Annotated in this window: 66 protein-coding genes and 1 pseudogene (1 of these 67 only partly in view); 46 read left to right on the top strand and 21 right to left on the bottom strand. The window is 35.8% G+C overall.

Annotated features, from left to right (window positions below; all coding sequences use genetic code 11):
• Positions 1 to 436, bottom strand: the start of a protein-coding gene (locus ACIQ7L_RS06980) for an alpha/beta fold hydrolase (protein ID WP_400567761.1). 566 nt of this gene lie to the left of the window's left edge; only the first 436 of its 1,002 coding nucleotides appear in the window; it begins with the start codon at positions 434 to 436; its stop codon lies off the left edge, out of view.
• 132 nt (positions 437 to 568) lie between these two features.
• Between ACIQ7L_RS06980 and ACIQ7L_RS06975 the strand changes: the two genes are divergently transcribed.
• A complete protein-coding gene (locus ACIQ7L_RS06975) occupies positions 569 to 1,045 on the top strand; it encodes a ribbon-helix-helix domain-containing protein (protein WP_400567759.1) in 477 nt (158 codons plus the stop codon).
• Between the two features lie 103 nt (positions 1,046 to 1,148).
• Here the strand turns inward: ACIQ7L_RS06975 and ACIQ7L_RS06970 are convergent, their stop codons facing one another.
• Positions 1,149 to 1,592, bottom strand: a complete 444-nt coding sequence (locus ACIQ7L_RS06970) for a ferritin-like domain-containing protein (protein WP_097896759.1) — start codon at positions 1,590 to 1,592, stop codon at positions 1,149 to 1,151.
• A 155-nt stretch (positions 1,593 to 1,747) separates the two neighbouring features.
• Between ACIQ7L_RS06970 and ACIQ7L_RS06965 the strand changes: the two genes are divergently transcribed.
• Both ACIQ7L_RS06965 and ACIQ7L_RS06960 read left to right on the top strand, forming a co-directional pair.
• Positions 1,748 to 1,999, top strand: coding sequence for a YqkE family protein (locus ACIQ7L_RS06965; RefSeq protein ID WP_335358495.1), 252 nt, complete (start codon positions 1,748 to 1,750; stop codon positions 1,997 to 1,999).
• A 310-nt stretch (positions 2,000 to 2,309) separates the two neighbouring features.
• The gene (locus tag ACIQ7L_RS06960) at positions 2,310 to 3,137 is read left to right on the top strand and encodes an aldo/keto reductase (RefSeq protein WP_400567757.1); all 828 of its coding nucleotides are present in this window, start codon (positions 2,310 to 2,312) and stop codon (positions 3,135 to 3,137) included.
• Between the two features lie 31 nt (positions 3,138 to 3,168).
• On the opposite strand, the gene ACIQ7L_RS06955 is transcribed toward ACIQ7L_RS06960, so the two are convergent.
• Together ACIQ7L_RS06955 and mciZ are read right to left on the bottom strand one after the other, a co-directional pair.
• Positions 3,169 to 4,083, bottom strand: a complete 915-nt coding sequence (locus ACIQ7L_RS06955) for an aldo/keto reductase (RefSeq protein ID WP_400567755.1) — start codon at positions 4,081 to 4,083, stop codon at positions 3,169 to 3,171.
• A 128-nt stretch (positions 4,084 to 4,211) separates the two neighbouring features.
• The gene (gene mciZ, locus ACIQ7L_RS06950; RefSeq protein WP_097896754.1) at positions 4,212 to 4,346 is read right to left on the bottom strand and encodes a Z-ring formation inhibitor MciZ; all 135 of its coding nucleotides are present in this window, start codon (positions 4,344 to 4,346) and stop codon (positions 4,212 to 4,214) included.
• A gap of 74 nt (positions 4,347 to 4,420) precedes the next feature.
• Between mciZ and ACIQ7L_RS06945 the strand changes: the two genes are divergently transcribed.
• Positions 4,421 to 4,960, top strand: coding sequence for an NUDIX hydrolase (locus tag ACIQ7L_RS06945; protein WP_400567753.1), 540 nt, complete (start codon positions 4,421 to 4,423; stop codon positions 4,958 to 4,960).
• Positions 4,961 to 4,982: 22 nt separating this feature from the next.
• Here the strand turns inward: ACIQ7L_RS06945 and ACIQ7L_RS06940 are convergent, their stop codons facing one another.
• Entirely contained in the window at positions 4,983 to 5,534 is a 552-nt protein-coding gene (locus ACIQ7L_RS06940) for a GNAT family N-acetyltransferase (protein ID WP_400567751.1), read from the bottom strand.
• 125 nt (positions 5,535 to 5,659) lie between these two features.
• Here ACIQ7L_RS06940 and spoIIM point away from each other — a divergent pair, with 125 nt between their 5' ends.
• The 9 genes from spoIIM (at position 5,660) to corA (ending at position 13,898) form a co-directional block, all read left to right on the top strand.
• Entirely contained in the window at positions 5,660 to 6,307 is a 648-nt protein-coding gene (gene spoIIM / locus ACIQ7L_RS06935; protein WP_400567750.1) for a stage II sporulation protein M, read from the top strand.
• 107 nt (positions 6,308 to 6,414) lie between these two features.
• The gene (gene fur, locus ACIQ7L_RS06930; protein WP_097896750.1) at positions 6,415 to 6,870 is read left to right on the top strand and encodes a ferric iron uptake transcriptional regulator; all 456 of its coding nucleotides are present in this window, start codon (positions 6,415 to 6,417) and stop codon (positions 6,868 to 6,870) included.
• 103 nt (positions 6,871 to 6,973) lie between these two features.
• Entirely contained in the window at positions 6,974 to 7,204 is a 231-nt protein-coding gene (locus ACIQ7L_RS06925; protein WP_141523172.1) for a YqzK family protein, read from the top strand.
• Positions 7,205 to 7,210: 6 nt separating this feature from the next.
• On the top strand, positions 7,211 to 8,101 hold the full coding sequence (gene xerD, locus ACIQ7L_RS06920) for a site-specific tyrosine recombinase XerD (protein WP_400567747.1): 891 nt from the start codon (positions 7,211 to 7,213) through the stop codon (positions 8,099 to 8,101).
• A 340-nt stretch (positions 8,102 to 8,441) separates the two neighbouring features.
• Positions 8,442 to 9,179, top strand: a complete 738-nt coding sequence (locus ACIQ7L_RS06915; RefSeq protein ID WP_400567745.1) for a FixH family protein — start codon at positions 8,442 to 8,444, stop codon at positions 9,177 to 9,179.
• Positions 9,180 to 9,543: 364 nt separating this feature from the next.
• A complete protein-coding gene (deoB, locus tag ACIQ7L_RS06910) occupies positions 9,544 to 10,728 on the top strand; it encodes a phosphopentomutase (RefSeq protein WP_400567743.1) in 1,185 nt (394 codons plus the stop codon).
• 12 nt (positions 10,729 to 10,740) lie between these two features.
• Positions 10,741 to 11,562 carry a purine-nucleoside phosphorylase gene (locus ACIQ7L_RS06905; protein WP_400567741.1) on the top strand — a complete coding sequence of 274 codons (822 nt, stop codon included), beginning with the start codon at positions 10,741 to 10,743 and terminating at the stop codon, positions 11,560 to 11,562.
• 7 nt (positions 11,563 to 11,569) lie between these two features.
• Positions 11,570 to 12,874: a pyrimidine-nucleoside phosphorylase gene (locus tag ACIQ7L_RS06900; protein WP_400567740.1), complete on the top strand. Its 1,305-nt coding sequence runs from the start codon at positions 11,570 to 11,572 to the stop codon at positions 12,872 to 12,874.
• A 61-nt stretch (positions 12,875 to 12,935) separates the two neighbouring features.
• Entirely contained in the window at positions 12,936 to 13,898 is a 963-nt protein-coding gene (gene corA, locus ACIQ7L_RS06895; RefSeq protein ID WP_400567738.1) for a magnesium/cobalt transporter CorA, read from the top strand.
• Positions 13,899 to 13,930: 32 nt separating this feature from the next.
• Here the strand turns inward: corA and ACIQ7L_RS06890 are convergent, their stop codons facing one another.
• Positions 13,931 to 15,220 carry an NCS2 family permease gene (locus ACIQ7L_RS06890; RefSeq protein ID WP_400567737.1) on the bottom strand — a complete coding sequence of 430 codons (1,290 nt, stop codon included), beginning with the start codon at positions 15,218 to 15,220 and terminating at the stop codon, positions 13,931 to 13,933.
• A gap of 132 nt (positions 15,221 to 15,352) precedes the next feature.
• Complete coding sequence (locus tag ACIQ7L_RS06885) at positions 15,353 to 16,021, bottom strand: SIMPL domain-containing protein (RefSeq protein WP_400567735.1); 669 nt, start codon at positions 16,019 to 16,021, stop codon at positions 15,353 to 15,355.
• Positions 16,022 to 16,178: 157 nt separating this feature from the next.
• On the opposite strand from ACIQ7L_RS06885, the gene ACIQ7L_RS06880 reads away from it, so the two are divergent.
• Positions 16,179 to 16,598 carry a MarR family winged helix-turn-helix transcriptional regulator gene (locus tag ACIQ7L_RS06880; protein WP_400567734.1) on the top strand — a complete coding sequence of 140 codons (420 nt, stop codon included), beginning with the start codon at positions 16,179 to 16,181 and terminating at the stop codon, positions 16,596 to 16,598.
• A gap of 101 nt (positions 16,599 to 16,699) precedes the next feature.
• The gene (locus ACIQ7L_RS06875; protein WP_400567733.1) at positions 16,700 to 17,245 is read left to right on the top strand and encodes a hypothetical protein; all 546 of its coding nucleotides are present in this window, start codon (positions 16,700 to 16,702) and stop codon (positions 17,243 to 17,245) included.
• Positions 17,246 to 17,269: 24 nt separating this feature from the next.
• Here ACIQ7L_RS06875 and ACIQ7L_RS06870 read toward each other — a convergent pair whose 3' ends face one another.
• From ACIQ7L_RS06870 to ACIQ7L_RS06855, 4 genes are read right to left on the bottom strand one after another with little or no spacing between them, the layout of a single operon-like run.
• Complete coding sequence (locus ACIQ7L_RS06870) at positions 17,270 to 18,334, bottom strand: ABC transporter permease subunit (RefSeq protein WP_400567731.1); 1,065 nt, start codon at positions 18,332 to 18,334, stop codon at positions 17,270 to 17,272.
• A gap of 12 nt (positions 18,335 to 18,346) precedes the next feature.
• Positions 18,347 to 19,405: an ABC-2 transporter permease gene (locus ACIQ7L_RS06865; RefSeq protein ID WP_400567729.1), complete on the bottom strand. Its 1,059-nt coding sequence runs from the start codon at positions 19,403 to 19,405 to the stop codon at positions 18,347 to 18,349.
• The gene (locus ACIQ7L_RS06860; RefSeq protein ID WP_400567728.1) at positions 19,395 to 20,276 is read right to left on the bottom strand and encodes an ABC transporter ATP-binding protein; all 882 of its coding nucleotides are present in this window, start codon (positions 20,274 to 20,276) and stop codon (positions 19,395 to 19,397) included. The genes ACIQ7L_RS06865 and ACIQ7L_RS06860 overlap by 11 nt, the downstream gene beginning before the upstream one ends.
• Positions 20,242 to 20,661 (bottom strand): GntR family transcriptional regulator, encoded by a 420-nt coding sequence (locus ACIQ7L_RS06855; RefSeq protein ID WP_400567726.1) that lies wholly within the window; start codon positions 20,659 to 20,661, stop codon positions 20,242 to 20,244. The genes ACIQ7L_RS06860 and ACIQ7L_RS06855 overlap by 35 nt, the downstream gene beginning before the upstream one ends.
• Before the next feature lie 163 nt (positions 20,662 to 20,824).
• On the opposite strand from ACIQ7L_RS06855, the gene ACIQ7L_RS06850 reads away from it, so the two are divergent.
• The 11 genes and pseudogenes from ACIQ7L_RS06850 to ACIQ7L_RS06800 all read left to right on the top strand — a co-directional run bounded on the left by ACIQ7L_RS06850 (position 20,825) and on the right by ACIQ7L_RS06800 (position 28,828).
• Positions 20,825 to 22,018 (top strand): D-alanyl-D-alanine carboxypeptidase family protein, encoded by a 1,194-nt coding sequence (locus tag ACIQ7L_RS06850; RefSeq protein ID WP_400567724.1) that lies wholly within the window; start codon positions 20,825 to 20,827, stop codon positions 22,016 to 22,018.
• A gap of 173 nt (positions 22,019 to 22,191) precedes the next feature.
• Positions 22,192 to 22,542, top strand: coding sequence for an anti-sigma F factor antagonist (spoIIAA, locus tag ACIQ7L_RS06845; protein WP_097896731.1), 351 nt, complete (start codon positions 22,192 to 22,194; stop codon positions 22,540 to 22,542).
• The gene (gene spoIIAB / locus ACIQ7L_RS06840) at positions 22,543 to 22,983 is read left to right on the top strand and encodes an anti-sigma F factor (RefSeq protein ID WP_003200026.1); all 441 of its coding nucleotides are present in this window, start codon (positions 22,543 to 22,545) and stop codon (positions 22,981 to 22,983) included.
• 12 nt (positions 22,984 to 22,995) lie between these two features.
• Positions 22,996 to 23,754, top strand: coding sequence for an RNA polymerase sporulation sigma factor SigF (gene sigF, locus ACIQ7L_RS06835; RefSeq protein WP_017151017.1), 759 nt, complete (start codon positions 22,996 to 22,998; stop codon positions 23,752 to 23,754).
• Positions 23,755 to 23,848: 94 nt separating this feature from the next.
• Positions 23,849 to 24,031 (top strand): annotated as a pseudogene (locus tag ACIQ7L_RS06830) (stage V sporulation protein AA); the annotation flags it as partial.
• Between the two features lie 23 nt (positions 24,032 to 24,054).
• The gene (spoVAC, locus tag ACIQ7L_RS06825; protein ID WP_400567721.1) at positions 24,055 to 24,513 is read left to right on the top strand and encodes a stage V sporulation protein AC; all 459 of its coding nucleotides are present in this window, start codon (positions 24,055 to 24,057) and stop codon (positions 24,511 to 24,513) included.
• 12 nt (positions 24,514 to 24,525) lie between these two features.
• The gene (gene spoVAD / locus ACIQ7L_RS06820; protein ID WP_400567719.1) at positions 24,526 to 25,542 is read left to right on the top strand and encodes a stage V sporulation protein AD; all 1,017 of its coding nucleotides are present in this window, start codon (positions 24,526 to 24,528) and stop codon (positions 25,540 to 25,542) included.
• Positions 25,543 to 25,545: 3 nt separating this feature from the next.
• The gene (gene spoVAE / locus ACIQ7L_RS06815; protein WP_335358514.1) at positions 25,546 to 25,896 is read left to right on the top strand and encodes a stage V sporulation protein AE; all 351 of its coding nucleotides are present in this window, start codon (positions 25,546 to 25,548) and stop codon (positions 25,894 to 25,896) included.
• Positions 25,897 to 25,901: 5 nt separating this feature from the next.
• Positions 25,902 to 26,480 carry a stage V sporulation protein SpoVABEA gene (gene spoVAEA, locus ACIQ7L_RS06810; protein WP_400567717.1) on the top strand — a complete coding sequence of 193 codons (579 nt, stop codon included), beginning with the start codon at positions 25,902 to 25,904 and terminating at the stop codon, positions 26,478 to 26,480.
• Complete coding sequence (locus ACIQ7L_RS06805) at positions 26,458 to 27,930, top strand: spore germination protein (RefSeq protein WP_400567716.1); 1,473 nt, start codon at positions 26,458 to 26,460, stop codon at positions 27,928 to 27,930. The genes spoVAEA and ACIQ7L_RS06805 overlap by 23 nt, the downstream gene beginning before the upstream one ends.
• Before the next feature lie 94 nt (positions 27,931 to 28,024).
• On the top strand, positions 28,025 to 28,828 hold the full coding sequence (locus ACIQ7L_RS06800; protein ID WP_400567715.1) for a Cof-type HAD-IIB family hydrolase: 804 nt from the start codon (positions 28,025 to 28,027) through the stop codon (positions 28,826 to 28,828).
• Positions 28,829 to 29,050: 222 nt separating this feature from the next.
• Here the strand turns inward: ACIQ7L_RS06800 and ACIQ7L_RS06795 are convergent, their stop codons facing one another.
• Positions 29,051 to 29,917: a DUF1002 domain-containing protein gene (locus ACIQ7L_RS06795; RefSeq protein WP_400567713.1), complete on the bottom strand. Its 867-nt coding sequence runs from the start codon at positions 29,915 to 29,917 to the stop codon at positions 29,051 to 29,053.
• 187 nt (positions 29,918 to 30,104) lie between these two features.
• On the opposite strand from ACIQ7L_RS06795, the gene ACIQ7L_RS06790 reads away from it, so the two are divergent.
• Entirely contained in the window at positions 30,105 to 30,542 is a 438-nt protein-coding gene (locus ACIQ7L_RS06790) for a peptidylprolyl isomerase (RefSeq protein WP_097896709.1), read from the top strand.
• Positions 30,543 to 30,920: 378 nt separating this feature from the next.
• Complete coding sequence (locus tag ACIQ7L_RS06785; RefSeq protein ID WP_097896707.1) at positions 30,921 to 31,289, top strand: GNAT family N-acetyltransferase; 369 nt, start codon at positions 30,921 to 30,923, stop codon at positions 31,287 to 31,289.
• A 20-nt stretch (positions 31,290 to 31,309) separates the two neighbouring features.
• Here ACIQ7L_RS06785 and ACIQ7L_RS06780 read toward each other — a convergent pair whose 3' ends face one another.
• Together ACIQ7L_RS06780 and ACIQ7L_RS06775 are read right to left on the bottom strand one after the other, a co-directional pair.
• The gene (locus ACIQ7L_RS06780) at positions 31,310 to 31,828 is read right to left on the bottom strand and encodes a DUF309 domain-containing protein (protein WP_400567712.1); all 519 of its coding nucleotides are present in this window, start codon (positions 31,826 to 31,828) and stop codon (positions 31,310 to 31,312) included.
• A gap of 94 nt (positions 31,829 to 31,922) precedes the next feature.
• Positions 31,923 to 32,018, bottom strand: a complete 96-nt coding sequence (locus tag ACIQ7L_RS06775; protein ID WP_400567710.1) for a YjcZ family sporulation protein — start codon at positions 32,016 to 32,018, stop codon at positions 31,923 to 31,925.
• A gap of 169 nt (positions 32,019 to 32,187) precedes the next feature.
• On the opposite strand from ACIQ7L_RS06775, the gene ACIQ7L_RS06770 reads away from it, so the two are divergent.
• The 6 genes from ACIQ7L_RS06770 (at position 32,188) to phnF (ending at position 37,467) form a co-directional block, all read left to right on the top strand.
• On the top strand, positions 32,188 to 32,922 hold the full coding sequence (locus ACIQ7L_RS06770; RefSeq protein WP_400567708.1) for a segregation/condensation protein A: 735 nt from the start codon (positions 32,188 to 32,190) through the stop codon (positions 32,920 to 32,922).
• Positions 32,923 to 33,044: 122 nt separating this feature from the next.
• Entirely contained in the window at positions 33,045 to 33,617 is a 573-nt protein-coding gene (gene scpB / locus ACIQ7L_RS06765) for an SMC-Scp complex subunit ScpB (RefSeq protein WP_400567707.1), read from the top strand.
• A 79-nt stretch (positions 33,618 to 33,696) separates the two neighbouring features.
• Complete coding sequence (locus tag ACIQ7L_RS06760; RefSeq protein ID WP_400567705.1) at positions 33,697 to 34,599, top strand: ComEC/Rec2 family competence protein; 903 nt, start codon at positions 33,697 to 33,699, stop codon at positions 34,597 to 34,599.
• A gap of 271 nt (positions 34,600 to 34,870) precedes the next feature.
• Complete coding sequence (gene nagA, locus ACIQ7L_RS06755; RefSeq protein ID WP_400568170.1) at positions 34,871 to 36,013, top strand: N-acetylglucosamine-6-phosphate deacetylase; 1,143 nt, start codon at positions 34,871 to 34,873, stop codon at positions 36,011 to 36,013.
• Positions 36,014 to 36,017: 4 nt separating this feature from the next.
• Entirely contained in the window at positions 36,018 to 36,806 is a 789-nt protein-coding gene (locus ACIQ7L_RS06750) for a glucosamine-6-phosphate deaminase (RefSeq protein WP_400567703.1), read from the top strand.
• Entirely contained in the window at positions 36,736 to 37,467 is a 732-nt protein-coding gene (gene phnF / locus ACIQ7L_RS06745) for a phosphonate metabolism transcriptional regulator PhnF (protein WP_097896695.1), read from the top strand. Before ACIQ7L_RS06750 ends, phnF begins: the two co-directional genes overlap by 71 nt.
• Positions 37,468 to 37,541: 74 nt before the next feature.
• Here phnF and ACIQ7L_RS06740 read toward each other — a convergent pair whose 3' ends face one another.
• Positions 37,542 to 38,360 (bottom strand): HAD family hydrolase, encoded by an 819-nt coding sequence (locus ACIQ7L_RS06740; RefSeq protein ID WP_400567701.1) that lies wholly within the window; start codon positions 38,358 to 38,360, stop codon positions 37,542 to 37,544.
• A gap of 164 nt (positions 38,361 to 38,524) precedes the next feature.
• Between ACIQ7L_RS06740 and glcT the strand changes: the two genes are divergently transcribed.
• The 4 genes from glcT to ptsP all read left to right on the top strand — a co-directional run bounded on the left by glcT (position 38,525) and on the right by ptsP (position 43,882).
• Complete coding sequence (gene glcT / locus ACIQ7L_RS06735) at positions 38,525 to 39,373, top strand: glucose PTS transporter transcription antiterminator GlcT (protein ID WP_400567699.1); 849 nt, start codon at positions 38,525 to 38,527, stop codon at positions 39,371 to 39,373.
• Positions 39,374 to 39,710: 337 nt separating this feature from the next.
• Complete coding sequence (gene ptsG / locus ACIQ7L_RS06730) at positions 39,711 to 41,771, top strand: glucose-specific PTS transporter subunit IIBC (RefSeq protein ID WP_097896689.1); 2,061 nt, start codon at positions 39,711 to 39,713, stop codon at positions 41,769 to 41,771.
• Positions 41,772 to 41,906: 135 nt separating this feature from the next.
• Positions 41,907 to 42,170: a phosphocarrier protein HPr gene (gene ptsH / locus ACIQ7L_RS06725; RefSeq protein ID WP_000411078.1), complete on the top strand. Its 264-nt coding sequence runs from the start codon at positions 41,907 to 41,909 to the stop codon at positions 42,168 to 42,170.
• Positions 42,170 to 43,882: a phosphoenolpyruvate--protein phosphotransferase gene (gene ptsP, locus ACIQ7L_RS06720; protein WP_400567698.1), complete on the top strand. Its 1,713-nt coding sequence runs from the start codon at positions 42,170 to 42,172 to the stop codon at positions 43,880 to 43,882. The genes ptsH and ptsP overlap by 1 nt, the downstream gene beginning before the upstream one ends.
• Positions 43,883 to 44,078: 196 nt before the next feature.
• On the opposite strand, the gene ACIQ7L_RS06715 is transcribed toward ptsP, so the two are convergent.
• Positions 44,079 to 44,297 carry a hypothetical protein gene (locus ACIQ7L_RS06715; protein WP_400567697.1) on the bottom strand — a complete coding sequence of 73 codons (219 nt, stop codon included), beginning with the start codon at positions 44,295 to 44,297 and terminating at the stop codon, positions 44,079 to 44,081.
• 222 nt (positions 44,298 to 44,519) lie between these two features.
• Positions 44,520 to 45,137, bottom strand: coding sequence for a nitroreductase family protein (locus ACIQ7L_RS06710; protein ID WP_400567695.1), 618 nt, complete (start codon positions 45,135 to 45,137; stop codon positions 44,520 to 44,522).
• A 354-nt stretch (positions 45,138 to 45,491) separates the two neighbouring features.
• Between ACIQ7L_RS06710 and ACIQ7L_RS06705 the strand changes: the two genes are divergently transcribed.
• The 4 genes from ACIQ7L_RS06705 to ACIQ7L_RS06690 all read left to right on the top strand — a co-directional run bounded on the left by ACIQ7L_RS06705 (position 45,492) and on the right by ACIQ7L_RS06690 (position 49,228).
• Entirely contained in the window at positions 45,492 to 46,784 is a 1,293-nt protein-coding gene (locus ACIQ7L_RS06705) for a sensor domain-containing diguanylate cyclase (protein ID WP_400568168.1), read from the top strand.
• Positions 46,785 to 46,876: 92 nt separating this feature from the next.
• The gene (locus ACIQ7L_RS06700; RefSeq protein ID WP_400567693.1) at positions 46,877 to 48,007 is read left to right on the top strand and encodes a serine hydrolase domain-containing protein; all 1,131 of its coding nucleotides are present in this window, start codon (positions 46,877 to 46,879) and stop codon (positions 48,005 to 48,007) included.
• Between the two features lie 4 nt (positions 48,008 to 48,011).
• A complete protein-coding gene (locus tag ACIQ7L_RS06695; RefSeq protein WP_400567692.1) occupies positions 48,012 to 48,890 on the top strand; it encodes an NAD(P)-dependent oxidoreductase in 879 nt (292 codons plus the stop codon).
• A gap of 5 nt (positions 48,891 to 48,895) precedes the next feature.
• Complete coding sequence (locus ACIQ7L_RS06690; protein WP_400567690.1) at positions 48,896 to 49,228, top strand: DUF3909 family protein; 333 nt, start codon at positions 48,896 to 48,898, stop codon at positions 49,226 to 49,228.
• A gap of 137 nt (positions 49,229 to 49,365) precedes the next feature.
• Here ACIQ7L_RS06690 and ACIQ7L_RS06685 read toward each other — a convergent pair whose 3' ends face one another.
• Positions 49,366 to 49,641 carry a hypothetical protein gene (locus tag ACIQ7L_RS06685; protein ID WP_400567689.1) on the bottom strand — a complete coding sequence of 92 codons (276 nt, stop codon included), beginning with the start codon at positions 49,639 to 49,641 and terminating at the stop codon, positions 49,366 to 49,368.
• Between the two features lie 215 nt (positions 49,642 to 49,856).
• Positions 49,857 to 51,047, bottom strand: a complete 1,191-nt coding sequence (locus ACIQ7L_RS06680) for a pyridoxal phosphate-dependent aminotransferase (protein WP_400567687.1) — start codon at positions 51,045 to 51,047, stop codon at positions 49,857 to 49,859.
• Between the two features lie 102 nt (positions 51,048 to 51,149).
• Between ACIQ7L_RS06680 and ACIQ7L_RS06675 the strand changes: the two genes are divergently transcribed.
• Both ACIQ7L_RS06675 and ACIQ7L_RS06670 read left to right on the top strand, forming a co-directional pair.
• A complete protein-coding gene (locus tag ACIQ7L_RS06675; RefSeq protein ID WP_400567685.1) occupies positions 51,150 to 51,929 on the top strand; it encodes a carbon-nitrogen family hydrolase in 780 nt (259 codons plus the stop codon).
• Between the two features lie 131 nt (positions 51,930 to 52,060).
• Positions 52,061 to 52,222: a YvrJ family protein gene (locus tag ACIQ7L_RS06670; RefSeq protein WP_097896668.1), complete on the top strand. Its 162-nt coding sequence runs from the start codon at positions 52,061 to 52,063 to the stop codon at positions 52,220 to 52,222.
• Positions 52,223 to 52,416: 194 nt separating this feature from the next.
• Here ACIQ7L_RS06670 and ACIQ7L_RS06665 read toward each other — a convergent pair whose 3' ends face one another.
• A complete protein-coding gene (locus ACIQ7L_RS06665) occupies positions 52,417 to 53,193 on the bottom strand; it encodes a 3-hydroxybutyrate dehydrogenase (RefSeq protein WP_400567683.1) in 777 nt (258 codons plus the stop codon).
• A gap of 195 nt (positions 53,194 to 53,388) precedes the next feature.
• Between ACIQ7L_RS06665 and ACIQ7L_RS06660 the strand changes: the two genes are divergently transcribed.
• Positions 53,389 to 53,721, top strand: a complete 333-nt coding sequence (locus tag ACIQ7L_RS06660; RefSeq protein ID WP_097896665.1) for a PadR family transcriptional regulator — start codon at positions 53,389 to 53,391, stop codon at positions 53,719 to 53,721.
• Positions 53,721 to 54,494, top strand: a complete 774-nt coding sequence (locus ACIQ7L_RS06655) for a DUF1129 domain-containing protein (protein ID WP_400568166.1) — start codon at positions 53,721 to 53,723, stop codon at positions 54,492 to 54,494. Before ACIQ7L_RS06660 ends, ACIQ7L_RS06655 begins: the two co-directional genes overlap by 1 nt.
• 28 nt (positions 54,495 to 54,522) lie before the next feature.
• Here the strand turns inward: ACIQ7L_RS06655 and ACIQ7L_RS06650 are convergent, their stop codons facing one another.
• Positions 54,523 to 55,140, bottom strand: a complete 618-nt coding sequence (locus tag ACIQ7L_RS06650) for an ImmA/IrrE family metallo-endopeptidase (protein ID WP_400567681.1) — start codon at positions 55,138 to 55,140, stop codon at positions 54,523 to 54,525.
• Positions 55,141 to 55,509 lie beyond the last annotated feature (369 nt).

Genomic DNA, 55,509 nt, shown 5'->3' with positions numbered 1-55,509 from the left:
TGTATTCTGGATATGTATTTGCAATTTTTAAGCCGAGAATACTCCCCCATGAATGTCCAGCAAAGAATAATTTCTGCTTTTTAAAGCGAGAAAGAATGTATTGGATGACTTCACGTGTATCTGAAACGAATTGTTCAATTGTGAAAGGAGCTTGAATATCTCGTAATGAAAAGGATTTTCCTGCTCCACGTTGATCCCAATTGACAACGACAAAATGTTTTTCTAAGTCTTTTTGAAAGTGGCGAATGAATCCGATTTGTGCCATACCAGGGCCGCCGTGACAACAGAATAAAATAGGTTGATTCACGTCTTGACCACGTATAAGTAAGGATTGTTTATGACCGTTAATCATAACGCTTTCTATCGTAGCGATGCTGTTCGGAATCGGTTGCATATTTTCATTGTGAAATTGTGGAGTGCGGCTACGAAAAAGCATATGAAAAACCTCCTTTTCTTAAATGGTATGTATCGCACAGGCTCTCAAATTTGCATATACTGTTAGAAAATCATTGTATCATAACATACTAGCTGTATTTCAAGCATGCGAGCTCGGGAAAGGGGGAAGAAAGTGACGATTGGAGAAATTATAGATCGCTTAAATAAACGTGAATCACTCGCTATTATTGCAAAACGCCTTGAAATGAGCCCGTATACATTGTCGAAAAAACTTAGAATGCTCGGATATGAATATGATGATGAACAAAAGAAACGAATATTCATTGGAGAGGGAGAAGAGCCTCGGCATTTATATCTTCAAGAAGCCGTAGCGCTTCAATATGTAAAAACAGATTATCAAGTATTAATTTATGAACAATTACAAAGTATTTATGAATTGTTACAAAAAAGAGAAGGATGTATTCTTTTAACGCCAGAGAATCGTACAGAAAAGAAGAAACGTACTTTCTCTATATGTACGGAAGTTTTAGAACGTTTAGATATTGTATCTGTTACAAAAGGAATTCATAAGTCTCGAATTGTAGAAGAAGCGTTGAAAGAATTTTTACAAAGATACGAAGTGAGTGATGAATCATATCCAGATAAATAAAAGAAAGGATACAATTCTTGATATCAGAGTATGTATCCTTTCTTTGTTAGCCAGTATGAATGAAAAAGTGTTGGGGTAAACGGTGTTTAAATCTCGATTTATTTTATCCTTTTGTTTTAACAAAATAATATAGAAACCAAACGGCATGATTTTGTTCATCGGCTGCCGTTCTACGAAATACCTCTTTAATGTATTGATCTGTAGTATCATCTGCGATTTTTAAGTAAAAATCAACGGTTCGTTGCTCATCTTGTATTGCAAATTCTAATCCACTTACATAAGAATCTGGACATGGTTCAGTGATTTTTGGCTGAGGTTGTCTACCAGTTAAACGAATATAAATCTGTACAAATTGTTGAAAATGTTTTATTTCGTCTTGTCGAATTTCAAGAATTTGATCGCGTTCACTACCTTGTGGAGCTAAATTAGCTAATTTAGCATAGCAATGTATTGCACTATACTCTCCGTTAATAGCTTTTTCAATATCACGAATGAGCTTTTCATTTTGTCTGTATATCAAATTGTAATCATTTGAATAGGAATCCATTTGTTTACCTCCCAGTTTATGCTTAGATATCCTATGGAAAATTAAAATACTGGGTGCATATCCTCTAGAATGTATTTTAGGATCAATTGAATTTTTATTGTCTAGGATATGGAATTTCCCTTATAATGGAGAAAAAAGTAAAAGGTGAGCAAGATATGAAGAAAAAGAAACAAAGACAAACGCAAATGAATCAGACGGAGAAGGATTCAATCACAATTGGTGATCAATTAAATGAATCATTAATGCATCAATTGAAAAGCAAGAAGAAAGAATTACAAATAAGAGCGGAACAAAAAGAAATAGAAGAACAAGAAAGAAAGCGTAAAGAGCAAAGAGAACGTGAAAAGAATAAATCATTTGAAGAACTGTTAGGCGAAAGTAATCTTACTTGGAAAGACTTTAAATAATGTCAAAAAATCATCAGTGGAATTGTACTGATGATTTTTTTACCGATTTTGGGAAGTAGAAGGATTTTTACAGAAGTTATAAGACTCCGCTATTTGCGGGTTGTAAGACCTCGAGCTTAAGATACAGAGAAGTAGGGATAATTGCCGGTAAAAGCCTGATAGAAGTTCCACTTTATAAAATTATTATGTAAACTGTATATATTTTTTGACTTTTTTCGTGAATCTTGTTCAAATAAAGTTGATGGTTATAAAAATTTCGTAGCATTTGTCTATAAAATTTGCAGGAGAGCAGAAGGAGGAACGGACTATCATGTATATTCCAACAACTACACTTCATAATGGTGTGAAAATGCCGATGATTGGTTTAGGTGTTTATAAAGCAAAAGAAGGTGAAGAAGTAAAGCAAGCGGTAAAAACAGCTTTAGAAGTTGGATATCGTTCTATTGATACAGCGACTGTATATGAAAATGAAAGCGGTGTCGGAGAAGCGATTCGTGAATCCGGAATTGCCCGTGAGGAATTATTTATTACGACAAAAGTATGGAATGACGATCAAGGATATGAGACGACACTTCAAGCATTTGAAAAAAGTTTGAAGAAATTACAAATGGATTATGTGGATTTATATTTAATTCATTGGCCAATAAGAGGGAAATACATAGATACATATCGTGCTTTAGAGAAGTTATATGAAGAGGGAAAAGTGCGTGCGATTGGTGTCTCTAATTTTCATCAGCATCATTTAGAGCAGCTCCTGCCAAATTGTAATGTGAAGCCAATGGTAAACCAAGTGGAGCTTCATCCAATGCTTGCGCAGTTTGAATTACGTGATTTTTGTCAAAATCAACAAATTCAAATGGAAGCATGGAGCCCGTTAATGAGAGGGGGCGAAGTATTCCAGCATCCAATTATTCAGGAAATTGCTAGCAAGTATGAAAAAACGCCTGCTCAAATTATTTTACGCTGGGATATTCAAAGTGGGATTGTAACAATCCCTAAATCTGTTACACCATCTCGCATTCAAGAGAACTTTACTATTTTTGATTTTTCATTAACAGAAGAAGAAATGAAACGAATTGACACACTGAATCGTAATTTGCATGTTGGAACAAATCCTGATAAATACGATACCATGTAAAAAAAAACGCTACCGAAAATGGTAGCGTTTTTTAGCGGTGCAATGTGTATGTATCATATTTAACAACTGCTTGAATTTGTTTATATTCTTCAGTCGTTAACGGAGATTGATTGTTAGCTTGTACATTTTCTCGCAATTGCTGGATGGAGCTAGCGCCAGGAATAACAGCAGCAACAACTGGGTCATGTAAACAATAGTGAAGAGCTGTTTCGGTTAATGAATGTTCTTTTGTAATTTCTGTTACAGTAGCTAATGTTTTTATTAACTCGTTATAAGAATAAGAAAGATAATCTTTTTCTTTCACTTTTTCTATCTTTCTTTCATTGCTGTCAGTTAATAAACCTTTCGCAAGTGGCCCTCGTGCAATTATGCTAATTTGATGTTCCTGAAGCAGCGAAAACCATTCTTCTGGTCTACGATTTAATAGACTGTACTCCATTAATACACTAACGATGTTAGAACGCTTTGCATATTCACGAATGACATTTGGACGAATAGAAGAAATGCCGTAATGACGAATGATACCTTCTTGTTTTAACTCTTCAAATGCTTCAATCGTTTCATCAATAGAATCTTGGATTGTCCCGCCGTGTAATTGGTATAAGTCAATATAATCTGTTTGCAAGCGGCGTAAGCTTTCTTTTACTTCTGCTTTTATATAAGTTTTGGAAGGATCCCAAGACCAACCGTCCTTTTCTTCTGTCCAGCGGTTTCCCACTTTCGTTGTCAGAACAATTTTGTCGCGTTTTCCTTTAAGAGCTTTTCCAACGAATTCTTCATTTAGTCCATAATCGTATAAATCTGCCGTATCAATAAAATTGATTCCTAGATCAATTGCTTCATGGATGATGCGAATTGCTTCACTTTCATTAGTACCAAGAGACATACAACCGAGGCCCATTTCTGTAATATATAAATCTGAACTTCCTAATTGTCGTTTTTTCATTGGTCAACCTCCTTGCTTGTATTGTACGAAAGTGGGAGGAGATTGACAAACGTTTACTGTTTGTAAAAGTACGATTGAGAGGCTTCATAATTTAGCAGGAGATGGAGAAAGTACTTACTGATTAAAACTCACTTTATTTTTTTGTTTGCGGTAATCCAGTCTTGTACCGTTTCGTATTCTTTTCCATATTGTTTTAGCTTATTACGAATTTGCCAAGCTTTTCCGACCAACGTGATACGATTTGGTAAAATATATACTTTCATTTTTATCACGCTCCTTTCAGTGTGGTAAAATGTATGAAGAACCATTAGGAAATAGAACAGGGAGATGAAATAGTGTGAGTAATCTTGCAGAGAGAACTGTGGCAACTGAACCGATTTTTGATGGGAAAGTTATTAAAGTTCGTGTTGATGAAGTAGTATTACCAAATGGAGAAGTGAGTAAACGTGAAATTGTAAATCATCCTGGTGCAGTTGCTATTATTGCTGTTACAGATGAAGGAAAGATTGTGCTTGTTGAGCAGTATCGTAAGGCACTTGAAAAAGAGATTGTGGAAATTCCGGCTGGGAAATTAGAGCCTGGAGAGAAACCAGAAATAACAGCAGTCCGTGAATTAGAAGAAGAAACTGGTTACGTATGTGACAAAATGGAACTCATCACATCTTTTTACACATCACCAGGTTTTGCTGATGAAATTTTATATGTATACAAAGCAACAGGACTAAAGAAAAAAGAAAATAAAGCAGCTTTAGATGAGGATGAATTTGTGGAACTAATGGAAGTGTCATTAGAAGAAGCGATTTCACTTATGCAAAATCAACGTATTCATGACGCAAAGACAATGTTTGCTGTGCAATACTTACAATTACAAAAATAAACACTCGCCTAAGGCGAGTGTTTTAATTAATTTTAGCATATACGCGTGTATCACGTAAGCTGTCGTCAGGTGCAAGAAAATCATTTTCAAGTGTACCTTCTAAAATAAATTCAAGGCGTTCTGCTAAGGCACATGCATTCGCATTTGTAGCATCGCAGCGGATCTCAATTCGTCTAGCACCAAGCTTATCAAAAGCAAACTGAACGGCACCTTTCACAGCTTCTGTCATATATCCTTGTTTTGTATAAGCGCTATGTAACCAGAAATGAAGTGAAAACTTTGGAATATCCCAGTTCTCTGGCTGAAGAGTAAGGGCTCCGATAAATGTACCAGACACTTTATCATATAAGTGAAAAGCTAATGTTTCACGAAGTAAAAACTGTCCGTGAGCTTCTCGAACGATTTCTTCAGCGCTTTCTTCAGTTTCGGATGTAATTGGCATCCATGGTAGTAAGTCTTCTAAAGAAGCTTGAATTGCTTCATACATCTCTGTTCCGTCACCTGGAAATGGTTTACGTACTTGCAGACGTTCAGTTTGAAATAATGTTGGAAAATCTAATAATAATGGTTTCAAACGAAATCCCTCCTATTCTCTACTTTTAAGTTTAGCAAAGTGGAGCGGAATTTCAATCTTAATTAATCATACTTTTTTTCTTTCCTTCATACATTTTAGTAAGAGTGTGAACGGAGGGAAGAAAAATGTTGCGAAAAACTTGGCAAGACCGTGTAATTTCTCATATACAAGAAAATTCTTCACTTTACATATTTGTTTCTGTTTTACTACTGATGGGTGTAGTATTTGGGGCAATTCTTGTAAATAGTTTACAGGTGAATCAAAAGCAAGATTTATCCTTTTACTTAAGTCGTTTTTTTGGACAAGTTTCCAAAGGCGAGTTTGCAATTGCAGGTGAAATGTTTCGAGAAAGTTACTTTTCACAATTAAAATACATTGGATTTATTTGGCTGTTAGGGATTTCTATTATTGGATTACCACTTATTTTTATTTTATTATTTTTAAAAGGAGTCGTTGTTGGATTTACAGTTGGTTTTTTAGTAAGTCAGCATGGCTGGAATGGATTATTATTAGCATTTGTCTCCGTATTACCACAAAATTTAATCATTATTCCAACGTTTCTTGTAATGACAACAATTGCTGCAAGTTTTTCTTTACGAATGATTAGGCATCAATTTATTCGGAAAATTAACGAGCCACTACTACCGTTATTAATCCGCTACACTTGCTTTTTTCTTATTATTGGTGCGATATTAGCGATCGCTTCTAGTATTGAAGCATATGCGTCGCCAGTCTTAATGAAAGAAGTCGTGGAGGTTATCAATAAAAAATAAATACTATATGAGAATGATTATCAACTTATTTTGATTATTTTTTCTTTTGACAGAAGCCCTTCTTTTGATATAATGGTGTAAGAGTGGCGAGGAGGGAGTAGTACCGAATGGAAGAGAGAATTGAACGAATTAAGAAGCAATTGCATGCAGCGAGCTATAAATTGACACCACAACGTGAAGCAACAGTTCGTGTGCTGCTGGAAAATGAAGAAGATCATTTAAGTGCAGAAGATGTTTACCTCCTTGTAAAAGAAAAGTCGCCAGAGATCGGATTAGCAACCGTCTATCGAACTTTAGAGTTATTATCTGAGTTAAAAGTTGTCGATAAGATTAACTTCGGAGACGGTGTTTCACGCTATGACTTACGTCAAGAAGGTGCACAGCGTTTCCATCATCATTTAATTTGTACAAAATGCGGTGCTGTACAAGAAATACAAGAAGATTTACTTGGTGAAGTGGAGAAAAAAGTAGAGCGAGACTGGAGCTTTAAGGTGAAAGATCATCGTTTAACTTTCCATGGAATTTGTAAAAATTGTCAAGAAAACGAAACGAATGAAAAATAACCTTTTCCTATCTAGCTAGGAAGAGGTTTTTTATTTGAATGAGGTATAAATCACTGAAAGCTTGGCATATGTTGTAATAACATATACTTTGGAGGAATTTACAATGCGCCGAGCTTTGAAGTTAACTTATGATGGAGTGAAAGTATTTTTATTATTTACAAGTTGTACGATTTTGTTTTATTTCGCTATACTATGGATAAATGAAGAATATGAAAGTTACCACCGTTATGAAAAACCAAAAGAAGAAACAGTAGAAAAAGTATCAGGGAATGAGGAACCGGCAAAGGATGCTTTCGTAAATAGAATGATTTTTTTCTATGAAAATGGGGAGTAGTGTAGATTGGAAGATCAATTAAAAGATTTTATTCATTATATGATTGTTGAAAAAGGGCTGGCAAAAAATACAGTTGTATCCTATGAACGAGATTTGAAAAGTTATGTGAAGTATTTACAAAATGTAGAGCAAACAAAAACATTTCATGAAGTGACGCGGATACATATTGTTAATTTTTTGCAGTATTTAAAAGAGAATGGGAAATCTTCAAAGACATTAGCACGCCATATTGCATCTATCCGTTCATTTCATCAATTTTTACTTCGTGAACGGGTTGTTGAGCATGATCCATCTGTACATATTGAAACACCACAAGGAGAACGGAAGTTACCGAAAGTATTATCAGTGAGTGAGGTAGAAGCATTACTTCAAACACCAAAAGTGGTAAATGCATTTGGTGTTCGAGATAAAGCAATGTTAGAATTATTGTACGCAACAGGGCTCCGCGTTTCAGAATTAATCGCACTAAATTTAGAGGATGTTCATTTAACAATGGGATTTGTTCGCTGCATGGGAAAAGGGAATAAAGAAAGAATTATCCCGCTAGGAAGTTTAGCTACAGAGGCAATTCAGCGCTATATTGAAAAAGGAAGAAAAGAGTTGATGGGAAAAAAAACAGTAGATGCACTCTTTTTGAACCATCATGGTAATCGTTTATCTCGTCAAGGTTTTTGGAAAATTTTAAAACGATTAGCAAAAGAAGCGAATATTGAAAAAGAACTTACACCGCATACGTTGCGTCATTCTTTTGCTACGCATTTATTGGAAAATGGGGCAGATTTGCGTGCTGTACAAGAAATGCTTGGACATGCTGATATTTCCACAACACAAATCTATACACACGTTTCAAAAGCGAGATTAAAAGATGTATATAAACAGTTTCACCCGAGAGCATAAATATTATGCTCTTTTTATTTTTTTATCTATATAAGTACAAATTGAAAAATCGATATAAAACCTTTTTTTTAGGTGGGAGAGAATCCGTCCATGTATAGAAGCGATCAGGACCTTTTTCTAAAAACAGGAGTGTAGGTTATTTTTTATTCTGCACTGCAGGGAGTTAGATGTCGAAAAATCAAAATGGATTTATATGGTGATTATAGAATGCATTTTGAAAATGAAAAATAAGTACTTCACAAAAACTTCACAAACATTTCGTACATTGTTTTCAGCAGAAGGCTAGAATATAGCCAGGCCTTTCCTCTATACTAAGTAAAGTATGAAGGAGGAAATAATTATGAAAAAACTTGTAATTACTTTATTTATCGCAATGCTAGCATTGGCTGGCTGTAATACAAAGAAAGAAGAATCAACGAAAAAAGGCAAGATTGAAGAAGTTAAAGTAGCAGTTCAAACAAATCCGAAAGAAATTAAGCCAAATGAAAAAACAGAAGTACAGGCACTTGTTACACAAGGAAAAGAAAAAGTAACGGATGCTGACGATGTGAAGTTTGAAATTTGGAAAGATGGCGAAGAGAAGCATGAAATGTTAGACGGTAAACATAAAGGGAAAGGTGTTTATGCAGTTGAGAAAACATTCCCATCTGACGGTGTATACCATATCATTGCACATACAAACGCACGTGAAATGCATGTGATGCCAGAAGTAAAAGTTGCTGTAGGAAATGCAAAAGTTGAGGATACAAAGAAAGAAAGTGGTCATGAGGCAGGGCACGGTGATCATAAGAGTGATACAATGATTCACCTTATGGCTGGTGATATAAAAGCAAATGCTGAATCAACAATGAAAGTTCATTTGAAACAAAAAGAGGAAGCGTTAACTGGTGCAGAAGTACAGCTTGAAATTTGGAAAGATGGCGTTGAAAAGCATGAGTTTGTTCCAGCTAAAGAAGGTAACAAAGGCGAGTATGAAAGTAAACATACGTTTAAAGAAGCTGGTACTTATAAAGTAAAAGTTCATGTGAGAAAAGGTGAACTTCACGAACATAAAGAAGAAACAGTAGAAGTAAAATAAAAAGCAGCTCTTTAGAGCTGCTTTTTATTTTAATATTACGAAATAAGTCATAATTTTATTAGCACTTCTCTGCAGAATGGATTACAATAGAAAGTGTGAAGAAAATAAGAATTTCTACGAAAATGTATTAAAAAGAAAGCGTAAACATGTTATGATACCTGTATCAGATGTCTGACATCTGACTTAGAAAAATCAGGAAGTTTTTACTTCGCTTGAAAGTAAGGCGAAGAAGGTTGAAGAATAACTAAAAGAAGTATTTTTCGTTAGTGGGAAATAAAGAGAATTCTCACTAATAGCAGTTTCACTTTACAGCGTTTTGAACATACTACAAGAAGTAGAACTGAACATATAGGAGGGTGTAGTTATGAATAAATATAAACGTATTTTCCTAGTCGTAATGGACTCTGTAGGAATTGGAGAAGCACCGGATGCTGAAAAATTTGGTGATTTAGGTTCTGACACACTTGGGCATATTGCTGAACATATGAATGGATTACAAATGCCAAACATGGTGAAATTAGGTCTTGGCAATATTCGTGAAATGAAAGGGATTTCTAAAGTAGAGAAATCACTTGGTTATTATACAAAAATGCAAGAGAAATCTACTGGGAAAGATACAATGACAGGTCACTGGGAAATCATGGGCCTTTACATTGATACACCATTCCAAGTGTTCCCAGAAGGGTTCCCAAAAGAATTACTTGATGAGTTAGAAGCAAAAACAGGACGTAAAATTATCGGTAATAAACCTGCTTCTGGCACTGCTATTCTTGATGAGCTTGGTCAAGAACAAATGGAGACGGGCTCTTTAATCGTGTACACTTCTGCTGATAGCGTATTACAAATCGCAGCTCATGAAGAAGTGGTACCACTTGAAGAGTTATATAACATTTGTAAAATTGCACGTGAACTAACACTGGATGAAAAATATATGGTAGGTCGCGTTATTGCTCGTCCATTCGTTGGAGAGCCTGGAAACTTCACACGTACACCAAATCGTCATGACTATGCATTAAAACCATTTGGCCGTACAGTAATGAACGAATTAAAAGATAGCGATTATGATGTAATTGCAATTGGTAAAATCTCTGATATTTACGATGGAGAAGGCGTAACAGAATCTCTTCGCACAAAATCTAATATGGATGGAATGGACAAGCTTGTAGATACATTAAATATGGACTTTACAGGTCTTAGCTTTGTGAACTTAGTTGATTTTGATGCAATGTTCGGTCACCGCCGCGATCCTCAAGGATACGGAGAAGCACTACAAGAATATGATGCACGTCTTCCAGAAGTATTTGAAAAACTAAAAGAAGATGACTTATTAGTTATTACAGCAGATCATGGTAATGATCCAATTCACCATGGTACAGACCATACGCGTGAATATGTACCATTATTAGTATACAGTCCAAGCATGAAAGATGGCGGACAAGAATTACCACTTCGCAAAACATTTGCTGATATTGGTGCAACTGTAGCAGAAAACTTTGGTGTAACAATGCCAGAATACGGAACAAGTTTCTTAAACGAGTTAGGTAAATAGGAGGAATATAAAATGAATCGTGAATTAATTTCAAAATCTGCATCATATTTAAAAGGTAAATTTCAAGAAAGACCAACAGTAGGACTAATTCTTGGTTCAGGTTTAGGGGTATTGGCGGATGAAATCGAAAATGCAGTAGCTGTACCTTACAATGAAATTCCTGAATTTCCTGTATCTACAGTTGAAGGTCATGCTGGCCAATTAGTATTCGGTACACTTCAAGGGGTTACAGTTGTAGCAATGCAAGGTCGTTTCCATTACTATGAAGGATATGATATGCAAAAAGTAACATTCCCAGTTCGTGTTATGAAAGAATTAGGTGTAGAAACAGTTGTTGTTACAAACGCAGCTGGTGGTGTAAATACATCATATGAGCCAGGCGATTTAATGTTAATCTCAGATCATATTAATTTTATGGGATACAATCCATTAATCGGACCAAATGATTCTGAAATGGGTGTACGTTTCCCTGATATGTCTGAATCTTATAGTAAAGATCTTCGTGCAATGGCGAAACAAGTTGCAGCTGATTTAAATATTAAAGTACAAGAAGGCGTATATGTGGCTATGACAGGTCCAGTATACGAAACACCTGCTGAAATTCGTATGATCCGTACAGTTGGCGGCGATGCTGTCGGAATGTCAACTGTACCAGAGGTTATTGTAGCACGTCATGCTGGGATGAAAGTACTTGGTATTTCTTGTATTTCAAATATGGCAGCTGGTATTTTAGATCAGCCGCTTAATCATGAGGAAGTAATTGAAACAACAGAGCGTGTAAAAGCAAACTTCTTAGCACTTGTAAAAGCAATTGTAAAACAAATGAAGGGATGAATTCACAATGAGAATGGTGGACCTAATTGCTAAAAAACGTGACGGACATGCATTAACGACAGAAGAAATTAATTTTATTGTTGAGGGTTATACAAACGGTGAGATTCCAGATTATCAAATGAGTTCACTTGCAATGGCAATTTTCTTCCAAGATATGAATGAACAAGAACGTGCTGATTTAACAATGGCTATGGTAAATAGCGGCGATACAATTGATTTATCAGCGATTGAAGGCGTAAAAGTAGATAAGCATTCAACAGGTGGTGTTGGTGATACAACTACGCTTGTATTAGGTCCATTAGTGGCTGCTTTAGATGTACCGGTGGCAAAAATGTCTGGCCGTGGTTTAGGACATACAGGTGGTACAATTGATAAATTAGAAGCAGTACCAGGATTCCATGTGGAAATTGCAAATGATGAATTTATTCGTCTTGTAAACCAAAATAAAATTGCGATTATCGGACAAAGTGGAAACTTAACACCTGCTGATAAAAAGTTATATGCACTTCGTGATGTAACTGCGACAGTAAACTCTATTCCGCTTATTGCAAGCTCTATTATGAGTAAAAAAATTGCAGCTGGTGCAGATGCAATTGTACTTGATGTAAAAACAGGTGCAGGCGCATTTATGAAAACAGACGAAGATGCGAAACGTTTAGCAGAAGCAATGGTACGCATTGGTAATAACGTTGGTCGTAAAACGATGGCTGTTATTTCCGATATGAGTCAACCGCTTGGTGAGGCAATTGGTAATGCATTAGAAGTAAAAGAAGCAATTGATACATTACAAGGCAAGGGACCGAAAGATTTAGAAGAGTTATGTTTAACGCTTGGAAGTCAAATGGTGTACCTTGCTGGACAAGCTTCATCTTTAGAAGATGCGCGTGAAAAGCTAATTGAAGTAATGAACAATGGAAAAGCGTTAGAAGCATTTAAGATGTTCTTAGCAGCACAAGGCGGAGATGCTTCTGTTGTTGATGATCCTTCTAAGCTGCCACAAGCAAAGTATAAAATCGAAGTAGAAGCAAAAGAAGACGGATATGTATCCGAAATTGTTGCAGATGAAATTGGAACAGCGGCAATGCTTTTAGGTGCAGGACGTGCAACGAAAGAATCTGAAATTGATTTAGCAGTTGGACTTATGCTTCGCAAAAAAGTAGGCGATAGCGTGAAAAAAGGTGACTCACTTGTTACAATTTACGCAAATCGCGAAAATGTAGAAGATGTAAAAGTGAAAATTTATGAGAACATGAAAATAGCGGCAGCGCATGTAGATGCACCGAAACTAGTGCATAGCATCGTAACAAAATAAAGTGAAAAAGCTAAGGAGCCTTCTCCTTGGCTTTTTTTGTTGTTTTTTGTTTATAATAATAATGGGTGAAGTTATGATTAGAATTTGTGCAATAACGAAAGAAGATGAAGTATTATATGATGTTTCATTAGAAGAAACGAAGAGAGAAGATATCGTATGGTATTGGCTTGATTTATATAAGCCAACAAAAGAAGAGTATACATATATTTTACAAGACCATTTTAAATTCCATCCTCTTGCGATTGAAGATTGCGTAGAATATGTACAGAGGCCAAAAGTAGATTTCTATGATGGATACAACTTTTTAGTTCTTCATGCATTTGGAGAAGAGGGATTAGAACCACATGAAATTGACTTATTTGTTAGTGATCGCTATATTGTTTCTTTTCATTTCTCACATAATAATGCGATTGAAAGAGTGTGGAAAACGCTTGGTGAGAGGAAACGTATTAAGAAGAGCCCTCTACATGTAGCACATACAATTATTGACCAAATTGTTGATGATTACTTTGCGCCTGTTTACTACATTGAAGATCATTTGAATGCTATTGATGACAATTTAACAGGTGAGACAGCAGGAAGTGTATTAGAAGAGGTATTTGATATTCGTACAGACTTATCTAAGCTTAGACGTACAATTGTACCGATGCGTGACCTATTATATCGTATTTTAAATTCAACTCGTTTTTACGGGATAAGCGATCATGAAATTTATTTTAAGGATATACATGATCATTTGCTAAAGCTTACAGAGATGATTGAAGCTAGCCGAGAATTAACAGCAGATATTCGGGACAGTTATTTTTCATTGAACTCACATCATATGAACAATATTATGAAAACATTAACGGTTTTCTCGACGATCTTCATGCCGTTAACATTTATTGCTGGGGTATATGGAATGAACTTCACACATATGCCAGAGCTAGCTGGGAAATATAGCTATTTTATTTGTTTAGCTCTTATGGTTTTAATTGGCGGAGGAATGATGGTGTGGTTTTATAAAAAGGGTTGGTTTAAGTAAAGAAAACGCCGGGAATCCCCCGGCGTTTTTTACTAGCCAATGGCCTGTAACACAAACATGGCTAAGAATAGGCATGCAATGATATACATGGACGGTGCGACTTCTTTATGCTTTCCAAGAGCAATCTTTAAAATAGGATAAGCAATAAATCCGAACGCAATGCCATCAGCGATACTATATGTGAGTGGAATCATAACGATGATTAAAAACGCTGGAAATCCTTCTGAAAAATCATTTAGGGGGATTTGCTGAATGTTTGTAATCATGAGACCACCAATAATAATTAAAATTGGCGCAATGGCACTATTAGGAATTAATTTGACAAATGGAAGAGCAAACAGTGATGCAAAGAATAACATCCCTGTAACGATGGACGTCAGACCTGTCTTGCCACCTGCCGTAATACCTGCGGCACTTTCTACTGTTGAAACAGTAGGACTTGTACCAAATAGACCGCATGTCATTGCTGAAATTGCATTTGCTTGATAAGCACGTGGGAATTTACGATCATCTTCTAATAATCCGTGTAAAAGTCCCATGTTCTCAAAAATAAGCACCATGCTTAAGGAGAATGTTGCAATCCAAAACGGTAAGGAAGAAAGTTTCCCAAATGACATAGCTCCAAATACATCCCCGTAGTTAGCGAATGAAAATGAGCTGCTTCCTACTTGGCTTGTATCAACAAGACCAAATAGCCATGCAATACCAGTTCCAATTGCAATCGTCCATAAAAAGTTCCCACGTACATTTCGAATAAATAAAACAAGTGCCACAATAAGAGTAAGCAATGTTGCGAGAACAACAGGACTACTTAATTTTCCTAGTGCAACAGCAGTGTTCGGATTCGAAACAACTAAGCCACCTTTTTGCAATCCAATGAAAGCTAAGAATAAACCAATGCCGACAGTAATTGCTTCCTTTAATGACTTTGGAATTGATAATGAAAGCGTGCGAGCAATTGGCGTAAACGCGGCAATTGCAAAAATAATACCAGCAATAAAGACGGCTGCTAATGCTTCTTGCCAAGTTAATCCGAGCGTATGAACAGCAGTGTACGTGAAGAATGCATTTACACCCATACCAGGTACAAGAATGGCAGGTGCATTTGCCCAAAATGCCATCATTAGACATCCGACAAATGAACTGAAAACAGTTGCCAAAATTCCTGCTTCAAGCGGAATGCCGGCATCTGATAAAATTGACGCATTTACAATCATGATATAAACGATTGTGAAAAATGACGTCACCCCAGCCAATAGTTCTTGCTTCGGTGATGTGTGGTGTAGGTCTAATTTAAATGTTCTTTCAAGTATTCCTTTCATGTTAAACCTTCTTTTTCATATCCCTCTCCCACCCGTGATACCCCTTTTGTAAAGAGCTCACCGTCCTTTATTATATCAGAACATAGTGTTTTTACAACAAGAAAAATGATAGCGGTTACTTGAGGAATTCTCTTATAAATAAGTGAAAACGGCTCGGATAGAAGAGACAATTTCTAATTCTCCTGATTGAATGGGTGGAGCTGCCTGTGCGTGTAAAGTGGCATAAGACATCACTTCACGCGGTAATTGTGCCGACTCTTCAGTGAGTGAGAGCGGGACGGGATTAATATTTAGATTATATGTACTTGCAATGGTACGAGCTTTTTCTACTGCATGTTGTACGGCTTGCAGGAGTGCTTGCTGATAATATTTGGTAGGGTCAGATATCCGAAAACGTAAACCTTTTGCTACGTTCGCACCATTTGTAACAGCTATATCATATACTTCCCCTGCTTTTTGTACGTTTAAAACGGTAATTTCATACAAATGTTCTACACGATAACCTTGTAATAATGCTTTGTCATTTACATATTCGTATTGGGGAGTAATTGTATAGGAAATGGTCTCGATATCCTTATCTGCAATCCCTAGCTGCTTGAGTGCATCGAGTAATTGTCTAGACTGGATTGCGTTTTCTTCTTGTGCTTGCTTTACATTTTTATTGTCGGTCCTAATTCCAATTGTTAGCACTACAACATTTGGTTTTGCCCTTATAATTCCTTCACCTTGTACTGTAATTGTTGCCTCTTTACCCCCATTACTGCGCATATCAGGTAAATATGGATTCATCCCACCTTGCATTCTCGCTCACCATCCTTTCTATATATATATGAGTAAAAGAGAGAAAATTGTATGTAAAAAGTTACATAATTGAGAATCAAAAGGAAAGAAAACATATACAACATAGGCATTTATAGATTATAATATGTACAAATATGATAAAAAAGGATCGAGGCTAGTGAACGAAAAAAGAGAAGCGCTGATTTTAGATTTATCTGCATCATTTCGAAAGATGATACGTTTATTACAAAATGATATTAATACACGTTTTTCAGAGCATATGCCGTATAATGAATTCTCAGTATTACGTGCATTATTTTTGAAGAGTCCACAAATGGCGTCACAAATTGCAAGTGAAGTAAACGTAACATCCAGCCATATTACTGCTGTAACAGATCGTCTTGTACGAAAAGGTTTTGTAGTGAGAAAACGTTCCAATTCAGACCGACGTATTGTGTATCTAGAAATTACAGAACATGGAAAAGAAGTGACTGAAAAACTTGAGGCTGTACGTAAAGAGTACTATAAAGAGAAATTTAAAGATTGGAGCGACCAAGAGATAGACATGGTATTAGAGCTATTTGGCCGCGTATTATAATAAATGAGGATAGGAAGCGAGAGCTTTCCTATCCTTTTTCTTTTGAATAAAAATATTTTGGAATTCCGATACTTTAAGTAAAAAGTATCGGAGGAAAAATGATGAAACACATTGTTGCACTTATCATTCTAGTTGGAAGTTTCTTCTGCTTTAATACATTAATGTATGCTGATACACCTATTCAAGTTGTACAAAAAGAAGTGAAATATATTGAAAATGATAACCCCGTATTATATTCAAAACTGTGGGTTCGCTCCATGCAAAATGCAGTATTATTTCATCATAGTGATAATATCCGCAATCAAGACACACTGCGTAATGTAACAAATTCATCGCTTATTAAAGCGAAGCAATTGCCATTTAAGAAAGCATCTATGTACATTCCGAGATTATCACAATACATATCGAAAGCGGGAAAAGAAAATATTCAAGTTTATTACATCGCGGTGCGCTATCATGTAAAAAAAGAAAATCCATATCAATTAAATGGAATGAACTACTTTCTCCAAGTATTTGTGAAAGAACGTGGGGAGTGGAAAATTGCTGAAAGTGTAGTCGCACCGACAGAGCAAATTGTACAAAATGGTGATGGGTTTGGGATGAAAGAAGAGATGGTGTATGGGGATAGAAGAGAGAATGTGAAATAACCTCCTCACCAAGAGGAGGTTATTTTATTTGAAATTCCAAGAGACCTTCCATTTCAATATTTTAGATAGAAGAAAATAGCTAATTATGCTTGCTCCCAAAAATCCAATGTAAAAATTAAGCAACGATCGAGTTCCACCAATTATTAAACCACCGCAAATTCCAATAAAGAAAATAGCGCATGCCATAACTATTTTTTGAAGCTTTGGATATAATAAGAAGTTACCATTCCGCTCATTGACTGAACGAACATATAAATACATACCGAGTGGCAACAAAATGATTATATGTGTAATAGGTGCAATCAATAATCTTGCTGAAGGAATGTTTGTAAAGTTTGGTTCATTATGACGCACTCCATCAGGATCGGTATAAGCACTTTGTGGATTATAATCAAATCTAATATGAAAATCTTCTGCTGGACCAGAAATACGGATGTTTTCCAAAACATGGTGCATATTGCTATTGTTTTCATGAAAGTCTATATTTGAGTGAACAGCAATGACTCCTGAGATAAGAGATGGAAGTAACAATGGGAACATGAATATAGCTGCAGTGAGAAGTCCCTGCGAGATAATATTCCCAGTAATTGTTCCTATACATAAGGCAAGCGTATAAATAGCGATTAATACAATTAACATGTATATAAAATAAGAATGAAATGGGGAAAACACTTGATATTTATTATGAAAAGTTGTCTTTTTCATAATGGCAAATAGTCCCCAGTTCATGCTGACAGCTGCTACAATGTTACAAATACCAAACAACCATTTTGTCATAAAAAGGTGTGAACGTTTAAAAGGCATGGACCAAAGAAAATCAATGGAGTTATTTTGTCTTTCCCAGCCGATTAAAGTACAGGCTAGAACGATAAGTGCACCGCCTTGAAACATGACAGGGTCCATAAGTGATAAATCAAAATGGTAATGATATATATAGTTCCATTCTTTATTCTCTTTTAGAAAGTATTGCTGTTCAATAGAAGACATATAGTATTTATATGACAAATTGTAGAAGCTGGCGAGCCAAAATAGCCAGACCATATATTTACTTTGTTGATACGTTCGGAGCCATAGTGCTTTTTGAAACATAGGATCTCTCCTTTAAAAAACTTTATAATTTGTTAGGCGTGATAATACGAGATAAGTGATGATTCCGGCGAAAAGCATACCGATATAGTAATTAAACAAGAAACTAAATTGATTTATTTTATAGCCACCCAGTAATGCGAAGTAGATTGTCGTTCCCCATATCCATATTCGTAAATGTTTTTGGAAAATAAATATCTTTTGACAATTTTCATTTGGAGATCGTTTGTATAAATATGTGCCAAGTAGTAAATAGAATATTGTATAGAAAATAGGAACTAGCACCGATTTAGCTGAATAATAAGTATGGTGTGCTGGATCTCTTAAGGTAGTTGAATCAGGTGCTTTCTTACGTCCTTCCGGATTATAGTAGTAAGTAATAGAAAAATTATATATCGGTGCAACAATATTTGTTTTTTTATTGATTTCAGAAAGACTTTCATATAAGTGAGAGTTTCTATTATTTGTAGCATCAAAATGATTTATTGTAAAATTGTATAGTAATGAAATAAATGTAAGTCCCATTAGTAACCAAGGAATACAAAAAACGACTTGTGAAACAACGCCTCCAGTAAAGGTACCGATACATAATGCAGCTGTATAGACTGCAACATATGAAACAATCGCATAAAGAAAGTATCGATGAAATGGCCCAAATGATTGATAATCAAAATGAATTGTTGTTTTATAAATAAAGTACATAAGAATCCAGTTTATAAGGAATGAGCCTACAATACAGAATGAACCGAAAGCCCATTTAGATAAGAAAACATCTTTTCTTTTAAATGGCATTGCCATAAGTAGGGTATTAGATTGGTTGCTACGTTCCCATCCAATTAACAGACAAGCTAAAGAAATGATAAAAATAGTTAACCAAAAACTACTATTCCCTGACCCAAATGCGTAATCATAATAGAACGTGCCTTTTTCCTGCAATTTATAATAATTTGCAAGTTGTTGCTGAGCTGCTTTATAGTATCTGTAAGATAAGTAATAAAGTGTACTCAAGAAAAATAGTAACGCAGCATACTTCCCGCGCTTCCAATTCCATATCCATAACGCCTTATGAAACATAAACATCCCCCTCAAGTGTCGTAACGAAGACATCTTCAAGTGACATTGTTAATTCTTCAATAAGTATTGGTTGCTCTTTATAAAACTTCTCAAGTGTTGTAGCAACGTTTTCTTCAATTAAAATCGTATACACTTTTCCTGTTTGATTTAATATTTTAATATTGCTTAAGTTTTCTAGTTTTTGAGGTAGTGAACGTTCATAAGCAACTTGTATTTTAGCAAATCGTGATTTTGCATCGTCTAGTGATGTAATAGAAGATACTGTATGTCCTTTTAACATAATGATTGTATCTGCTATTTTTTCAACTTCATCTAAATGGTGAGTAGAGATGAAAATCGTAATCTCTTTTTCAGCTACTTCCCCAACGAGAAATTGTAGGATTTGCCTTTTAACGATAGGGTCGAGCCCGTTTGTTGGTTCATCAAGAATGATATATTCAGCTTTTGCAGCGAAAGCTAAAATGATTGCAAGCAGTGCTTTCATTCCTTTTGAATAACTACGAATGCGTTTGTTTGGTAAGTTGAAACGCTCTAATAGTTCATGGAAATATTGTTCATCAAATGCTGTATAAACGGCTTTATAAAACTTCACAATTTCTTTTACTGTATATCCGTTCAGTATGTTAGTAGAATCCGGAACGTATACAACTTTTTGCTTAATTTCAGGATGCTGATGAACATCTGTACTTTCATATGTAACAGTTCCTGCATCTGGGTCTAAAATGCCGACCATCGTTCGTAATAAAGTGGTTTTTCCTGCACCGTTTCTTCCGAGTAATCCGACGATACTACCTTTTTGTAATGTGAAAGAAACATCGTCTAAAATGATTTGATTATCAATTGTTTTCTTCAATTTCGTCACTTTCAGCATCGGTATTTCCTCCAATCTCTTTGTAGTATGAATCTATCCAATCGTGAATTTTATCTTTTGTAATCCCAAGATAAGAAGCTTCTAGTAGTAATTGATGAAATTGCTTTTCAACCATAGCGATTTTCCTTTCGTCTAATGTCGGGGTAATCGATTGAGATACAAATGTTCCTTTTCCTCGTAATGTTTCAATAATTCCTTGGCGCTCTAATTCTTGATAAGCTTTGCTCACTGTATTTGGATTTATAACGAGCAAAGAAGCGAGCTCGCGTACAGAAGGAAGCTTATCGCCTGGAGCTAACATGTTTTTTAATACGAGTTCTTTTATATTTTGAACAATTTGTTCCCATATCGGAGTGTTGCTTCTTGGATCGAGTTGAATATGCAAGAGCAATGTCTCCTTCCTGATGAGTATTAAGTGTACTACTGTGTGTAATACACTTAATACAATATATACAGTAAGGTGATTTGTCAATACGATAATAGAAAAATATGGTATAAAAACATATTAATTGGAAAAAATAGGTTTGATATAGAATGGAGGGTTAGTCATGAAGCGAGTTTTTGGAATACTTATTTGTTTCATGGTGCTTTTTTCCGGTACTTCGGTTGGGTTTGCACAGTCCGAGAAAAAAGGGGCTGAGAAAACAGAAGTAGAAACAGGGCCGAAGTTAGCGGAGGAAGCATTGTCAGCAATTGTGATTGAGCAAGATACGGGTAAAATTTTATTTGAGAAAAATCCAAATGAGAAGTTACCACCTGCTAGTATGACAAAGATTATGACAATGCTATTAATTATGGAACAAGTTGAAAAAGGAAAATTGAAACTAGAAGATAAAGTCAGAGCAAGTGAACATGCAGCTTCCATGGGAGGATCGCAAATTTTTCTTGAGCCTGGGGAAGAAATGACAGTAAATGAAATGCTAAAAGGGATTGCCATTGCATCTGGAAATGATGCATCTGTTGCAGTTGCTGAACATATTGCTGGTTCGGAAGAAGGATTTGTAAACATGATGAATAAAAAAGCAAAGGATTTAGGATTAAAAAATACACATTTCCAAAATCCAACAGGTCTTCCTGCGAAAAATCATTATTCAACTGCAAATGATATGGCAATTATGGCGAAAGAATTGATGAAATATCCACTCATTCGGAAATATACAGGAAAATATGAAGATTATTTACGCGAAAATACGGAGAAAAAGTTTTGGCTCGTCAATACAAATAAATTAGTTCGTTTTTACCCGGGAGTAGATGGGGTGAAAACAGGATTTACGACAGAAGCAAAATATTGTTTAACGGCATCGGCTGAGAAAAATGGAATGCGTGTTATTTCTGTTGTAATGGGAGCACCTACATCAAAAGAACGAAATAACGAAGTAACAAAGCTTCTTGATTATGCGTTTGGACAATATACGACAAAGAAATTGTATAAGCGCAGTGAAAAGATTAAGACGGTACAAGTAGGAAAAGGTAAGAAGGAAAAGGTTGATTTAGTTGCATCAGATAATGTTTCTCTCCTTATGAAGAAAGGTGAGAATATGGACAAAGTAAAACAAGAAGTTATCGCTGAAAAGAAAGTAAAAGCACCGATCAAAAAAGGCGATGCACTTGGCACACTTGTCATTAAAAAAGATAAAAATATTTTATTAAAGCAGACAATCGTAGCGAGAGAAGATGTTCCTGCAGCGAGCTGGTGGGAATTATTTAAAAGAAGTTTTGGGATGTTTTCAACATCAAAATAGCGGCAAAAATTTTGCCGTTTTTCTATCTGCATACATGAAAAAAGTAGAATAATTGCTAAAGCTTACACATTATGGCGAAATAGTACTTCTTTTGTCATGAGGAAGGATTCTTATTTTATATTCACGAAAATCTTATGTAAATGAGTAAAGTTTGAGCATAAGGAGGAAATCGTGTGAGTCTTTCCATGCATTTAGAAGTAAAGCGTAATGTCTTATGTGTTAGGCTAGCGGGTGAATTAGATCATCATACTGCTGAAGAGTTGCGAGCGAAAGTAACCGATATGATCGAGACGCATGGTGTTCATCATATTGTATTAAGCCTAGAAAATTTAACATTTATGGACAGTTCTGGTCTTGGTGTTATATTAGGACGATATAAACATGTGAAAAGTTTAGGAGGGGAGATGGTCGTCTGTGCAATCTCACCTCCTGTCAAACGTTTATTTGAAATGTCAGGTTTATTTAAAATTGTTCGTTTAGAAGAAAGTGAAGCGCATGCGCTCGCGACATTGGGGGTGGCATAGATGAGAAATGAAATGAACCTTCAATTTTCAGCATTAAGTCAAAATGAATCGTTTGCTCGCGTTACAGTTGCTGCTTTTATTGCACAATTGGATCCAACGATGGAAGAATTGACAGAGATTAAAACAGTTGTGTCTGAGGCAGTTACGAATGCAATTATTCATGGGTATGAAGGGAATGCAGAAGGTGTTGTTTACATTTCAGTGATTTTGGAAGAAGCAATGGTGAAACTCACGATTCGAGATGAAGGGGTTGGCATTTTTAACTTAGATGAGGCAAGACAACCTCTTTTTACAACTAAACCTGAATTAGAGCGTTCCGGAATGGGATTTACTATCATGGAAAATTTTATGGATGAAGTAGAAGTTATTTCAAACGAATCTTTCGGGACAACAATCCATTTGACAAAATACTTATCAAATAGTAACGCTCTATGCAATTAAGGAGAATTGCCTATGGACATAGAGGTCAGAAATGAGAAGAAGAAACCTCAGCTAAAGGACCACGAGTTAAAAGCGTTAATTCAAAAAAGTCAAGATGGAGATCAAGGGGCGAGAGATACGATAGTTCAAAGTAATATGCGTCTCGTATGGTCGGTTGTACAGCGCTTTCTCAATCGAGGATATGAACCAGACGACTTATTTCAAATTGGCTGCATAGGCCTCTTGAAATCAGTAGACAAATTTGATTTATCTTTCGAGGTGAAATTTTCAACCTATGCAGTTCCAATGATTATTGGAGAAATACAGCGATTTTTGCGTGATGATGGATCGGTGAAAGTAAGCCGATCTTTAAAAGAAACTGGAAATAAAATTCGAAAAATGAAGGATGAGCTGTCTAAAGAATATGGGAGAGCTCCAACTATTAACGAGGTAGCAGAAGCGCTTGAACTAACGCCAGAAGAAGTTGTTCTTGCGCAGGAAGCAAGCCGTGCCCCATCTTCAATACATGAAACGGTGTATGAAAATGATGGAGACCCCATTACAATTTTGGATCAAATTGCAGATCAAACAGAAACGAAATGGTTTGATAAAATTGCTTTAAAAGAAGCGATTAGAGAGTTAGATGAACGTGAACGCTTAATTGTATATTTACGTTATTACAAAGATCAAACTCAATCAGAAGTAGCAGAGCGAATTGGAATTTCCCAAGTGCAAGTTTCGAGGCTGGAAAAGAAAATATTAAAACAGATGAAGGATCGAATAGATGAATAACATCTATTCGATTTTTTTTATGAAAAAAGTTGTATTAGAAAATTTTCCAGAAACCATACTACAACTACGAGGAATAGTGAAGAGGTGAATAGAGTTGGGACAAACAATCTATCTCAAACTGCGAAATGGTCTACAGGTATCCCCTTCGTATGCAGTAAAGATTGCCGATATCTCTCAAATAGCTGGGGATGCCAGTGTACTTGAAAACATACAAAATGAATTTGTCTATAAAATTACAGATCGTGATAAAACGCATGTTGTCATTGATGCTAGCAAAACGAGTAGGAGGGCGGTATAAAGATGACACAAAGAAAGTTGAAAGATGACTACATAAATAAAGTGAAAGATTATCATCCAAAGTCAAATTATGTGATGAATTGTGTAAAGGCGTTTGTTGTGGGAGGACTTATTTGTACAGTAGGAGAGGTACTGATGAAGTTTTATATGCATTATTTTCATTTTAGTGAGCAAGATGCCGGGAATCCTACAATAGCAACGCTTGTATTATTGTCAGCGATATTAACCGGATTTGGTGTATATGACAAAATCGGACAATTTGGAGGGGCTGGTTCGGCGGTCCCTGTTACTGGATTTGCAAATTCTATGGCTAGCGCTGCAATGGAACATCGCAGTGAAGGGATTGTCCTTGGGATTGCTACAAATATGTTTAAGCTTGCTGGGAGTGTAATTGTGTTCGGTGTTGTTGGGGCATACATTGTTGGTTTAATTCGATATACGTTTAAACTTTTGATGTCGTAAAGGAGGATAGATATGAGATTGACAGGAAAGCAAACATGGGTATTTCAAAATCACATATTTGTGAATGCAACGGGTACGGCTGTCGGTCCAAAAGAAGCAGAAGGTCCTCTTGGAAAGTATTTTGACATTTCATATGATAATTTACACTGCGGGGAGAAAAATTGGGAGCTCGCTGAAAGAAGACTCATGAGCGATTCAATTCAGCAGGTTATGCAAAAAGGGAATATATCAAATTCGCAGATTGATTTTTTTTTAGCAGGTGATTTATTAAATCAAACGGTGACAGCAAATTATGTTGCTCGTGAGCTCGGGATTCCTTTTTTAGGTATGTTCAGTGCCTGTGCTACATCGATGGAGACTTTAGCGCTTGGAGCAGCTTTTATTGATGGGGGGTTTGCTAACCGCGTGCTCGCTACAGTCAGTAGTCATAATGCAACTGCGGAAAGACAATTTCGCTATCCGACAGAGTATGGTGGACAAAGACCGAAAACAGCGACTTCCACTGTTACTGGGGCAGGGACAGTTTTAATTAGCAAAGAGTACAGTGATATTAAAATAACGGCCGCAACAATTGGGAAAGTACAGGATTTCGGAATTACCAATCCTTTTGATATGGGTTCGGCGATGGCACCGGCTGCTGCTGATACGATTCGACAGCATTTTGAAGATCTAGGAAGAAGTGCGGCAGATTATGATTTGATCGTTACTGGTGATTTATCAGGGGTTGGAACGCCAATTACGAAACAACTTTTGTTTGAGGAAGGGTATGAGCTCGGGTCTATATATAATGATTGCGGATTAATGATTTATGACGCGGATCAAGAAGAAGTTTTTGCGGGTGGTAGTGGCTGTGCTTGTTCAGCGGTTGTAACTTACGGACACTTACTACAAGAAATGCAAAAAGGAAATTTACAGCGTATTTTTGTAGTCGCAACGGGAGCGTTATTAAGTCCGATTATGATGCATCAAAAAGAAACAATCCCGACAATTGCACATGGCGTTGTATTTGAAAGAGTAAAAGGGGGGTGAATTGTGGATTTTATATATGCATTTATCGTTGGAGGAGCTATTTGTGTAGTAGGACAACTTTTATTAGATTTTGCAAAATTAACGCCTGCACATTTAATGGCAACTTTTGTAGTAATTGGAGCTATTTTAGATAGCTTTGGGCTATATGATAAACTCATAAAATTTGCAGGTGCTGGGGCGACGGTTCCCATTACAAGCTTTGGGCATTCCCTTTTGCACGGGGCATTACAAGCCGCTGAAAAACATGGGTATTTAGGAATAGGAATTGGGATGTTTAGTTTGACTTCCGCAGGAATTTCAGCGGCGATATTATTTGCGTTTTTTGTGGCACTTATATGTAAACCGAAAGGATAAATCAAATGAGACGAAGGGTTATTTTGGTGACAGATGGAGATGAATATGCGAAGCGAGCAATTGAGCTGTTAACAAAGGAATTTGGTGGAAGATGTATCTCGGCATCGCAGAGCAATCCAACTAAATTGACAGGACAGAAGATTGTTGAGCTTATTATGCAAACGCCATATGACCCTGTATTTGTCATGTTTGATGATAGTGGATTTATTGGGGAAGGTCCGGGAGAAAAGGCGTTAAAATATGTGGCAACGCATAAACAAATTGATGTTCTTGGCATTTTAGCTGTTGCATCTAATACACACCATTGGGAATGGGCACGTGTGGATGTCAGTGTAGACCGAGAGGGCCAGTTAACAGAATACGGTATTGATAAATTTGGGCTACCTGACGGCGAAATTGGCAGGATTAATGGGGATACGATTTATTGCTTAGATGAACTAAATGTTCCTGTTATTGTTGGGATTGGCGATATTGGAAAGATGTGTGGAAATGATGAGTGGGAGCGAGGATCGCCCATTACAAAGAAAGCAATTCAATTAATTTTAGAAAGGAGCGGGTTTTATGACGAAAAAGAAAAAAGTTAGTATTCCTATTTCTTCGTTTTTAAGTGACAATGAAAATTACTTAAAACAAACAGTTGGGCTGGGCGTCACATTTGATGTTGGGATTCGTAAATTTCAAATTCTTGATAAAAAAATTGGTGTATTGTTTGTAAATGGATTGTGTGATACAAACTACATCATTCACATTTTGGAAGAAGCAGTAGATACAAATGAAATAAGAGATGTTGAAGAAGATACAGTTAAGCTTTTAGAAAATCGCCTTATTCATCAACAAGTAAGTAAAGTGAAAACGATGGATGAGGTAATGCTACAAGTATTATCGGGACTTATTATTATCTTTGTGGAAGGTGAAACAGAGGCCTTTGCAATCGATGTTCGTAGTTATCCAGGACGAACACCGACAGAACCAGATACAGAAAAAGTAGTGCGCGGGTCAAGAGATGGTTTTGTAGAGAATATTATTGTAAATACAGGATTGATTAGAAGACGTGTCCGCGATCCACGTCTGCGAAATGAAATTATTCGGGTAGGGAATAGATCACAAACGGATATTTGTATTACTTATGTTCAAGATGTTGCAAATCCAGAGTTAGTAAGGATTATTAAACAAGAACTAGAGAACATTAATGTAGATGGAATTACGATGGCTGACAAGACGATTGAAGAATTTATAGTAAAACAAGGTTATAATCCATTTCCGCTTATTCGTTATACGGAAAGACCAGATGTGGCAGCGACTCATTTATTTGAAGGGCACGTATTAGTCATTGTTGACACATCTCCAAGCGTTATGATTACACCAACAACCTATTTTCATCATGTGCAGCATGCAGAAGAGTTTAGACAAAATCCTGCAGTTGGTACATTTTTAAGATGGATACGTTTTATAGGTATTTTATTTTCTCTATTTTTATTACCATTTTGGTTAGTATTTGTATTTGACCCAACACTCTTGCCAGAGAAGCTTGCTTTCATTGGTCCAAATAAAATGACGCATTTACCTATTTTGTTACAAGTTCTGATGGCTGATATTGGGCTTGAATTTTTACGAATGGCAGCCATTCACACGCCTACTCCATTATCATCAGCTACTGGATTGATTTCAGCAATTTTAATTGGTCAAATTGCAATTGATGTTGGCTTATTTGTTCCAGAAGTTATTTTATATACAGCTGTTACGATGATTGGGATATATGCAACACCAAGTTATGAATTAGGACTTGGAAATAAGCTTGGGAAATTATTTGTCATTATTTTAACCGGATTGTTTCACGGAATGGGATTTGTTATTGGAATAACGATATTGATTCTATTTTTAACATCCATTAAGAGTTTACAAACACCATACTTATGGCCGTTCCTACCGTTTGATTGGGGGGCGTTAACGAAAGTTTTATTACGCCCAACGATGTCTAGTTTGAAAGTAAGGCCAAGTATTGTACATCCGCAAAATATACGCAGGCAAAAATAAGCAGGGTATCTTCCTGCTTATTTTTTATTATAAATTTATTATTTTTTAACAAAAAAACAACATTTTTTTCGTACACTTAGAGTAGACATTGTGTATGAAAGGGGAAGAGGGCATGATTAAATTATTTGTAAGTGATTTAGACGATACACTGGTTTATAATGTGAGCCATATGCATGAGGAAGATGAAAAGGCACTTCGCTGGCTGGCGGAAAAAGGGACGAATATTTGCTTCGCTTCTGGTCGTTTTACACATCGAATTCACGATGCGGTTAGGAGGTTCACTTTTCCATATTATACGACGGGATTAAATGGGGCTACAATGTTATTACCAAATGGAAAACTATTTCATGAATCAAAATTTGATGATGGAGTTGCCCAGGAAATATATCGATATATACATGACAAAAGACTAGCTGATATCGTGTGTACAAAAGAGCAAAGATATACGAAAAAGAAAAATGAACACCATCATGCTTTTGAAGATTATATGGGCGTACATATTGCTGAAATAGAAACACTGGAGGAGGAATTTGGTAAAACGGTTCATCCAGCAAAGTTATTTGTGTATGGAGAAGAGGAAAAAATTATGACATTGGATCAAGAACTAAGGGGAACATTTCATGAGCAAGCTGAAATTTTTATTTCTGGAAAGCGTTATGTTGATATTATGCCAATGGGCGTGAGTAAAGGAAGTGCTTTGAAACGTTTGATGGAGCATTTGAAAATTGAAGCACATGAAGTGGCTTGCATTGGGGATTCTTTTAATGATGTTTCTATGTTTGCAGTAACGCCGCATTCTTTTACCCTTCATCATGCGCACCCGTATGTAAAGGGAAAAGCGCATCATATCGTCCGTTCTGTAGAAGAAGCCATTATGAAATTACCTTTGCTTATATAATACATAAATTTATTTTGATTTTTCGACATATAAGTTGCCGCTACGAAGAAAAAAGGTGACCGCTACTTATTTTCTCTCTTTGTCTTCACTTGGCATGGGCTAGGAAGAGGGTCTGGTCGCTTCTATGCATTGCTGGATGCTCTCTCTCATAAAAAGAAGGGGTTTATGTCGGGTTTTAATTTGGATTTATATAGAAAAAGCTCGTCAATGACGAGCTTTTTATTACTTAAACAACGATTTAATAAAATCAATGATACTGGAGAAGAAATCTTTTACTTTATCTAGGAATCCTTGTCCTTCTTCAGACCCTAAGAAGGCTGACACATGGTCTTTCGCTTTATTTAATTGGCTACTAACTTGGTTCCAGTCAATATTTAAATTTTTCATTTTATCAAATAGTGAAACTAAGCTATCTAATTGCTCATCTGTTAACGTAATACCAAGTTGATCGGCGACTTTTTTGATCAGTGTACGTAAATCTTCTGTTGTTTTTGGCTGCTCTTTAGCAATTTCTTCTTTTACTTTTGTGACAAGTTGAACAGCTTTGTCCTCACCGATTTTGTCACCAAGTTTCGCTGTTTGTACCATTTCCTCATTGGCGACTTTTTTTACTTCTTCAGGAATTTCTTTTTTCGATGTTGTTTCGTAAGCCTTCATTAAACCTGTTAAAGCAGCTGTTCCTGATACTTTAAATGGCGCTGTGATTTGAATCTCAGCATCTTTCACACCTGCTGTAATTAACGCGTTTGTGTACATTGCATCTGTTACCCAATTTATGTTTTTCGTTCGTACAATAAGACCAGATCCTGGTTTTGTGTACGTAATCATAGAAGAGGAAATAGCTTTCGTACCAATTTGCGATTGTGGAACGATACCCTCTAGAAATTTATGTTCTTCGGCATTAGATACAGTAATAACTTGTGCATCTTTTGGTGCTTTCATTTCTTTCAAAAGATCTTGCTTTTGTTGTTCAGATAAATTTTCTCCTAATGTAACAATTGATTCTCCCTCAATTATGTCTGCAAATGAAGCTGTTGGAATCATAAATACCGTAACAGCTAATAGCAGAGCTAATAATTTCGTTTTCACGAAAAATCGCTCCCTTTCTCTTTCTGGAATTTTCGGGCAACAAAGTTATTATAGTACATTTTTCGTATTTGTCATCTGTCTTCTTCTAGATTTCAAAAAAGAAGTATGAAGATTGTCGGATTCTTTTTGTTTCTGGGCATGAATATGGTAATATAGTGCTGAGATAGTTGAAAGGAGACATATACGTATGAAAACTTTAGGATACATATTAATGGAAAATGGTGAAAAAATCGAATTAGAATTTTTTGCAGAGGAAGCACCAAAAACAGTGGAAAACTTTAAAAAATTAGCGGACAAAGGATTTTATGATGGTGTTACATTCCACCGCGTTATTCCTGGTTTTGTAAGCCAAGGTGGAGACCCAACAGGAACAGGTGCAGGTGGCCCTGGTTATTCTATTCCATGTGAAACTGAAGGAAACCCTCACAGACATGTTGTTGGATCACTTTCTATGGCACATGCTGGCCGTAATACAGGTGGTAGCCAATTCTTCGTCGTTCATGAGCCGCAACCACATTTAGATGGTGTACATACTGTATTTGGTAAAGTTACAAGCGGAATTGAAACAGTATTAAACATGCGTCAAGGCGATGTAATGAAAGAAGTTAAAGTTTGGGAAGAATAAGTTAAAGAGAGCTAGTTAGCTCTCTTTTTTTGTTTGCAGAAAATAAGTTGCTCATTATCAATTGTAGATTTTTATTTTACAAACAGGAATTGGAGGGTAACATGCAGTAAATGATAAAGTGGGAGGACGAATTTTTTTACATTAAAATGATGTTATGCTGAGAACGGTCTTTCGCAAACATATATAAAATATGGTAGGGTTTCGTATGATTAATGAGTTTATGTACAGTTGACTTTCCGAATTTCTCTTTGTATGATTATCAAGTTGCTTTGACGGCCCTTCTCACTATAGTGAAAATATTGTAAAATAGATATGATATAGAAATAGTGGTTAAGGGGATAAATGGTTTGTAACTTTTGCTAAGAAGGGATAAGGGTTATGTTAATTCGTTTTAAAAAAAGTTATGAAAAGATTGCAATGGGGCTTCTTTCTTTTATGCCAACTGAAAAAGATGTGAAAACATTACAATTGACAATGAAAGAATATGATACAAAAGACAATTGGCAATTGTATTTGTGGAAACAAAATGATGATTTTGTTGGGATAGTCGGGGTTATTAAAAAGGAAGATCATGTATTAGAAATTCAACACCTTAGTGTGAATCCATCTCATCGTCATATGGGAATTGGGACAAAGATGGTTCAAGAATTAAAAGATAAGTTTCATGGTGTTACAATTTGTGGGAACGAGCAAACAGCTAGTTTTTGCGAAAAATGTAAGGGATTTGAACAAAATATACATTCATGAAAGCAGAGATGGAAATGTAATCATCTCTGCTTTCTTTTTGTTAGTTGTTCGTTTCGCTCGAAAATGATAGCGTCTCGATTACGCAATGTGTGCTTGTGGATAATATATTCACTAGGAAGAGAATGAATATTTTTCCAAGGGAGGTCATTTTCAAAACATAATTGTACGCATGTGTTTTCTAAAGCGGTATCTGAAAAAGGTAAAAATATAGGTGTAAAAGTTGCTTTTGCAAGAATAGACTGTAATTGTTTTTTGAGTAAAGATAAAAGTTGTTGATCATCTAGTCCTAATGAATGTATGTGATCACGTTCTTTTTCTAAGATGGAAATTGCGCTTTTCATCATTTTTGCCGCACCATTCCAATTTGATCGTCTTTGGTGGTATAAAGAAACGGCAATTTGAATAAAACCAACCCAGTAGTTATCACGATCTCCTCGTGGCTTTAATTTCCAATGTTCTTCTAGCACCTCATGACATTCAAAATAATCGTAGTCTCCATGAAAATGAATTAAAAACTGTATGTATGCTTTAGGATACATCTTTTTCGCTCCTGTCTAACGGGTTTTATGTACAGTTTATCATATAAGTAGTAAACGGCTAGAGAAGTTCTCTAGCCGTTTACTACAGTCTGCATTAGCAGAAGCAAGCCGCTCCTACAATGATTAATAAAATAAATAGTACAACAAGTAAAGCGAAACCGCCGTGAAAACCACAATCAGAATGGCCCATAGTTTTTGTACCTCCTACATTGTTCTTACTACACTGCTATCATATGAAGAGGTGGGCATTATTGTATGGGCTGGTGTCTATTTTAAATTAAATTTCTCAAAAAGGTTGGATAGAACATAAGTATGCTCTATACTTATGTTGTTATAGAAAAAATGTGGTGGGATGTTTTGTGCAATATAATTTTAAAGTTGAGGCTTTTGAAGGGCCTTTAGATCTATTGTTACATTTAATTCATCGCTATGAAATTGATATATATAATATTCCTGTAGCGGAAATTACAGAGCAATATTTATCTTACATTCATACGATGAAAGAATTACAATTAGATGTTGCAAGTGAGTATTTGGTGATGGCTGCAACGCTATTGCAAATTAAAAGTAAGATGTTGTTACCGAAACAAGAGGAAGATGTACATGATAATGGTGAAGACTTTATAGATGACCCTCGTCAAGAGTTAATGGAGCGGTTAATTGAATATAAAAAATATAAGCAAGTTGCTACTGAGTTAAAAGAGAGAGAACAAGAAAGAGCACAGCTGTATACACGTCCACCAATCGATTTTACATCGTTTCAGCAGGAAGAGGAGACGAATTTACCGCTAGATGTTACGCTATATGACATGCTAGCGGCGTTTCAAAAACTTATACGCCGTAAAAAATCACAGCGTCCAGTAACAACGCGGATTACTCGTCAGGAAATACCAATTGAACAGCGCATGACTGATATTTTACAGCAATTAGATACAGTAGGTGATCGTCAAAGTTTTTATGATTTATTTGCTGATGAAGAGCGTGAAATAATGGTGGTAACCTTTTTAGCTGTACTTGAGCTTATGAAAAATCAACAAATTGTTATTGAACAAGAGCATAATTTTGATGAAATCTTTTTGTCACGATCTAATTAAAGTTTTGCCGCATCGTTTGGAACGATAAAAGGGATGTTGAACCGGACGCAATTTACTGTGATTCGGCTTTTTTTTATGAGTACTTTTGGTGAGGAAAAGATATGAGAAAGGAGATTGTACACTTGGAAAGAAAAGAACAAATGGCAATTATTGAAGGACTTTTATTTGTTGCTGGGGATGAAGGGATTTATCCAGAACAAATGGCAAAAGTACTTGAAATTGAAGTGAAAGATGTAGTTCAAATGATTGAAGAGATGCAAAAAGAATGGGAAGGGATACAGCGAGGATTACAAATTGTACAATTTGCGAAAGTGTACCGTCTAGTAACCAAAAAAGAACATGCGCTATATTATCAAAAGTTAATGGATGCACCAACAGCAGCTTCTCTTTCTCAGGCAGCTCTTGAAACATTGGCGATTGTTGCTTATCGTCAGCCAATTACAAGAACGGAAATGGAAGAGATTCGTGGTGTGAAAACGGACAGAGCATTACAAACACTAGTTTCACACTTACTTATCAAAGAAATTGGCAGAGCTGAAGGGCCAGGGCGTCCTATTTTGTATGGCACGACAAAAGAGTTTTTAGATACGTTTGGATTGCAAACATTAGATGACTTACCTGTTCTTTCTGAGGAAAATGAACAAATGAATGAAGCAGACCTATTCTTTGGTTCCTTGCAGGAATTATCAAAATGAAAGCTTAGCACTTCGCTAAGCTTTTTTTGTATATGAAATACACGGCGTGTCATACTAAATGAAAAAAAGGAGACGAATTATGAAAGGTGTACGGATTATTCTATTGCTAGTTTCTGTTTTATTGTGTTGTTCATTAAACAGTACATCTGCTAAAAGATATATGATGTCTGTTCATACTGCGTCCTCTTTTGCTGTGCAACGTCCACATTTAGGGAAAATGAAAGTGAGTTTTTTTAAGGTAGGGCAAGGTGATGCCACGCTAATTACTTTACCGAATGGTCAAACGATGTTAATTGATGGAGGTCCTTATGAAGCGGGAGAAGAAATTATTCAAAAATTAATTGAAAAAGGAATTAACCATTTAGACGTAGTAGTAGGGACTCATCCAGATATGGATCATATAGGCGGACTTATTCCAATTATAGAACAAATGCCGGTATCGCTTGTATTAGATAGTGGGAAAACGTATAGTTCTTTTACATATCATACGTATAGGAGCAATATTAAAAAGAGAGGGATTCCGTTTGTTCGTGTAAAACAAGGACAACATATCCCGTTAGATCCCCATGTGTCCATTCAAGTGTTAAACAATGGAAAATCAAAGGACGAAAATAATGAATCCTCCATTGTTCTAAAGATTCGATATGGTAAGGCTGATTTTTTATTAATGGGAGATGCTGATATACAAACTGAAAATAAAATATTAAAGCAGTATGATGTACATGCAGATGTATTAAAAGTAGGTCATCATGGTTCATACACATCAACGAGCGAAGTATTTTTGAAAAGGGTGGATCCTTCATTTGCTATTCTTTCTTACGGTAGCAAAAACCCATATGGTCATCCTCATCAAAGTGTGGTAAAGAGATTGAAAAAATGTGGTGTAATGGTGTATGGAACAAATAAACGAACAGTGGAGATGGAGACAGACGGGGACCATATTTCCATATGGTCAAATATACCGCTTCCATTGTTAAAGTAGAGAAGTAGTTAAGAACCTATAAATGCTGAGCAGGGAAATGAAAATAAAGGATCATGATGAACTTTCATAAAAGGTTCATTGTCTCCTTTTGGAAAAAAAGAATAATATATATTATAATTAAAGAAGAAAACAAATAAATTTCCTTTTTTGCTGAAAGAAGAGGAAATTTCCATTCAAATGTATAGACAACTACTTGTGTGTATATTAAGATAGAATTAGACAAATAGGTACTAATAACAAGTAGGTATTTCATGGGAAAGGATCGATGAAAATGAAAACGCAAGTTGTCATCAATGCCAAAATTTATACAGGCCAAGAAGTAATGGAAAGAGGATTTATTCGTTACGCAGAAACAATTAAAGAAATTGGTTTGATGGCTCAATATGTATCACAAGAAAATGAAACTGTTTTTGATGCAGAAAGAAAAATTATGATTCCGGGTATGATTGATGTTCATATTCATGGTGGATACGATATTGATGCGATGGATGCAAATAGCGATGGTTTAGTAACTCTTGGTAAAGAAATGTTAAAAGAAGGAGTTACAACTTACTTCCCAACAACAATGACACAAGCTTCAGAAGCAATTGAAGCGGCATTAAGTGCTGCAAAAGAAGCGAAAGAAAAAGGAGCACATTTTGAATATATTCACTTAGAAGGACCGTATGTTTCAAAAAAACGTGCGGGAGCACAACCTCTTGAACATATTGTTCCTGCCAATATTGAACAATTTAAACAATGGCAAGAAGTAAGTGGCAATTTAATTAAATTAGTAACATATGCACCAGAAGAAGAAGGGGCGGCAGAATTTGAACAGTATCTTGCTGAAACTGGTGTTGTTGGCACAATGGGACATACAGATGCAATTGATGCACAATTAAAAAACAGAAAAATTACACATGCAACACATTTATATAATCAAATGCGAGGTTTACATCACCGTGAACCAGGGGTTGTTGGTCATGTGTTATTAAATCCAGATGTAATGGTTGAAATGATTACAGATGGTATTCACATTCACCCAGATATGGTGAAACTGGCATATAAATTAAAAGGTCCGAAAAAAATAAGTGTTATTACTGACGCAATGCGTGCAAAGGGTCTAGAAGATGGATTATATGAACTTGGCGGACAGCCTGTACATGTAAAAGATGGTAGTGCTCGATTAGAAGATGGAACATTAGCTGGTAGTATTTTAAAAATGGATCAAGCGTTCCGAAATGTAATTGAATTTACAGGATGTTCAATTGAGGATGCTGTACTTATGACATCAGTTAACCAAGCGGGAGAATTTGGATTAAATAGAAAAGGTGCATTAGTGGTAGGCAAAGATGCAGATTTTGTTGTCATGACAGAAGATTTACATGTATATGATACAGTTCGATTAGGAATCCATATGAAAGAAGGGAAGTAAATAGATGAATATTCTTGTTGTAAAAACTTCAGAAGAATTAGCAGAAGCAGGCTATAAATTAATTGAAGAAGTTATAAACTCAAAAGAAAATCCAACATTAGGAATGGCTACAGGAAGCTCTCCACTGGGGATCTATGCAGAAATGCGAAAAAATAAACTTGATACAAGCCGTGTAACCACTGTAAACTTAGATGAGTACGTAAATTTACCAAATGAAGATAAAAATAGCTATCGTTACTTTATGCAAGAACAGTTGTTTGATTATCTTCCATTTAAAGAAACTTATGTACCAAATGGGATGGCAAGTAATTTAGAAGAAGAATGTAAGCGCTATGAACACATTTTAGCAGCTAACCCAGTTGACCTACAGATTCTTGGAATCGGTGAAAACGGTCACATCGGATTTAACGAGCCAGGAACAGCTTTGGATTCTCCAACTCACATTGTAGAATTAACAGAGTCTACTCGCCAAGCAAACCTTCGTTTCTTCGAAAAAGAAGAAGATGTGCCAACTCATGCAATTACAATGGGGATTGGGAGCATCATGAAAGCGAAGCAAATTCTACTTATTGCTATGGGACCGAAAAAAGCAGAAGCAATTAAGGAATTATTGCAAGGTGAATATAGTGAAGCGTGTCCTGCTACAGTTCTGCAACGTCATCCGAATGTAACCGTAATTGCTGATCCAGAAGCTCTATCTTTATGCAGTGAGGCGATTGCTGATGAACATCGACAAATATTCACCATTTCCGATCTATTATCAGATTCAAGAGTGGGTGAAACAGCTAATTGAGGACGGTGAATGGAAGCCGGGAGATAAAATTCCATCTGAGAATGAACTTTGTGATAAATTCGAAGTAAGTCGCATGACAATCAGACAGGCAATTAATAACTTAGTGGAACAAGGCTATTTATATCGAAAACGTGGAATTGGAACGTTTGTTCAACTTCCAAAAGTGGAGCAAAAGCTGCAAGGGATGACGGGATTTACAGAAGATATGCTTTCTCGTGGTCTGAAACCAAGCAGTCAATTATTAAGTTTCGGCTTAGTTCCTGCTACTGCTAAAATAGCAGACCGGCTTAGAATACAAGAAGGAGAATCGGTTTATGAAGTGAGACGTATCCGTTTAGCTGATGATGAGCCGATTGCTTTTGAGACGACATATTTGTCGCCAACTCTTGTAAAAGATATTAACGAAGAAATTTTGCAACAATCTTTATACGAACATTTGGAGCAAAAGTTAGGTTTTAAACTTATTCGTGCTACGCAAGCAATTGAAGCATCCATTGCAACAGATAATGAGGCTGATCATTTGCATATTCCTAAAAAGGCGCCTGTACTTGTGATGAGACAATGGTCATATGCAGAGGGTGAATTACCGTTAGAATATGTGAAATGTATTTATCGTGGTGATCGCTATAAGTTTATTACGAGTATTTCACGAAACAAGTAATATACTTTATGTTGCGATGTACAGTGAAATTTTGACTTGTTTGGTATTTAGAGGAATAAAAATACGACTCATTCTTATATGGAGTGAGTCGTATTTTTATTTTGCTTTGAGTTGTAAGCTAGCACGTGTTCGATAGCGTCTTTTACAGAGTCTACGATATAATGTGCATGTTCTTTCACTGCATCATGAGCTTGTGACATGGCAAAGCTATGGGGTGTTAAATTGAACATAGGAATATCATTGTAAGAATCACCGATACAAGCGATTTCTTCAGGTTTGACTTGAAACTCTTGTAATAAAATAGAGATGGCTGATCCTTTGCTAATATTTGGCGGTATGACATCTAAGCATTGCTCGGCCGAGATAAAAGTACTGACTTTGCCGCTGAATTTCTCATCAATTTTTTTCTGAAGTACTTGTAAGTCTTCGTTTGTGCCACCAACAGAAATTTTATTTGGGAAGATCGTATCATCAATTTTTTGTAATAAATTTGGTTCTTCAACAGAAGTCATCATCACTTGTTTTTCAAGCTCATGGATAAAAGGTGTTTTTTCTTCAATGTAATAAGTATGTTCATCACTTACATAACGAAAATACGGTTTTTCTTGTGTTATTGATAACAGCTCAGGTAAAATGCTGGAATCAAACGTGGCAGACAGTAGTTGTTTATTTTCATGTGTATATACAAAAACACCGTTCACACTGATGCGGTGAAATTGAGTACCAACTTCCTTCATTAAACCAGCGATTTCATTATCAAGCCTGCCAGAGGCGAAACAAAGAATTACATTTTGATCTGCGAGACTACGAAGTGCGGCAATATCTTGTTGATCAATGAAACCTCCATGTTGCATCATCGTACCATCTATATCGCTTACAAACATTTTAATCATGTTGCTCTCCCCTTTCTATGTACATCTGCTCTTATATTATACGCATCTTATATAATCATGTCTAAAAAACAACTTTTTCTAAAATGGTAGATGTTTGCATTGACGAAAAAGAAGAATGTTCTGTAACATAAAAGTAGGTTATTTAAGGACGAGGGTGGTGTTATATGAATAATTATCTAGAAATTAAAAAAGTTTTAAATAATAATGTCATCATTGCGAGCCATCTAGAACATGAGGAAGTAGTAGTGATCGGCAAGGGGATTGGATTTGGGAAGAAAGCAAAAGATGTGTTAGAGGCTGAACAAATTGAAAAAATGTTTGTTTTAAAAAATGAACGTGATCGTGAACAATATAAGCTTTTAGTGCCACACGTGAGCGAAAAGTTAATTGAATTGATGAATGATATTATGCTATATATTCAAGAGAAGGTGCAATCGCCATTAAACGAACATATTCATATTGCCTTAACAGATCACATTTCTTTTGCGATCAAAAGATTAAAACAAGGTTTTACAATAGATAATCCTTTTTTAGTTGAAACGAAAATGTTATATCCAGAAGAATATAAAATTGCTGAAGGAGTTGTGCAGCTCCTGAATTCTCGTTTGCACATTACATTACCAGAAGGAGAAATTGGTTTTATTGCACTTCATATTTATAGTTCGCTCACAAATTCTGATTTATCTTCTGTTAATCAAAACTCTCGTCTTATTGCACAGCTCGTTTCTTTAATTGAAAAAAATCTACATCTTACATTAGATCGAGAAAGCATTCATTATTTACGCCTTATTCGTCATTTGCAATATGCAATTGAACGGGTGAAAAAGGGAGAAAAGGTAGAAGAAGCACAAGGGTTTGCTGATTTATTAAAAGCAGAGTATCCCGTTTGTTATAATTTAGCTTGGAAGCTTGTGAAGGTGATGCAGCAGGAATTACAGCTTCCTGTGTACGAAGCGGAAAGCATTTATTTAACGATGCACTTGCAAAGATTAGTAAAAGCAGAGCATGTGTAAAAGACACGTATTTTTGTCTAAAATGAAAACGTTAGAAAAAATGATTGAATCGCTTACAATTGTTATGTATAATAAACCTTGCACAGTTATACAAATTTCGACAAACAAGTTAAAGCAAATAACGAAAACGTTTGCTTTAAAATAGTGAACTTATACGTAAACTTATTTTTGACACGTGTTACTGATTCGATCAGGCATGAGTGGAGAAAAGTAAGGAATGCAAGCTAGATAAAGGGACATACTACCCTTTGTATAGCTATCGTTCTATCTTTTTTTCCTCATGCCTTTTTGACGTTTGTCGAAAAGCATCAATATAGATAAGAGAGGAAGTGTTTCCATGTTTAAGAAGATCTTTGGTGTTCTTCAAAAAGTCGGAAAAGCGCTTATGCTTCCAGTAGCGATTTTACCGGCAGCAGGTATTTTACTTGGATTTGGTAATGCATTTCAAAATCCACAGTTAACAAATCTAGTTCCTGCTTTAAAGGCAGATTGGTTTGTTCTAGTTGCAAAAATTATGGAACAATCTGGTGATATTATTTTCGCAAACCTTGCATTATTATTCGCAGTAGGGGTTGCCATCGGATTAGCAGGTGGAGACGGAGTAGCTGGGTTAGCAGCCTTCGTTGGATACTTAATCATGAACAAAACGATGAGCGTATTCTTAGGAGTAGAGAAATTTGTTACAATTACAAGTGACAAAATTCCAGTTAAAACTGGTTTTACAGATCCAGCATATGCAAATGTATTAGGTATCCCAACGCTTCAAACGGGAGTGTTTGGGGGTATACTTGTAGGTATATTAGCAGCATATTGTTATAATAAGTACTTTAATATTGAATTACCACCATACTTAGGATTCTTTGCTGGTAAACGTTTCGTGCCAATTGCAACAGCAACATTCTCGTTAATTTTAGGGATTGTAATGTGCTTTGTTTGGCCTCCAATTCAAGGCGGTTTGAATGCATTCTCGCATCAAATGATTGATGCAAATAAAACATTGGCAGCATTTATATTCGGTTTAATTGAGCGATCGTTAATTCCATTTGGATTGCATCATATTTTCTATGCACCATTCTGGTTTGAATTTGGTCAATATACAAATGCCGCAGGTGACATTATCCACGGTGACCAAAAGATTTTCATGGCACAGTTAAAAGATGGCGTGGAATTAACAGCTGGTACATTTACAACAGGTAAATATCCGTTCATGATGTTCGGTCTTCCAGCAGCAGCGTTAGCGATGTATCATGAGGCACGTCCAGAAAATAAAAAACTAGCAGCTGGTATTTTAGGATCTGCTGCGTTAACATCTTTCTTAACAGGTATTACAGAACCACTTGAATTTTCATTCTTATTCGTAGCACCAGTATTATTCGGAATACATGCTGTATTCGCTGGTTTATCATTTATGACTATGCAAATTTTAGGCGTTAAAATCGGGATGACATTCTCTGGTGGTTTTATTGACTTTATGTTATTTGGTGTATTACCGAATCGTACTGCATGGTGGTGGGTAATTGTTGTTGGTCTTGTATTAGCAGTGATTTACTACTTCGGATTCCGCTTTGCAATCCGTAAATGGGATTTAAAAACACCAGGTCGTGAAGTAGTGGCAGATACTGATGGAGCAGGAACAGTAGAAGCAGGCGAGCTTCCAGGTGAGATTTTAGTAGCACTTGGCGGAAAAGAAAACATTGCTTCTTTAGATGCTTGTATTACACGTTTACGCGTTCAAGTAAAAGATCAAAAGGATGTAAATAAAGATCGTTTAAAAGAGCTTGGAGCAGCAGGTGTTCTTGAAGTTGGTAACAATATTCAAGCTATATTCGGTCCAAAATCTGATACGTTAAAATCACAAATTCAAGATATTATGGCAGGTCGTGCAGTGCATGTTGCAAAAGAAGAGCCTGTAAAAGCGAAAGAAACTGTACAACAAACTGATACAAATGAAACAATTGTATCTCCAATTGAAGGTAAAATTTTACCGATTACAGAAGTACCTGATCAAGTATTTTCAGGGAAAATGATGGGCGATGGGTTCGCAATTGAGCCAACAGAAGGAACAGTAGTTTCTCCAGTTGACGGTGAGATTGTCAATGTATTCCCAACAAAGCATGCAATTGGTATTCAATCTGAAGCTGGAAAAGAAATTTTAATTCACTTTGGTATTGATACTGTAAAATTAAATGGTGAAGGTTTTGAAACACTTGTAGCACAAGGTGATAAAGTGAAACAAGGACAACCATTATTGAAAGTGGATATAGCATTTGTAAAAGAAAATGCACCATCTATTATCACACCAATTATTTTTACAAATTTAGGGCAAGGACAACAAGTTGAGCTGAAAAAAGAAGGTAATGTCAAGAAAGGCGAAGCCGATATTATTGACATTCAGTAAGAAATTGACGCAAAATGTTTATAATTATACTAGGCGATGTGGTTGACCGAACATCGCCTAGTATATACAATAGATGATGTAGTACTCACGTCTATACAACCGAAAAAATACTGTATTTAAAGGAGATAAATTATTATGGAAAAAATCTTTAAAGTAACTAGCGACTCTGGAATTCATGCTCGTCCAGCAACTCTACTTGTAAACACTGCAAGCAAATTCGGTGCTGACATTAACTTAGAATATAATGGTAAGAACGTTAACTTAAAATCAATCATGGGCGTTATGTCTTTAGGTATTCAACAAGGCGCAGAAATTAAAATCACTGCAAATGGTGATGATGCAGCTCAAGCACTAGCAGCTATCGAAGAAACTATGAAAAACGAAGGCTTAGGAGAGTAATGACTCTTAATATTCAAGGGATCGCTGCATCAAGTGGGATTGCTATTGCGAAGGCTTTCAGACTTGAGAATCCTGAGTTTAACATTGAAAAGAAAAACATTTCGAACGAAGCTGCAGAAATTGCACGCTTAGAAGCTGCGCTTGAGAAAGCAAAATCTGAACTAGAAGCTATTAAGGACCATGCTTTTGTTGAGTTAGGTGCTGATAAAGCTGCTATCTTTGAAGCACATTTATTAGTATTGAATGATCCAGAATTAGTAAATCCAGTGAAAGATAAAGTAAATAATGAAAAAATAAATGCTGAATTTGCAATGGACGAAGTTGCAACAATGTTCATTACTATGTTTGAAAACATGGATAACGAATATATGAAAGAGCGTGCGGCGGATATTCGCGACGTGACGAAACGTGTTCTTGCACATTTACTAGGAATTAACTTCTCAAATCCAAGTACAATTTCTGAAGAAGTGATCATTATTGCTGAAGATTTAACACCATCTGATACAGCTCAATTAAACCGCAAATATGCAAAAGGTTTCACAACTGATATTGGTGGACGTACATCTCACTCTGCAATTATGGCTCGTTCTATGGAAATTCCAGCTGTTGTTGGTACAAAAGTTGTTATGGAGAAAATCCAGAACGGCGATATGGTAATCATCGACGGTTTAGATGGAGAAGTAATTGTGAACCCATCTGAAGAAACTCTTCGCGCTTTCGAAGAAAAGAAAGCAAAATTCGAAGAACAAAAAGTAGAATGGGCTAAGCTAAAGGATCAACCAACTGTAACAAGCGATGGACATCATGTTGAGCTTGTTGCAAATATCGGTACACCAAACGATGTACAAGGTATTATTGACAATGGTGGAGAAGGCGTTGGTTTATACCGCACAGAATTTTTATACATGGGCCGTGACAATCTTCCAACAGAAGAAGAACAGTTCGAAGCGTATAAAGCAGTTCTTGAAGGTGTAAAAGAGGGTCAGCCAGTTGTTGTTCGTACACTTGACATTGGTGGAGATAAAGAACTTCCATACTTACATTTACCAAAAGAAATGAACCCATTCTTAGGTTACCGTGCAATTCGCTTATGTCTTGAAGAGCAAGATGTGTTCCGTACACAACTTCGTGCATTACTTCGTGCAAGCGTATATGGTAATTTAAAAATTATGTTCCCAATGATTGCAACTCTTGATGAATTCCGTCAAGCAAAAGCAATTTTATTAGAAGAGAAAGAAAGACTTGTTCAAGCTGGTACAACTGTTTCTGACGCTATTGAAGTAGGTATGATGGTAGAAATCCCTGCTTCTGCGGTATTAGCAGACCAGTTTGCTAAAGAAGTTGATTTCTTCTCTATTGGAACAAACGACTTAATTCAATACACAATGGCTGCAGACCGTATGAATGAGCGTGTATCTTACTTATACCAACCGTATAACCCATCAATTTTACGTCTTGTAAAAATGGTTATCGATGCTGCTCATAAAGAAGGAAAATGGGCTGGTATGTGCGGTGAGATGGCAGGAGATTCACTTGCAATTCCATTATTACTTGGATTAGGACTAGATGAGTTTAGTATGAGTGCAACATCTATCCTTCCTGCAAGAACACAACTAAGCAAGTTGTCAAAAGCAGATATGAAAGAGTTAGCACAAAAAGCATTAACTATGGCAACTGCTGAAGAAGTTGTTGAATTAGTGAAAAGCATCTAATAAGAAAGAAAACCTGAGCCGATGAAATCGGTCTCAGGTTTTTTTAGCAAATCGCAATTATATCATCTATTAGGCACATTAGAACGTGAACTATCCACCACTTAAATTCTAATGAATTTTGAGGTGGGAGTATTACTGTCCACAAATAGCGGGATAAAAATAAAAAAGACCATCCTCATTAATAAAAAGGCAGTCTTTATACTTTTTTGCTTTTATATAAAACGATAATATACACCGGAAGAGCTAGCAGTAATGGTGCGATAAAGTGTGAGGTATGTAGCCCCTCTTCTAATTGGAATGCTTTTTCTTTTGGAAATTGTAGTATTGCAATATTCATAGCATCACCAATAAAGTATAGAAGCAGTACAGTTACGGCATAGCTTAAAAATGCAATAAAGCTTCCATATGAATTCAATGAAAATCCCTCTCTTGTTATCTATTTGTTACTATTGTATCATAATTGTAACAAAAAATCACCTCTATATTTCAAGAGATAAATAAAATTCGACATAATCCGTCATGTTTAATTATAGATAAGAAGTGCAGTAAAATGTTTTTACACGATTATGTCGAATTTTATATATGATATATTACAAATAGATAACATAAAAAAACGAAGATGGATATCTTCGTTTTTTTATTTAGCCCATTCAGTTACTTGCTCAACACTCATGCGTGGTGCTGGATGGCCTTTTAAAGTAGACTCACCAATTGTAATTAGCATGATTGGTACATAACGAGAAGAAACATTAAATTCTTCCATTAGTGCTTGTGAATTAAAACCACCAATCGCACAAGTATCCCAACCAGTTGCCTTAGCTGCAAGCATAAGTTGCATCGCGGCTAAAGATGCATTTGAGAAGGCTGCATCTCGTGGATACTGTTCACGCGTGTATGCAGATTCAATATTTTGTGTCAAACGTTCTTTTGCTTCTTCTTTCATAAATCCTTGTTCCACAATTGGACCATAAACAGGTGTAATGTTTTTATATGCTTCTAAATCTCCTAAAACAGCGACTACGGCAGAGGCATCAAGAATTTGCTGCTGATTATATGCAATGGGATGTAAACGACTTTGTACATCCTTACCTTGAAAAACAAGGAATTTCCAATGTTGTAGGTTCCAAGCTGAAGGTGCTTGGGAAGCTGCTTTTAAAATTTCTTGAAGTTCCTCATTTGAAATTTCCTTTTTAGGATTGAATGCACGATTAGACGTACGCTCGTATAAAACGCTAAAGAAATCTTGCTTTGTCATCATATATCCTCCAAATTATATATCGATTTATAAAAATAAATAACATGTCTTTTACTTACATTTTGTAAGTTGTCACTGATAAAGAATATAATATCTTTATTTTGATTGTCAAGTTTTTAAGAATAGAATAAAAAGAGGGCATTCATACAAACGTTATGATTCGTGTAATCATACAATAAAAAGGTAATTCACATAGAAAGATAGGCAAAATAAATCTCCTATCAGTGGGAGAGCTCTTCGTTCCTGCTGATGTTTAGGCCTCACCAATCGGGTTCTTTTGCTGACAATCGCCTATAAAAAAGGATCGTGAGGAATTCAGTAGAACAAGATATATGAAGTGAGTGAAGATCAGTGATGAACATACTACATTTTTTATTAGAGAATACGGTTTTTCAAAATGTATTACAGGATCTCCGGCTAAATGTACTTTATATAGAAGAAGGGCGCAATCATCAGCATACAATAGAGAATATACATCCAAAGTGTATGTTTATAGCGAGCAGTTTTGAAGAAGGAAAAATGTTGTTTAAGAGAGTGCGTCCACAAATTGTAATCATGTATGTGTCAGATAGTATGCAAGTAGAACATATAAAACAACTGTATAATTCACAGAGTTCTTTCATTATTATTTGGGATCAGCCCGTAACATCAAAGTTTGTGGAATTACTTAAAATAGGAATACGGAATATCGTTGTTGCTCCTGTTACTCCGCAAGTTGTGTTAGAAGAGGTGAATAAGAGCCTCTATCAGTTGTCATTATTACAGCAAGTCAGTTTTCAACAAGAGCTTCTTCAAATGATGTTTGATTTCCAAAATGATTTATTGTTTATTATGGAAGATGATGAAATTGTTGATTGTAATACGAACTTTTTAAACTTTTTTGGGTATGAAAATTTAATTTCATACCGAGAACAGCATATAGTATTTGCAGAACATTTCATTCAGGAGCATGGATACTATGCAACAAATCATGATATAACTTGGTTGGATGATTCTTTATCACAAGGTAGGAAAATCAAGATGCACAATCATGAAGGGGATGAATTTGTTTTTTTACTACGTGCTGCACCTTTACCAGAAGATTTGTCTAGGTTTATTGTTAAGTGTACAGATATTACGGAATTAGATGAATTATATCAGGAGCAAGAACGACTTGCTACAATTGACTCTTTAACAGAAATATATAATCGTTTAAAATTTCAACAAATATTAGAAGAAAAATGGGAGAATACGAAAAGAAACAATCAAAAAATAGCACTTATTCTGTTTGATATAGATGATTTTAAAAAGGTAAATGACACGTATGGTCATGATTTTGGTGATTTGGCATTAATTCAATTAGCAGAACTTATGAAATCTAAAATTGAATCTCAGCACATATTTGCACGATGGGGGGGAGAAGAATTTATCATACTAGTTACAAATACAACGGAAAAAGAGGCATTCCAAGTTGCTGAATCATTACGTTTTTTTATTGAAACAAAACAATTTTCTGGGATTTCAAAGTTAACGGCAAGTTTTGGGATTGCATTATATGAACCAGGAATTATGAGAGAAGAATTAGTACAGCGAGCAGATGTTGCTTTGTACGAAGCAAAAAAAAATGGAAAAAACCAAGTTCGTGTATATAGAAAAGAAAAAATGTAATTTTTTCGCAACAAAGTGTTGCGATTTTTTTTTGTTGCTTGATAATAGAAAGAGGAGGCCATTTATAATGAAGTAACCGTGGAGGTTTTTGAATGATAAAAAAAATAATTATTATGTTTTTGATGTGTTTTATAGTATGTGGAAGTGTGTACTATTTTTTTAATAAACAAGAGAAACAAAAGGTACTTACTTCGAAGGAAACCCCATCTGTTGAGTCTGAATTACAGGATAATGTGGAAAAAAAAGAGAAGCCGCCAATCGATTATGCTAGTGTAGCACAAAAATTAGATCAATATTTAAAAGATAGAGAGTTTAATGGAACGGTTCTCGTTACGGATAAAGACCATGTTGTATTGAACAAAGGATACGGATATGCAGATGTTCCAAATCACATTGAAAATACGCCACAAACAAAATACCGCATTGGTTCCATCACTAAGACTGTTGTCGCAACATCAATTTTACAACTTCAAGAGCAGGGAAAGTTAAATATTCAAGACAATGTACATAAATATATCCCTTCATTTCCGATAGATAAAAATATTACATTATACCATCTGTTAACGCATACTTCAGGTTTACCGGAGATTGGGAAAGGAAGGGTAAATGCAGCATCACGCTTAAATTTAGTGAATTGGATTGGAAGTCTACATTTAGAGTTTCCTCCAGGAACAGGGTGGAGATATACGGATTATAATTATATGGTGCTTGCTTATATTATAGAGAATATCTCTAAAAAGCCTTTGGGAGAGTACGTAAAGGAAAATATATTTGCAAAAGCAGAAATGCATGAATCAGGTATGGGGGATATGGTACCGGGAGAACAGCATTTTACTAAAGGCTATAAAAAGAAAGATAATGTACTAGTACCTGTGCCAAAATTAGGAATGGAGTGGTTATATGGTTGTGGTGAGATGTATACTACAGTTGGGGATATGAAGAAACTAGATGAAGCAATTATAAATGGAAAACTTCTTTCAGAGCAAAGCATACAAGCAATGTTTACGCCTTCACCAGAACGAAAATATGCATTTAGTTTTTATATAAATCCTGATTATTTTCATAACCATGGTGTACTTAATGGCTGGAATACGTTTAATAACTTTAATAAAGATAAAGGGACTTTTGTTATTTTATTTTCAAATGTAAAAAATAGTATGGATGACGATTTTAATAAAGAATTCCGGAAGATGGTAAGCGATTTATTAGAACAAGGGAGATGAGAAGATGAAACATAAAATTTCATCAATTGGTTTTATTGGCACGGGTGTTATGGGAAAAAGTATGGTACAGCATTTATTACAAGGTGGCTATGAAGTATATGTGTATAATCGTACGAAAGAAAAAGCGGCTTCTTTAGTAAAAGAAGGAGCAAATTGGTGTGATACACCAAAAGATTTGGTGAAAAACGTTGATGTTGTTATGACGATGGTAGGTTATCCGCATGATGTAGAAGAAATTTATTTTGGAACAGAGGGAATTTTAGGGCATGCGAGTGAAGGGACAATTGCAATTGATTTTACAACATCTACACCTACGTTAGCCAAGCGCATATATGAAGCTGGAAAAACAAAGAATGTACATACCCTAGATGCACCAGTATCGGGAGGAGATATTGGCGCAAAAGAAGGAAGACTTGCCATTATGATTGGTGGAGATCAAGAAGTGTATGAAGTTTGTTTACCTTTATTTGAGAAACTAGGGGGAAACATTCAACTACAAGGGCCGGCAGGAAGCGGACAGCATACAAAGATGTGTAATCAAATTGCAATTGCATCAAATATGATAGGTGTTTGTGAAGCAGTAGCATACGCCAAAAAAGCAGGGTTAAATCCAGATAAAGTATTACAGAGTATTTCAACTGGAGCTGCTGGTAGCTGGTCATTAAGTAATTTAGCTCCGCGTATGTTAAAAGAAGACTTTGCACCAGGATTTTATGTAAAACACTTTATGAAGGACATGAAGATTGCATTAGATGAGGCTGAAAAGTTACAATTACCTGTACCAGGTTTATCTTTGGCGAAGGATTTATATGAACAGTTAATGGAGGCTGGAGAAGAGGATAGTGGGACACAAGTATTGTATAAAAAGTACATAAAGGGGTAAAATAAATGAATTTAGAAAAGTTTGATGGAATGATTGATGCCGTGCAGCGCGTAACTTGTACACCAATTAATGATAAACAAAAAGCTGCATTTAAACAAAAGTATGATTTTGAGCCGAATTTTGAATATGGGCGTGGTGAGAATGGTCATTATGTTATTCGAACATCAAAGAAGATGATAGAAGAAATGGAATTTTATTTAGCTTTAAAATATGATCGTGAAGGAATTGACCTCTATATGAATGCTGACATTGATGGGGTAAGCTATGTGTCTGTTAGCTACGGAGAAGATGCACTTCATTTACAGGAGCTATTTCAATTTTTGGAAGATAATAAATAAAAAGTCCTCAAACGAGGACTTTTTTCTTTTGTATACAATGATTATTTAAGGAAGTTGTAAGAGAGTATTTTATGAAAGCGGGATATATTTGGATAGATGTGTGTATGAGGATGAAAGAAAGACTAAATTGTAATGGATTATAAACTAGAAGCACGACGAGTTCGTTCAATTGGAAATGGAATAACTTGAGCGATATGATTGCGACCGAATTGTTTTGTGCGAGCGTGACGTAATATATAAAATGCAAAAAGAATAGTGACAGGAATAGCACCGTACAATCCGAAAAATAAAGCGCTTACAGATGATGCGACAAAACCTAACATACCGATTTCTAATTCCTCCATAATTGCTCCGAGAATGGCAGGAACAGCTCCACATGTAACCCCAATTATAAGTGCCATAATTAAATTCATGATTTTCCCCCTCTATTTGCAGTTTTCTTTTCTATTATTTGTATTATATCACATTTTAAACAGAATTTTCCGAAAAAGTTCAAAAAATGTTCAAAATTTATTAATAAAAGCACTTGATAAAATAAAAAATGTAGAGAAATAAAAAATAGGCTTATTTCACAATAGTGAAATAAGCCTGATCCATAGAAGGGTGTTTGAATTTTGACAGAGTTTTTTCAGGTTGTCAATGGATTTTTGAAAATTTTTAATTTCTGGATTCGGTAAATAGCTTCTTGCAATCGCTCTTCTGTGTGTAAGAGGCCAACTCTTACATAGCCTTCACCATATTCACCAAACCCAACGCCAGGAGCAACCGCAACATGTGCTTGTTCTAGTAATATGTCGGTAAATTGTTCAGATGTAAAACCTTTTGGGACGGGAAGCCAAGCAAAGAATGATCCCTTTGGTGAGGTGACATCCCAACCAATTGAGCGACAAGCTTTAATAAGGGCGTTCCTTCTAGATTCATAACGATTAACTAGTTCAGTTACACAAGATTGTGAGCTTAATAGTGCTTCGCAGGAAGCCTCTTGCACAGCACCAAAAATGCTGACGTATATATGGTCTTGTAATAGATTGATTGTTTCAATAACACTTTTGTTACCAACTGCAAAAGCAATGCGCCAACCAGCCATATTAAATGTTTTCGATAATGTATAAATTTCAATCCCCACACTTTTAGCACCTTTGGCTTGTAAGAAGCTAATTGGCTTTTTACCATCAAAACCAATTGCGCCATAGGCAAAGTCATGAACAACTAAAATATCATGGTCCTCTGCAAAAGCTATCGTTTCTTCAAAGAATTCCTTGGAGGCGACAGCACCAGTTGGGTTGTTTGGATAATTTAAAAACATTAGTTTTGCTTGTTCGGTGGTGGTAGTGCTTATTTTGGTATAATCCGGTAAAAAATTATTTTCTGCAACGAGTGGCATGGTTTCAAATTGTGCTTTTGCTAAAGCGACGCCAGATAAATAGTCAGGGTATCCGGGATCTGGTACAAGAATTGTATCACCAGGATTGGTAAAACAAAGGGGTAATTCAACTAATCCTGCTTTACCGCCAAATAAAATAGCGACTTCTGTTTTGGGATTGACTTTGACTCCGTATTCACGTTCATAGAATGTTGCAACGGCTTTTTTTAAGTTTTCATGTCCACGAAATGGCGGATATTTATGATGAACTGTTTTTTCTGCTGCATGTTGTAAGGCTTTTACGATATGCGGCGGTGTTGGTTGATCTGGATTGCCTTGTCCTAAATTGATAACATCGTGACCCGCTTCGACTACTTTGTTAATTTTTGCAACAAGTGAAGCGAAAAATTGCGTTGGCAGTGATGTTACAACCTTGGAAGGTTGAAAATTTTTCATACTTTCCACCTCTTTCGAAAATTGTCACAATTCTAGTGACAAATGATATAATCTTTCCAAGGCTTTGTAAAGGGGAAAATAATTGAGAATGGGGTTGGCGAAATGAAAGTTGCATGTATTCAAATAGATATTGCTTTTGGTGATGTGAAAACAAATATTGAACATGCAAAGAAAAAAATAGAACAAGCAATGCAAGAAAAACCAGATGTAATCGTATTACCAGAACTTTGGACAACTGGTTATGACTTAAAGAGACTGCCTGAAATTGCCGATGAAGATGGAGTCGAAACAAGAGAACTTCTTACAAAGTGGTCGAAGCAGTTTGCTGTAAATATTGTTGGCGGTTCTATTGCGAAGCAGACAAGTCAAGGTGTTACGAATACGATGTATATTGTGGATCGCGAAGGTAACTTACAGAAGGAGTATAGTAAAGTGCATTTGTTTCAGCTAATGGATGAACATAAGTATTTGATAGCTGGTGCTGGGACAGGTGAGTTTACTTTAGATCATGTGCAGTGCGGGGGAACAATTTGTTATGATATTCGTTTTCCAGAATGGATGCGCGTTCATACAGTGAAAGGTGCGGAAGTGTTATTCGTTGTAGCAGAATGGCCGCTCGTTCGTTTAGCACATTGGAGATTGCTTCTTCAAGCGAGAGCAATTGAAAATCAATGCTATGTGGTTGCGTGTAATAGAGCAGGAGCAGATCCAAATAATGTGTTTGCTGGACATTCTCTTATTGTTGATCCATGGGGAGAAATCGTGGTCGAAGCAGACGAAGAAGAAGCCATTTTGCATGGGAAAATAGAATTAGAAAAGGTTAAGGAAGTCCGCAGAGGCATTCCAGTTTTTGTTGATCGCCGTCCAGAATTATATAAATAAAATATTGGTAAATGATTTTTATTCTTGTTGTAGTCTTCATAAAAAAACAAGCTAATGTGTAGTAGCTTGTTTTTTTATGCCTAATTTCCTTTCTTATTCTTATTTATTTAAAAGAAAGGAGGGAGAAATAGATGGAGGAATGGATCTCGATGATTGGTAATGTAGGGTTTCCGATTGTTGTGACGTTATATTTACTACATCGTATTGAAAATAAATTAGATGGTGTAATTGTCGCAATAGAGAAACTCCCGCAGCAAATGAAAAGATACGAAACTCCTCATGAAACAAAATAAAGTGAAACTTTAATCAATGGGTGCTTCATCCACCACTGATTATTAGCCTTCACGAATCGGACTTTTACGGACAGTTGATTCCCCACCTAACTTCTTTGCTTTCGCCACATTTTGAAGTGGGGATCTTATTGTCCGCAAATAGCAGGATAAAAAAGGATGCTGCTCTTAATGAGTAAAGCCTTTTTCAATAAAGATTATTGCGCTGTATAACCTCCATCAATAACAACTGCTTGGCCAGTTATTCCTTTTGCTTTTTCACTTGCTAAAAATAAAGCATAATCGGCAATTTCCTGAACAGTAAGCAATCGCTTTTGTGGTACGAGTGGATAAATGATATCTTCTAATACTCTTTCTAGTGGAACGTTTCGCGTTGTCGCTAAGTCCTGAAGTTGATTACGGACAAGGGGGGTGTCAACATAGCCTGGACAAAGGGCGTTTACAGTGATGCCATGAACAGCTCCTTCTAAGGCTGCTACTTTTGTCAAACCAATTACACCATGCTTCGCGCTATTATAAGCAGCTTTTCCAGCAAATCCAACAAGACCATTAATAGAAGCTACATTTATAATTCGGCCATACTTTTGCTTTTTCATAATAGGAAAAGCATGTTTTATTGCAATAAACGGTGCAATTTGCATAATTCTAATGAGTAATTCAAACTTATCTGTTGGGAAGTCTTCAATGGGTGAAACATGTTGCATCCCTGCATTATTAATTAAGACATCTAATGAACCAAAGTCTGTCACTGTTTTAGAAATTGCTTCTTCAATTTCCTGTTCTGATGTAACATCACATTTCAAACCAATTGCATGATAGCCTTCTTTTTGCAACTGCTCAGCAGCTTCTTTTGCGTGATCTTCGAGGCGATCGCTAATCACAACCTTTGCCCCTTCTTTCGCGAATGCCCTTCCCATTTCATACCCAATCCCACTTGCAGCACCTGTTAAAAAGATAACTCGATTTGTAACCATGATGAAAAACACTCCTTTACATAAGATTTGTCTTATTGCTCTATTTAGAGAGCATATAATGAAAATCCTGCAAACATATGGAAAAATACACTTAGCTATCTTGCTTTGCAAAATAGCTTTTGCTATACTATTTTGTAAAGCAAGATACTTACGTTTATCTATCTTGTAAAACAATATAGAAGGAGGATTTGAATTATGTCGACAAGTCAAATGCTGAAAGGGATTTTAGAAGGGTGTCTTCTTGCCATCATTTCTGAAGGAGAAATATACGGATATGAGATGAGTGAAAAGTTAGCGAAGTATGGTTTCACGATGGCTAGTGAAGGAAGCATTTATCCGCTTTTAATAAGGATGCAAAAGGAAGGATTAATCACAAGTACGATGAAGGAATCTCCATCTGGCCCGAAGCGGAAATATTATACATTAACAGAAAAAGGTGAAGATGCACTAGATGAATTTATGGATCGCTGGGAAGCAATGCAAAGTAGTGTAGAGCGCTTGCTGAAAGGAAAGGGGAGACGAGGATGATGCTATCTACTGAAGCGCAAAATTTCTTGTTAAATATGAGAATGTTTTTAACAGCAAAGGGTGTAAAAGAAAGTGATGTTGAGAGTTTTTTAGAGGATGCTGAAATGCATTTAATAGAAGGAGAAAATGATGGGAAAAGTGTAGAAGATATTTTCGGAAGTTCACCAAAAGTATACGCAAACGAGCTTGTTCGGATAATGGAAAAGGATAGGCAAGAGAGCTGGAAACAAATCGGATATACAGTGATGAATATCGTTGCGTTTTGGATTATTGCTTCTGTTTTAATTATAAATGATAGCGGCCAATTACAGATCTCATTGTTTCAATGTATTGGGTACGGTACGGCATTAATGATTGCTCTTGTAGCACCTAATATTGCCTTTCGTAAAACAGCTTTTCGATTGAATATTTCAAACCAATTGTTTGTTCAAGTTTTATTGATGTTCATCCCAATGGTTGTATTAGGAGCAGTAATTATTCTCGATATGATGTACCCTACACGAATGATTGAATTGAACCAATTACAGAGTTATACGATAACGGGAGTAATCTTCATGGTAACAGTAATTGCAAATGTGTATTTTGAAGGATGGTTTAAAGTTTTATATTTAGTCATTCCTCTTTCTATCATGTTTGTTTTTAGAACATTTACGTCAGAAGATTTAATTCCTATGTTATTTCAGATAGTGTGCTTGTATGGCAGTATATTTATTCTTATTTTCATTGAATTTATGATGAAAGCCAATAGAAGGAAATCAGCTAGATTAGAGTAGATTATTTTCTAAACAGTAACGGTTGTAGTTACTGTTTTTTTTTGTGTAATAAAGGACTTTGCAAAGCCAAATTCTTCTGTTCTCTTGTTAATAACGAATTCATGCTGACTCTATCAGGACGGGGGACGATTGGATGCATGAGATTATTTGAAGAAGGGTGATGTTCAGATCCAGTTGGCGAGTGGGGATCTGCATGGGTAAGCTTTCCATTCATACGCCTTGTAAATAAAATATGTCCAATTTCATGAGCGAGTGTGTATATGTTTCTTATTGAGGCTGCGGAATTGGTTAGAACGATATATCCAGTGAGAAACTGTTGTTTAGCCAATGAGTAGGCACATGCAATGACGGAGTGTTCTTTAAAATAATTGCTCCCGATATAGCAAATATAGAGATCACAATCAGGAGATTGTGATGCACATGTATAAAAAAAGGATGAAACTTTTGGTTGCTTTTGTATAGAGTCCATATAACTAATTTCTTCATCGTAAAATTGAAAGGAATCGTCTAATGTAATGACATCTTTAATTTGAAACGATATCGGGTGCCATATTGATTCAGCAACTGCTAAATCTTTTGCGATACGGTCGTTTGTAATATCGGATCCTGGGGTAATACAAATGCATATGTTTATATATGGGTTCATTGGAAAACACCTCAAATAGAAAACAGTTTCTTGTCATACTGTATGTGATAAAGAAGTGATATGTATGGATGTAATTCCCATATGTAACTAGATTTTATGTATCTATATATCCATTTTGATTTTCCAGCATATAAGTCGCGGCTATGAAGAACAAAAAGTGATCGCTACTTATTTTCTCTCTTTGTTTTCACTTAGCATGGGGCAAGAAAAGGATCTGGACGCTTCTATACATGGACGGATTATCTCTCCCACCTAAAAAAGAGGGGTTTTACGTCCATAGCCATCAAGTTAAGGTTATCTATGTATAATTTCAAACAAAAACAGCCATCCTTTCATGGATACTCCATGAAAGGATGGCTGTTTTTATGG

The organism is Bacillus sp. NPDC094106, from assembly GCF_044764345.1.
GTDB lineage: Bacteria > Bacillota > Bacilli > Bacillales > Bacillaceae_G > Bacillus_A.
The sequence above is the reverse complement of the archived record's forward strand: the minus strand, read 5'-3'. Positions and strand labels throughout refer to the sequence as shown.

Bases quoted from the DNA above. Each gene is read 5' to 3' on its own strand.
- spoIIM (WP_400567750.1), top strand. From the start codon at position 5,660: ATGTTGCGAAAAACTTGGCAAGACCGTGTAATTTCTCATATACAAGAA.
- ACIQ7L_RS06665 (WP_400567683.1), bottom strand. From the start codon at position 53,193: ATGGTTACAAATCGAGTTATCTTTTTAACAGGTGCTGCAAGTGGGATT.
- corA (WP_400567738.1), top strand. From the start codon at position 12,936: ATGGGTGAAGTTATGATTAGAATTTGTGCAATAACGAAAGAAGATGAA.
- sigF (WP_017151017.1), top strand. From the start codon at position 22,996: ATGGACATAGAGGTCAGAAATGAGAAGAAGAAACCTCAGCTAAAGGAC.
- ACIQ7L_RS06740 (WP_400567701.1), bottom strand. From the start codon at position 38,360: ATGATTAAAATGTTTGTAAGCGATATAGATGGTACGATGATGCAACAT.
- ACIQ7L_RS06760 (WP_400567705.1), top strand. From the start codon at position 33,697: ATGAAAGGTGTACGGATTATTCTATTGCTAGTTTCTGTTTTATTGTGT.
- ACIQ7L_RS06805 (WP_400567716.1), top strand. From the start codon at position 26,458: ATGACGAAAAAGAAAAAAGTTAGTATTCCTATTTCTTCGTTTTTAAGT.
- ACIQ7L_RS06970 (WP_097896759.1), bottom strand. From the start codon at position 1,592: ATGGATTCCTATTCAAATGATTACAATTTGATATACAGACAAAATGAA.
- spoVAEA (WP_400567717.1), top strand. From the start codon at position 25,902: ATGAGACGAAGGGTTATTTTGGTGACAGATGGAGATGAATATGCGAAG.
- spoIIAB (WP_003200026.1), top strand. From the start codon at position 22,543: ATGAGAAATGAAATGAACCTTCAATTTTCAGCATTAAGTCAAAATGAA.
- ACIQ7L_RS06885 (WP_400567735.1), bottom strand. From the start codon at position 16,021: ATGCAAGGTGGGATGAATCCATATTTACCTGATATGCGCAGTAATGGG.
- ACIQ7L_RS06695 (WP_400567692.1), top strand. From the start codon at position 48,012: ATGAAACATAAAATTTCATCAATTGGTTTTATTGGCACGGGTGTTATG.
- phnF (WP_097896695.1), top strand. From the start codon at position 36,736: ATGAACATCGACAAATATTCACCATTTCCGATCTATTATCAGATTCAA.
- ACIQ7L_RS06670 (WP_097896668.1), top strand. From the start codon at position 52,061: ATGGAGGAATGGATCTCGATGATTGGTAATGTAGGGTTTCCGATTGTT.
- ACIQ7L_RS06900 (WP_400567740.1), top strand. From the start codon at position 11,570: ATGAGAATGGTGGACCTAATTGCTAAAAAACGTGACGGACATGCATTA.
- mciZ (WP_097896754.1), bottom strand. From the start codon at position 4,346: ATGAAAGTATATATTTTACCAAATCGTATCACGTTGGTCGGAAAAGCT.
- ACIQ7L_RS06955 (WP_400567755.1), bottom strand. From the start codon at position 4,083: ATGAAAAAACGACAATTAGGAAGTTCAGATTTATATATTACAGAAATG.
- ACIQ7L_RS06865 (WP_400567729.1), bottom strand. From the start codon at position 19,405: ATGTTTCATAAGGCGTTATGGATATGGAATTGGAAGCGCGGGAAGTAT.
- ACIQ7L_RS06905 (WP_400567741.1), top strand. From the start codon at position 10,741: ATGAATCGTGAATTAATTTCAAAATCTGCATCATATTTAAAAGGTAAA.
- ACIQ7L_RS06960 (WP_400567757.1), top strand. From the start codon at position 2,310: ATGTATATTCCAACAACTACACTTCATAATGGTGTGAAAATGCCGATG.
- ptsP (WP_400567698.1), top strand. From the start codon at position 42,170: ATGACTCTTAATATTCAAGGGATCGCTGCATCAAGTGGGATTGCTATT.
- nagA (WP_400568170.1), top strand. From the start codon at position 34,871: ATGAAAACGCAAGTTGTCATCAATGCCAAAATTTATACAGGCCAAGAA.
- ACIQ7L_RS06700 (WP_400567693.1), top strand. From the start codon at position 46,877: ATGATAAAAAAAATAATTATTATGTTTTTGATGTGTTTTATAGTATGT.
- ACIQ7L_RS06965 (WP_335358495.1), top strand. From the start codon at position 1,748: ATGAAGAAAAAGAAACAAAGACAAACGCAAATGAATCAGACGGAGAAG.
- ACIQ7L_RS06680 (WP_400567687.1), bottom strand. From the start codon at position 51,047: ATGAAAAATTTTCAACCTTCCAAGGTTGTAACATCACTGCCAACGCAA.
- ptsG (WP_097896689.1), top strand. From the start codon at position 39,711: ATGTTTAAGAAGATCTTTGGTGTTCTTCAAAAAGTCGGAAAAGCGCTT.
- ACIQ7L_RS06705 (WP_400568168.1), top strand. From the start codon at position 45,492: ATGAACATACTACATTTTTTATTAGAGAATACGGTTTTTCAAAATGTA.
- ACIQ7L_RS06875 (WP_400567733.1), top strand. From the start codon at position 16,700: ATGAAACACATTGTTGCACTTATCATTCTAGTTGGAAGTTTCTTCTGC.
- ACIQ7L_RS06890 (WP_400567737.1), bottom strand. From the start codon at position 15,220: ATGAAAGGAATACTTGAAAGAACATTTAAATTAGACCTACACCACACA.
- ACIQ7L_RS06655 (WP_400568166.1), top strand. From the start codon at position 53,721: ATGCTATCTACTGAAGCGCAAAATTTCTTGTTAAATATGAGAATGTTT.
- ACIQ7L_RS06690 (WP_400567690.1), top strand. From the start codon at position 48,896: ATGAATTTAGAAAAGTTTGATGGAATGATTGATGCCGTGCAGCGCGTA.
- ACIQ7L_RS06860 (WP_400567728.1), bottom strand. From the start codon at position 20,276: ATGCTGAAAGTGACGAAATTGAAGAAAACAATTGATAATCAAATCATT.
- spoVAC (WP_400567721.1), top strand. From the start codon at position 24,055: ATGACACAAAGAAAGTTGAAAGATGACTACATAAATAAAGTGAAAGAT.
- ACIQ7L_RS06785 (WP_097896707.1), top strand. From the start codon at position 30,921: ATGTTAATTCGTTTTAAAAAAAGTTATGAAAAGATTGCAATGGGGCTT.
- ACIQ7L_RS06710 (WP_400567695.1), bottom strand. From the start codon at position 45,137: ATGACAAAGCAAGATTTCTTTAGCGTTTTATACGAGCGTACGTCTAAT.
- ACIQ7L_RS06685 (WP_400567689.1), bottom strand. From the start codon at position 49,641: ATGAATTTAATTATGGCACTTATAATTGGGGTTACATGTGGAGCTGTT.
- ACIQ7L_RS06790 (WP_097896709.1), top strand. From the start codon at position 30,105: ATGAAAACTTTAGGATACATATTAATGGAAAATGGTGAAAAAATCGAA.
- ptsH (WP_000411078.1), top strand. From the start codon at position 41,907: ATGGAAAAAATCTTTAAAGTAACTAGCGACTCTGGAATTCATGCTCGT.
- ACIQ7L_RS06870 (WP_400567731.1), bottom strand. From the start codon at position 18,334: ATGTTTCAAAAAGCACTATGGCTCCGAACGTATCAACAAAGTAAATAT.
- ACIQ7L_RS06925 (WP_141523172.1), top strand. From the start codon at position 6,974: ATGCGCCGAGCTTTGAAGTTAACTTATGATGGAGTGAAAGTATTTTTA.
- ACIQ7L_RS06675 (WP_400567685.1), top strand. From the start codon at position 51,150: ATGAAAGTTGCATGTATTCAAATAGATATTGCTTTTGGTGATGTGAAA.
- spoVAD (WP_400567719.1), top strand. From the start codon at position 24,526: ATGAGATTGACAGGAAAGCAAACATGGGTATTTCAAAATCACATATTT.
- ACIQ7L_RS06780 (WP_400567712.1), bottom strand. From the start codon at position 31,828: ATGTATCCTAAAGCATACATACAGTTTTTAATTCATTTTCATGGAGAC.
- ACIQ7L_RS06750 (WP_400567703.1), top strand. From the start codon at position 36,018: ATGAATATTCTTGTTGTAAAAACTTCAGAAGAATTAGCAGAAGCAGGC.
- ACIQ7L_RS06775 (WP_400567710.1), bottom strand. From the start codon at position 32,018: ATGGGCCATTCTGATTGTGGTTTTCACGGCGGTTTCGCTTTACTTGTT.
- ACIQ7L_RS06850 (WP_400567724.1), top strand. From the start codon at position 20,825: ATGAAGCGAGTTTTTGGAATACTTATTTGTTTCATGGTGCTTTTTTCC.
- ACIQ7L_RS06660 (WP_097896665.1), top strand. From the start codon at position 53,389: ATGTCGACAAGTCAAATGCTGAAAGGGATTTTAGAAGGGTGTCTTCTT.
- deoB (WP_400567743.1), top strand. From the start codon at position 9,544: ATGAATAAATATAAACGTATTTTCCTAGTCGTAATGGACTCTGTAGGA.
- fur (WP_097896750.1), top strand. From the start codon at position 6,415: ATGGAAGAGAGAATTGAACGAATTAAGAAGCAATTGCATGCAGCGAGC.
- glcT (WP_400567699.1), top strand. From the start codon at position 38,525: ATGAATAATTATCTAGAAATTAAAAAAGTTTTAAATAATAATGTCATC.
- ACIQ7L_RS06650 (WP_400567681.1), bottom strand. From the start codon at position 55,140: ATGAACCCATATATAAACATATGCATTTGTATTACCCCAGGATCCGAT.
- ACIQ7L_RS06915 (WP_400567745.1), top strand. From the start codon at position 8,442: ATGAAAAAACTTGTAATTACTTTATTTATCGCAATGCTAGCATTGGCT.
- ACIQ7L_RS06800 (WP_400567715.1), top strand. From the start codon at position 28,025: ATGAAAGGGGAAGAGGGCATGATTAAATTATTTGTAAGTGATTTAGAC.